Source organism: Oceanobacillus sp. M60, assembly GCF_053839645.1.
On sequence record NZ_JBSSNH010000003.1, the window covers coordinates 515,952 to 573,622 of the forward strand.

The 57,671-nt window shown below is 39.2% G+C and carries 52 protein-coding genes and 1 pseudogene (2 of these 53 cut by a window edge); 39 read left to right on the forward strand and 14 right to left on the reverse strand.

Annotation, left to right across the window (positions count from 1 at the left end; genetic code table 11):
- Positions 1-739, forward strand: partial view of a diacylglycerol/lipid kinase family protein gene (locus ACW0TQ_RS10405; RefSeq protein ID WP_289585441.1) — the 3' portion only. The gene continues 161 nt to the left of window position 1, outside the view; only the last 739 of its 900 coding nucleotides appear in the window; its start codon lies beyond the left edge, outside the window; it ends in the stop codon at positions 737-739.
- A gap of 78 nt (positions 740-817) precedes the next feature.
- On the opposite strand, the gene ACW0TQ_RS10410 is transcribed toward ACW0TQ_RS10405, so the two are convergent.
- Positions 818-1,063 carry a phage holin gene (locus ACW0TQ_RS10410; protein WP_042533332.1) on the reverse strand — a complete coding sequence of 82 codons (246 nt, stop codon included), beginning with the start codon at positions 1,061-1,063 and terminating at the stop codon, positions 818-820.
- A gap of 288 nt (positions 1,064-1,351) precedes the next feature.
- On the opposite strand from ACW0TQ_RS10410, the gene ACW0TQ_RS10415 reads away from it, so the two are divergent.
- From ACW0TQ_RS10415 to ACW0TQ_RS10450, 8 genes are all read left to right on the forward strand, one after another.
- Positions 1,352-2,137, forward strand: a complete 786-nt coding sequence (locus ACW0TQ_RS10415; RefSeq protein WP_042533334.1) for a lytic polysaccharide monooxygenase — start codon at positions 1,352-1,354, stop codon at positions 2,135-2,137.
- Positions 2,138-2,610: 473 nt separating this feature from the next.
- Positions 2,611-2,772, forward strand: a complete 162-nt coding sequence (locus ACW0TQ_RS10420; RefSeq protein WP_341172844.1) for a hypothetical protein — start codon at positions 2,611-2,613, stop codon at positions 2,770-2,772.
- Positions 2,762-4,690 (forward strand): threonine--tRNA ligase, encoded by a 1,929-nt coding sequence (gene thrS, locus ACW0TQ_RS10425; RefSeq protein WP_341172845.1) that lies wholly within the window; start codon positions 2,762-2,764, stop codon positions 4,688-4,690. The genes ACW0TQ_RS10420 and thrS overlap by 11 nt, the downstream gene beginning before the upstream one ends.
- Positions 4,691-4,795: 105 nt before the next feature.
- Entirely contained in the window at positions 4,796-5,251 is a 456-nt protein-coding gene (locus ACW0TQ_RS10430; protein ID WP_042533338.1) for a GNAT family N-acetyltransferase, read from the forward strand.
- Between the two features lie 180 nt (positions 5,252-5,431).
- Positions 5,432-5,974 carry a GNAT family N-acetyltransferase gene (locus ACW0TQ_RS10435; RefSeq protein WP_042533340.1) on the forward strand — a complete coding sequence of 181 codons (543 nt, stop codon included), beginning with the start codon at positions 5,432-5,434 and terminating at the stop codon, positions 5,972-5,974.
- Positions 5,975-6,301: 327 nt separating this feature from the next.
- Entirely contained in the window at positions 6,302-6,835 is a 534-nt protein-coding gene (locus tag ACW0TQ_RS10440) for an isochorismatase family protein (RefSeq protein WP_042533342.1), read from the forward strand.
- A gap of 105 nt (positions 6,836-6,940) precedes the next feature.
- A complete protein-coding gene (locus tag ACW0TQ_RS10445) occupies positions 6,941-7,126 on the forward strand; it encodes a hypothetical protein (protein WP_042533346.1) in 186 nt (61 codons plus the stop codon).
- A gap of 15 nt (positions 7,127-7,141) precedes the next feature.
- Entirely contained in the window at positions 7,142-7,396 is a 255-nt protein-coding gene (locus ACW0TQ_RS10450) for a spore coat protein (protein ID WP_042533348.1), read from the forward strand.
- 132 nt (positions 7,397-7,528) lie between these two features.
- Here ACW0TQ_RS10450 and ACW0TQ_RS10455 read toward each other — a convergent pair whose 3' ends face one another.
- Together ACW0TQ_RS10455 and ACW0TQ_RS10460 are read right to left on the reverse strand one after the other, a co-directional pair.
- Positions 7,529-8,146, reverse strand: a complete 618-nt coding sequence (locus ACW0TQ_RS10455; protein ID WP_256706301.1) for a response regulator transcription factor — start codon at positions 8,144-8,146, stop codon at positions 7,529-7,531.
- Between the two features lie 426 nt (positions 8,147-8,572).
- Entirely contained in the window at positions 8,573-8,980 is a 408-nt protein-coding gene (locus tag ACW0TQ_RS10460; protein ID WP_193065113.1) for an SLAP domain-containing protein, read from the reverse strand.
- Between the two features lie 156 nt (positions 8,981-9,136).
- Between ACW0TQ_RS10460 and ACW0TQ_RS10465 the strand changes: the two genes are divergently transcribed.
- The gene (locus tag ACW0TQ_RS10465) at positions 9,137-9,352 is read left to right on the forward strand and encodes a DUF2187 family protein (RefSeq protein WP_042533352.1); all 216 of its coding nucleotides are present in this window, start codon (positions 9,137-9,139) and stop codon (positions 9,350-9,352) included.
- Positions 9,353-9,474: 122 nt separating this feature from the next.
- Here ACW0TQ_RS10465 and ACW0TQ_RS10470 read toward each other — a convergent pair whose 3' ends face one another.
- The 4 genes and pseudogenes from ACW0TQ_RS10470 to ACW0TQ_RS10485 form a co-directional block, all read right to left on the reverse strand.
- Positions 9,475-11,358 carry a PTS fructose transporter subunit IIABC gene (locus ACW0TQ_RS10470; protein ID WP_455725653.1) on the reverse strand — a complete coding sequence of 628 codons (1,884 nt, stop codon included), beginning with the start codon at positions 11,356-11,358 and terminating at the stop codon, positions 9,475-9,477.
- 69 nt (positions 11,359-11,427) lie between these two features.
- Positions 11,428-11,868 (reverse strand): annotated as a pseudogene (locus tag ACW0TQ_RS10475) (PTS sugar transporter subunit IIA); the annotation flags it as partial.
- Between the two features lie 16 nt (positions 11,869-11,884).
- Positions 11,885-12,796 carry a 1-phosphofructokinase gene (gene pfkB, locus ACW0TQ_RS10480; protein ID WP_042533354.1) on the reverse strand — a complete coding sequence of 304 codons (912 nt, stop codon included), beginning with the start codon at positions 12,794-12,796 and terminating at the stop codon, positions 11,885-11,887.
- On the reverse strand, positions 12,797-13,543 hold the full coding sequence (locus tag ACW0TQ_RS10485) for a DeoR/GlpR family DNA-binding transcription regulator (protein ID WP_042533356.1): 747 nt from the start codon (positions 13,541-13,543) through the stop codon (positions 12,797-12,799).
- 217 nt (positions 13,544-13,760) lie between these two features.
- Between ACW0TQ_RS10485 and ACW0TQ_RS10490 the strand changes: the two genes are divergently transcribed.
- Positions 13,761-14,789, forward strand: a complete 1,029-nt coding sequence (locus tag ACW0TQ_RS10490; RefSeq protein ID WP_193065114.1) for a PTS sugar transporter subunit IIC — start codon at positions 13,761-13,763, stop codon at positions 14,787-14,789.
- A gap of 442 nt (positions 14,790-15,231) precedes the next feature.
- Here ACW0TQ_RS10490 and ACW0TQ_RS10495 read toward each other — a convergent pair whose 3' ends face one another.
- Together ACW0TQ_RS10495 and ACW0TQ_RS10500 are read right to left on the reverse strand one after the other, a co-directional pair.
- Positions 15,232-17,145, reverse strand: coding sequence for a vWA domain-containing protein (locus ACW0TQ_RS10495; protein ID WP_341172847.1), 1,914 nt, complete (start codon positions 17,143-17,145; stop codon positions 15,232-15,234).
- Positions 17,146-17,166: 21 nt separating this feature from the next.
- Positions 17,167-18,036 (reverse strand): ATP-binding protein, encoded by an 870-nt coding sequence (locus ACW0TQ_RS10500; RefSeq protein ID WP_175297044.1) that lies wholly within the window; start codon positions 18,034-18,036, stop codon positions 17,167-17,169.
- A gap of 215 nt (positions 18,037-18,251) precedes the next feature.
- Between ACW0TQ_RS10500 and ACW0TQ_RS10505 the strand changes: the two genes are divergently transcribed.
- Positions 18,252-19,205, forward strand: a complete 954-nt coding sequence (locus ACW0TQ_RS10505; RefSeq protein WP_455725634.1) for a D-2-hydroxyacid dehydrogenase — start codon at positions 18,252-18,254, stop codon at positions 19,203-19,205.
- Between the two features lie 47 nt (positions 19,206-19,252).
- Complete coding sequence (locus ACW0TQ_RS10510) at positions 19,253-19,783, forward strand: thermonuclease family protein (RefSeq protein ID WP_052485027.1); 531 nt, start codon at positions 19,253-19,255, stop codon at positions 19,781-19,783.
- A 56-nt stretch (positions 19,784-19,839) separates the two neighbouring features.
- Here the strand turns inward: ACW0TQ_RS10510 and ACW0TQ_RS10515 are convergent, their stop codons facing one another.
- Complete coding sequence (locus ACW0TQ_RS10515) at positions 19,840-20,712, reverse strand: GNAT family N-acetyltransferase (RefSeq protein ID WP_042533363.1); 873 nt, start codon at positions 20,710-20,712, stop codon at positions 19,840-19,842.
- Between the two features lie 170 nt (positions 20,713-20,882).
- On the opposite strand from ACW0TQ_RS10515, the gene ACW0TQ_RS10520 reads away from it, so the two are divergent.
- The 3 genes from ACW0TQ_RS10520 to ACW0TQ_RS10530 all read left to right on the forward strand — a co-directional run bounded on the left by ACW0TQ_RS10520 (position 20,883) and on the right by ACW0TQ_RS10530 (position 22,398).
- The gene (locus tag ACW0TQ_RS10520; RefSeq protein WP_042533365.1) at positions 20,883-21,170 is read left to right on the forward strand and encodes a GNAT family N-acetyltransferase; all 288 of its coding nucleotides are present in this window, start codon (positions 20,883-20,885) and stop codon (positions 21,168-21,170) included.
- Positions 21,171-21,401 (forward strand): excisionase family DNA-binding protein, encoded by a 231-nt coding sequence (locus tag ACW0TQ_RS10525; RefSeq protein WP_042533367.1) that lies wholly within the window; start codon positions 21,171-21,173, stop codon positions 21,399-21,401.
- A gap of 85 nt (positions 21,402-21,486) precedes the next feature.
- Positions 21,487-22,398 (forward strand): RluA family pseudouridine synthase, encoded by a 912-nt coding sequence (locus tag ACW0TQ_RS10530; protein ID WP_042533369.1) that lies wholly within the window; start codon positions 21,487-21,489, stop codon positions 22,396-22,398.
- 87 nt (positions 22,399-22,485) lie between these two features.
- Here the strand turns inward: ACW0TQ_RS10530 and ACW0TQ_RS10535 are convergent, their stop codons facing one another.
- Positions 22,486-23,472, reverse strand: a complete 987-nt coding sequence (locus tag ACW0TQ_RS10535) for a P1 family peptidase (protein ID WP_332094484.1) — start codon at positions 23,470-23,472, stop codon at positions 22,486-22,488.
- Positions 23,473-23,570: 98 nt separating this feature from the next.
- On the opposite strand from ACW0TQ_RS10535, the gene ACW0TQ_RS10540 reads away from it, so the two are divergent.
- The 4 genes from ACW0TQ_RS10540 to ACW0TQ_RS10555 all read left to right on the forward strand — a co-directional run bounded on the left by ACW0TQ_RS10540 (position 23,571) and on the right by ACW0TQ_RS10555 (position 27,489).
- Complete coding sequence (locus ACW0TQ_RS10540) at positions 23,571-24,089, forward strand: TlpA family protein disulfide reductase (protein WP_332094483.1); 519 nt, start codon at positions 23,571-23,573, stop codon at positions 24,087-24,089.
- A 317-nt stretch (positions 24,090-24,406) separates the two neighbouring features.
- Positions 24,407-24,592: a hypothetical protein gene (locus tag ACW0TQ_RS10545; protein WP_042533375.1), complete on the forward strand. Its 186-nt coding sequence runs from the start codon at positions 24,407-24,409 to the stop codon at positions 24,590-24,592.
- A 29-nt stretch (positions 24,593-24,621) separates the two neighbouring features.
- The gene (locus ACW0TQ_RS10550; RefSeq protein WP_455725635.1) at positions 24,622-26,508 is read left to right on the forward strand and encodes an ABC-F family ATP-binding cassette domain-containing protein; all 1,887 of its coding nucleotides are present in this window, start codon (positions 24,622-24,624) and stop codon (positions 26,506-26,508) included.
- Between the two features lie 312 nt (positions 26,509-26,820).
- A complete protein-coding gene (locus tag ACW0TQ_RS10555; RefSeq protein WP_042533379.1) occupies positions 26,821-27,489 on the forward strand; it encodes a hypothetical protein in 669 nt (222 codons plus the stop codon).
- Between the two features lie 35 nt (positions 27,490-27,524).
- Here ACW0TQ_RS10555 and ACW0TQ_RS10560 read toward each other — a convergent pair whose 3' ends face one another.
- Complete coding sequence (locus ACW0TQ_RS10560; protein ID WP_256706035.1) at positions 27,525-28,874, reverse strand: CoA-disulfide reductase; 1,350 nt, start codon at positions 28,872-28,874, stop codon at positions 27,525-27,527.
- 586 nt (positions 28,875-29,460) lie between these two features.
- The gene (locus ACW0TQ_RS10565; protein WP_042533383.1) at positions 29,461-30,816 is read right to left on the reverse strand and encodes a sodium-dependent transporter; all 1,356 of its coding nucleotides are present in this window, start codon (positions 30,814-30,816) and stop codon (positions 29,461-29,463) included.
- A gap of 438 nt (positions 30,817-31,254) precedes the next feature.
- On the opposite strand from ACW0TQ_RS10565, the gene ACW0TQ_RS10570 reads away from it, so the two are divergent.
- The 4 genes from ACW0TQ_RS10570 to ACW0TQ_RS10585 all read left to right on the forward strand — a co-directional run bounded on the left by ACW0TQ_RS10570 (position 31,255) and on the right by ACW0TQ_RS10585 (position 36,497).
- Positions 31,255-32,451: an MFS transporter gene (locus ACW0TQ_RS10570; protein ID WP_256706036.1), complete on the forward strand. Its 1,197-nt coding sequence runs from the start codon at positions 31,255-31,257 to the stop codon at positions 32,449-32,451.
- A 31-nt stretch (positions 32,452-32,482) separates the two neighbouring features.
- Positions 32,483-33,379: a quinate/shikimate dehydrogenase gene (locus ACW0TQ_RS10575; protein ID WP_455725636.1), complete on the forward strand. Its 897-nt coding sequence runs from the start codon at positions 32,483-32,485 to the stop codon at positions 33,377-33,379.
- A gap of 393 nt (positions 33,380-33,772) precedes the next feature.
- On the forward strand, positions 33,773-35,272 hold the full coding sequence (locus tag ACW0TQ_RS10580) for an aldehyde dehydrogenase family protein (protein ID WP_042533389.1): 1,500 nt from the start codon (positions 33,773-33,775) through the stop codon (positions 35,270-35,272).
- Positions 35,273-35,324: 52 nt separating this feature from the next.
- Entirely contained in the window at positions 35,325-36,497 is a 1,173-nt protein-coding gene (locus ACW0TQ_RS10585; RefSeq protein WP_042533391.1) for a saccharopine dehydrogenase family protein, read from the forward strand.
- A gap of 353 nt (positions 36,498-36,850) precedes the next feature.
- Here the strand turns inward: ACW0TQ_RS10585 and mreBH are convergent, their stop codons facing one another.
- Positions 36,851-37,858 (reverse strand): rod-share determining protein MreBH, encoded by a 1,008-nt coding sequence (mreBH, locus tag ACW0TQ_RS10590; RefSeq protein ID WP_042533393.1) that lies wholly within the window; start codon positions 37,856-37,858, stop codon positions 36,851-36,853.
- 816 nt (positions 37,859-38,674) lie between these two features.
- Between mreBH and ACW0TQ_RS10595 the strand changes: the two genes are divergently transcribed.
- From ACW0TQ_RS10595 to ACW0TQ_RS10665, 15 genes are all read left to right on the forward strand, one after another.
- Complete coding sequence (locus ACW0TQ_RS10595; RefSeq protein ID WP_455725637.1) at positions 38,675-39,379, forward strand: CAP domain-containing protein; 705 nt, start codon at positions 38,675-38,677, stop codon at positions 39,377-39,379.
- Positions 39,380-39,876: 497 nt separating this feature from the next.
- On the forward strand, positions 39,877-40,872 hold the full coding sequence (locus ACW0TQ_RS10600) for a glutaminase (RefSeq protein WP_042533397.1): 996 nt from the start codon (positions 39,877-39,879) through the stop codon (positions 40,870-40,872).
- Positions 40,873-41,063: 191 nt separating this feature from the next.
- Positions 41,064-41,531, forward strand: coding sequence for a low molecular weight protein-tyrosine-phosphatase (locus tag ACW0TQ_RS10605; RefSeq protein ID WP_306432744.1), 468 nt, complete (start codon positions 41,064-41,066; stop codon positions 41,529-41,531).
- Between the two features lie 13 nt (positions 41,532-41,544).
- Positions 41,545-41,841, forward strand: a complete 297-nt coding sequence (locus tag ACW0TQ_RS10610) for a hypothetical protein (protein ID WP_042533401.1) — start codon at positions 41,545-41,547, stop codon at positions 41,839-41,841.
- A 202-nt stretch (positions 41,842-42,043) separates the two neighbouring features.
- Positions 42,044-42,859 (forward strand): YihY/virulence factor BrkB family protein, encoded by an 816-nt coding sequence (locus tag ACW0TQ_RS10615; protein ID WP_042533403.1) that lies wholly within the window; start codon positions 42,044-42,046, stop codon positions 42,857-42,859.
- A 580-nt stretch (positions 42,860-43,439) separates the two neighbouring features.
- On the forward strand, positions 43,440-44,288 hold the full coding sequence (locus ACW0TQ_RS10620) for a transporter substrate-binding domain-containing protein (protein WP_042533405.1): 849 nt from the start codon (positions 43,440-43,442) through the stop codon (positions 44,286-44,288).
- Between the two features lie 9 nt (positions 44,289-44,297).
- Complete coding sequence (locus ACW0TQ_RS10625; protein ID WP_042533407.1) at positions 44,298-44,984, forward strand: amino acid ABC transporter permease; 687 nt, start codon at positions 44,298-44,300, stop codon at positions 44,982-44,984.
- Positions 44,985-45,155: 171 nt separating this feature from the next.
- On the forward strand, positions 45,156-45,950 hold the full coding sequence (locus ACW0TQ_RS10630) for a YfkD family protein (RefSeq protein WP_379542156.1): 795 nt from the start codon (positions 45,156-45,158) through the stop codon (positions 45,948-45,950).
- 128 nt (positions 45,951-46,078) lie between these two features.
- The gene (locus ACW0TQ_RS10635; protein ID WP_042536167.1) at positions 46,079-47,386 is read left to right on the forward strand and encodes a Na+/H+ antiporter family protein; all 1,308 of its coding nucleotides are present in this window, start codon (positions 46,079-46,081) and stop codon (positions 47,384-47,386) included.
- A 60-nt stretch (positions 47,387-47,446) separates the two neighbouring features.
- The gene (pdaA, locus tag ACW0TQ_RS10640; RefSeq protein WP_341172850.1) at positions 47,447-48,229 is read left to right on the forward strand and encodes a delta-lactam-biosynthetic de-N-acetylase; all 783 of its coding nucleotides are present in this window, start codon (positions 47,447-47,449) and stop codon (positions 48,227-48,229) included.
- A 399-nt stretch (positions 48,230-48,628) separates the two neighbouring features.
- Complete coding sequence (locus ACW0TQ_RS10645) at positions 48,629-50,773, forward strand: ATP-dependent Clp protease ATP-binding subunit (protein ID WP_455725638.1); 2,145 nt, start codon at positions 48,629-48,631, stop codon at positions 50,771-50,773.
- 1,101 nt (positions 50,774-51,874) lie between these two features.
- Complete coding sequence (locus ACW0TQ_RS10650; protein WP_455725639.1) at positions 51,875-52,894, forward strand: response regulator; 1,020 nt, start codon at positions 51,875-51,877, stop codon at positions 52,892-52,894.
- A gap of 33 nt (positions 52,895-52,927) precedes the next feature.
- A complete protein-coding gene (locus ACW0TQ_RS10655; RefSeq protein WP_455725640.1) occupies positions 52,928-55,957 on the forward strand; it encodes a hybrid sensor histidine kinase/response regulator in 3,030 nt (1,009 codons plus the stop codon).
- Positions 55,958-56,401: 444 nt separating this feature from the next.
- The gene (locus tag ACW0TQ_RS10660) at positions 56,402-57,400 is read left to right on the forward strand and encodes a response regulator (protein ID WP_052485029.1); all 999 of its coding nucleotides are present in this window, start codon (positions 56,402-56,404) and stop codon (positions 57,398-57,400) included.
- A 28-nt stretch (positions 57,401-57,428) separates the two neighbouring features.
- Positions 57,429-57,671 carry the 5' portion of a hybrid sensor histidine kinase/response regulator gene (locus ACW0TQ_RS10665; RefSeq protein WP_455725641.1) on the forward strand. Its footprint extends 2,802 nt past the window's final position, so 243 of the gene's 3,045 nt are visible here — the first part of the coding sequence; the start codon lies at positions 57,429-57,431; the stop codon falls past the right edge of the window.

The following is a 57,671-nucleotide window of genomic DNA, read 5'->3' on the forward strand; positions in this document are numbered from 1 at the left end:
TGCGGAAGAAGTTGATTTACTGATTGCGGGTGGGGGAGATGGAACTGTTTTTGAAATTATGAATGCCCTCGTTCCATTGAAAAACAGGCCGGTTTTTGCTATTTTGCCAGGCGGAACATGCAATGATTTTTCCCGGACGCTTGGCATCAGCCAAAAGCCAATAGAAGCGTTAGAGCAAATTATCATGCAGAAACGAATGCAGGTCGATGTGGGTAAATATGGGGAAAATTACTTTTTAAATTTCTGGGGCATCGGTATTATTTCCAAGGTTGCTGAAGAAATGGATGAAGCAAATAAGCAGGTTTTCGGAAGGGTTTCTTATTATCTGAATACATCCAGGCTTGCTTTTCAAAATGAAGCTTTTGCATTGAAATTGCATAGTGAGGAATTCGATTATGATGAGAAAGCAGAATTGCTGGTTGTTGGAAATGGTTCCTTTCTCGGCGGGATTCAATCCTTCTTTCCGAATGCAGATGTACAGGACGGAAAATTCGATGTCCTGATTGTCAAAGAAGCAAAACTGAAGTATTTAAAGAAATGGCTGGAAGCTAAGATACAGGATGATTATCCGGAAAATGAAAAAGATGATGATATTATTTATTTTCGGACAAACCGTTTAGAAGTATCTACTTCCCCGGAACAAAATATTGATTGTGATGGTGAATTTTTAAATAAAACACCAGCAACGATTGAAGTGCTCCCGAAACATTTGGACATGATTTATGGGGAGATGGAATAAAAAGCTAAAGCTGAGGGATAAGGGGATGCCTTCTCTAAATATAGAGGGGCAGGACCTTGTCCATCAGCTTTTTCTATCTTAACGTTTCAGCTTTTCCATCAGTTTATCCGCTTCTTTTGCGGAGGGGGTATAGCTGTTATTTTTCCAATGATTCCAGATTTCGGATATGAATAAAGCGATGAGAGATAGCACGGAAACAAGCTCTTCGTTCGATAAAGGGATGAGTTTGTAGCCTAACAGCATGGCAGCTGTATTGATGAATACAATGATTAAAACAGCCAGCCGAATCCATTTATTATTTATTTTTGCCAGATTTTCACTCAAGAAAGCAGCCTCCTTTTTATAAGATATGGGCAGGGTAAAAGAATTATAACGGAATTTTTTTATTGGAATGCTATGATTTTTTTGAATTATAAGAATGTATTGTTACATAAGTATCAAAAATGTTACAATTGTATTAAACATTATAATCTATGTTGACGCTTTCATTTTTAGTGATAATATAAATTTAAGACGGTTGTAAATTAAATGAAAATTAGCCAAAATATTATATCATTAAGAAAACATTGGATTTTAATCTATAACCGTCTAAACAAGTAAAGGAGGAGTTTTATGCAAAGGTTATTTCATGGTAAGTCACTGAAGTATCTCGGAACAACCGTTATTTCGCTCGTCTTTTTTATGTTTGTTGGGCTAGGAGCTGTTGCTGCACATGGGTATATTGAGCAGCCAAAATCAAGAGGGTTATTGTGTAATGAACAGGTGAATACAAATTGCGGCGGTGTTCAATGGGAGCCACAAAGCTTAGAAGCACCAAAAGGATTTCCGGGAGTAAGTATTTCAGATGGGGAAATTGCTTCGGCGGGGGGGGTTTTTCCTGAATTAGATGAGCAGACTTCAGATCGATGGGAAAAAGTTGATTTGAATTCAGGAGTTAATACATTTACTTGGCATTTAACAGCGATGCATGCAACAACGAAATGGCATTATTATATAACTAAACCCGATTGGAATCCGAATGAACCATTAACCAGAGACCAATTTGAACTTATTCCATTTTATGAAGTGTATGATGGAGGGGCGAGACCTGGGGAGAAAGTAACGCATCAAGTAACGATTCCTGAGAGGACTGGTTACCATGTTATTTTAGGTGTTTGGGATGTGGATGATACGGCGAATGCTTTCTATAATGTTATAGACGTTGACTTTGACGGAGATGGGACAGAACAAGACCCGGAAGAATCGGAACCAGAAGTCCCTAATTATCCGGTATGGGAAGCTAATGCTGTTTATCTTGGAGGAGACAAAGTTATCTATAACGGAAAAGTTTTCCAAGCAAAATGGTGGACAAGTGGAGAAACGCCCGGAATTTCTGGTGTCTGGGAGGTTATTGAATGAAAAAAACAGCATTCTTTAAACATCTAAATAGTCTAATCAGATAAGCTATTGAAATATAAGAGAATGTTCAAAAGTCCCACTAAAAATGACATAGCGAATTTTTGCGTTGACGAGCTATTTCCAATACTCTCAAGCATACGCTCTGTTTGGAGATAGCTCGTCATCTTTAATTTTCGACGCACAAACGTTTCCGGTAAGGAGAGTAATCGCAGTCCCAGGACGTTACAGCCTTAGCCGACTTGGTCTTATTTATCTGGCTTTTTGAACACACATTATAAGTGTAATTATCAAATAAAAAATTCCCCTTGCATAAATTAAAAAACTTTAGTATGATATTTTATAATTTATTCAAGAGAAGCGAAGAAGAGGACATGAATTACTTGGAAGGCTCAAAGAGAGGAGAGCAGAAGGTGAGAGCTCTCTAACCAAGAAGCGTAATTTACCACCTCCGAGCTGCGTCAGGGTGACAACTGATGCCGTCATATGCAACGTTACTGCAAAATGAAGCTGCCAATCACTTGGCGGGAATCTGGGTGGAACCGCGGAGAAGTATATTCGTCCCTTTGTATAGAGGGAAGTGTATGCTTTTTTATTTGCCTAAAATGAAGAAGGAGTATGAAGAAAATGAAAAATGAAGTGAAAATTAGATTTCCGGATGGAAGAGAAGATGATGTAGAAAAAGGAGTTTTCTTAAAAGAAATCGCTGAACAAATATCAAAAGGCTTAGCGAAGAAAGCTGTTGCTGGAAAAGTGAATGGGAAGCTGGTAGATGTAAGTTATCCTATTTCCGAAGAGAGTGCAATTGAATTGTTAACACTGGATTCAGACGAAGGTCTGGAGGTTATGCGGCATACTGCAGCACATATTTTAGCACAGGCTGTTGAGCGGCTTTACGGAAAAGGAAACGTTCAGTTTGGTATTGGGCCGGTGATTGAACATGGGTTCTATTATGATATGAAATGTCAGGAATCCATTACACAGGCAGATTTGATGAAAATCGAAAAAGAGATGCAAAAGATTATTCAGGAAAATCTTTCAATTCATTCGTATGAACTCTCCTTGGAAGAAGCAAAAGCTTATTTCAAAAAACACCATCAGCCTTATAAGGTAGAGTTGTTAGAAAGTATCCCGGCTGATGAAGCAATCACAATCTATGAACAAGGAGATTTCTCTGATTTGTGCAGAGGTCCACATTTACCATCTACTGGGTATGTTAAAGCATTTCATCTTATAAAGCTGGCAGGAGCATATTGGCGGGGCGACAGTAATAACGAAATGCTGCAGCGTATTTATGGCATTGCCTTTGCGAAGAAAAAAGATGTAGAAGCACATTTGCATTTTATAGAGGAAGCAGAAAAAAGAGATCACCGTAAATTAGGAAAGCAGCTGGATCTGTTTATGTTTTCTGAAGAAGCGCCTGGCATGCCGTTCTATTTGCCGAATGGTCAAATTATTCGCCAGGAGCTTGAACAATTTTCCAGAGAAGCACAATTAAAAGCAGGCTATCAGGAAGTGCGTACACCACTTCTGATGAACCAGCAGCTTTGGGAAGAGTCAGGCCATTGGGATCACTATCAGGAGAATATGTATTTTTCGGAAGTCGATCATACCAATTTCGCATTAAAGCCGATGAATTGCCCGGGGCATATGTTAATCTATAAGCAAAAGCTGCGTTCTTATCGTGATTTGCCAATCAGGCTGTCGGAATTCGGTCAAGTCCATCGTCATGAATACAGCGGCGCTTTAAATGGACTGCTCCGGGTCCGCACTTTCTGTCAGGATGATGCCCATATTTTTGCAAGGGAAGATCAGGTAGAGGCAGAAATGGAAAGAGCCATTCGTTTAATTGATGAAATATATGGGGTGTTTGGCTTCAGCTATGCGGTTGAATTATCTACACGTCCAGAGAAATCTATGGGAGAGGATGCTGCTTGGGAGGCTTCAGAACAGGCGTTAGAAAATGTGTTAGAGCGTATGGAGCTGCCTTACCAAGTAAATGAAGGTGATGGCGCATTTTATGGCCCAAAAATTGATTTTCATATCAAAGACGCCTTAGGACGCAGCCATCAATGTGCGACATTACAGCTTGATTTTCAAATGCCGGAAAAATTTGATTTAACTTATGTCAATGCAGAAAATGAAAAGCTGCGCCCTGTTGTTATCCACCGGGCAATTTATGGATCCATCGACCGCTTTTTTGGTATTCTGCTTGAACACTTTGCAGGCGCTTTTCCAGTTTGGCTGGCTCCTGTTCAAGCCATTATTTTACCAGTTTCCTCTGCACATCATTCCTATGCAAATCAATTAATGGATACTTTCAAAGAAACAGGTATCCGTATTGAAGCAGATTATCGGGAAGAAAAGCTGGGATTAAAATTAAGAGAGGCACAGATGAAAAAAATACCGTATATTTTTGTTGTCGGTGATGAGGAAGAAGAGAACGAGGCGATAAACGTCCGGAAATATGGCGAAAAGCAAAGCCAGAGCTCACCTGCGAGCGATGTACGGAAACGACTCGAAAAAGAAATTGCGGAAAAGCACGTATCATTTTGAAGCATCAGGAATTTTAAACCAGATATCTTTGAGTAATTACTGTCCATTCTTTTTCCTATCGTTTAAAATGAAAGTATCATCTATAACTAAGGGAGATGAGTGAGGATGACAATTACATTTAAGAAGGTTGACAGCTCGAACTATAAAAAATGCTCATTATTAAAGGTGAATGATAATCAAAAAGATTTTATAGCTCCTAATTGGTATTCTGTTTTGGAAGCAGTTTATGAAAAGGAAGAGAAACGTCCTTATGCGATTTATCATGAGGAGGAAATGGTCGGATTTCTCATGTTATGCTATTATCCGGCAAGTGATATTTATGATAAGGATTCATGGTGGATGGACCGGTTTATGATTGCGAAGGATTTTCAAGGCAAAGGATATGGAAAAGCTTCTTTAAAGAAATTTATGGAAGACTTCCAAAAGAATTATCCGAAAGAAGCGTTACGTACATCTACCGTGAAGGAAAATCATGTTGCCATCACATTATATGAACATAGCGGCTTTCAGCGGACAGGTGAATTTGTAGAAGAAGAAGCAGTGCTTTTGATGGAAGAGTAGAGGAATGCGAAGTATGATTTTAAGGCTGATGATTCTATGAAATCATCGGCCTTTTATCAAGGAAAGCGTTCATTGCCTTGACGCTGTATTCGTGTGTCTATCTCTCCTGTCAAATAGTCAGCTGTGACTGGAGACAGCAAATAAAAAAGGGAAGCAAAAAATTTTTCAGGAGGTTTTACAATGGATTGGTTTCAACGATTAAACGGATATTTTCCAGTGGAAGAAATGAAAGCAGAAGAGCAATTAAAAGCTTTACTGGTGGATAAGCCCAATCATTATCATAAGGATGAAAGTGATTTACATATTATGATGTATGCGGAGTATGCCGATTTTGTTTTTGTTGACTTTTTATGGGTTTCTGAAAGGGCTCGGGGAAAGGGAATAGGTAAAAAGTTGATTCAACAGCTAAAAAACAAACGGAAAACGATTATTTTGGAAGTAGAGCCAGTGGATGAAAGGGATGAAGATACAGAGAAACGCCTGCGTTTTTATTTCCGTGAAGGCTTTAAGGTATCAGAAAGGATTTCTTATCGATTCCAGGCATTAGTATCTCATACAGAAATAGAATTGGATATTATGTACTGGGATGAACAAGAGAAAACAAATGAGCAATTACTGGATTATATGATAACTATTTATGAGGAAATCCATTCATACAAGCAGAAAGAAATCTACGGGTTTGATCCGAAGCTGACAAGCGATGTTTTGAGATTAAAGGCTTAATAAAAGAAATTTCGACATAGAGGGATTTAAATGTATATTCAAGGAATAAACCATTCTTTATTTTACAAATTTTGATGAATATAAGTTTGAATTATATACTGGAACGCTTCAAGGTCAAATTAAGTATTATTAAAATGAAAAGAAGCAAATAACTTTTTATCCGGAAAAGATAAAAAGCACTAAAAAATAAGCTGATGAAAAGAGTTCTCCTATATAAGGAAACTCTTTTTTGGCAAAAAAGCAGGAATTTAAATTAGAGAGCTGATTCTAATGGTATATATTGATTCAATAAATTAAAAAATTTTAAATACAATTGGGGGAGCTACATTGAAGGCAGTATTAGCAATTGATATGCAGAAAGAGCTGATTAATGAACAATATAGTCTAGGGCAACGTGTAAAAAATATGGAGACGGTATTAAAGGATTTTTCAAATCAGAATTTTCCTGTTTTTTTTATTCAACATACTAGTGAAAATAGAGAAGATCCGTTCTATATTGAGGGAAAAGGTGCAGAGATTTATCCGTCTTTTAAAAAATATGCTACAGAAATAATTCAAAAAGAAACTCCCAGTGCTTTTTACCAAACAGATTTATTGGAAAAGTGTCAGAAATATAAAGTGGACGAGCTTGTCATTATTGGCCTTAACACAGAATTTTGTTGTTTATTTACAGCAATTGCTGCATATGATAGAGGTTTCAAAGTTGTATTTGTAGAGGATGCTACTGCTACCGTAAATAATGGAGAAGTATATGAGATGTCAGACTTAGATATTCCGGATTTTATTGGAACTGTTTTGCATTGGTCAGGATCGATAGAAGTACTTGATATGGAAGAATATAAATTTTGGATACAGACTTGATGCATTAAAACAGTAAAAATTTCTTTATCGCACCTATCCAAAGGCATATAAATGAGTTCACCGGGCATAATAACCTTGATAAATTTTTGGAAAGGGGTTTGTCTGATGAACCAATTAACGCAAACAGAACTGGAAACATTGCGTAAGGTTATTGGAGAGCACGGGATGATTGTGAATAAGCTGGAGGCATATGCTGAACAGGCACAAGATCCGGAGTTTAAATCAATCCTGCAATTTGATGCGCAGGATGCTCGTAATGCACAACAACAATTAATGTCATTTTTACAGTAGGAGGGTGATTTGAAAATGTTTCAGGATAAAGAGATGGTAAATGATTATTTAAACGGTCTTAATGCAAGTTTGAAAGGTTACGCCGGTTATATTTCTGAATCGAATAACCCTGCGTTGCGCCAAAAATTTGTAGAACTAAGAAATCGGGACGAAGCACGCCAATTGAAAGTATATCAATATGCATTGCAGCATGGTTATTATCAGCCTGGTCAAACAGCAACACCTCAAGAAGTACAACAAGTGCAAACAGAATTATCTCAGGGCAGCTAATAGCTGAAAAGAGAGTGTGTAAAGCATAAAGTGCAGTTTTAGAATGCCTGAGTGCTTTACAAACCATTCATTATAAAAACGAGAAGTCTATATATTTCATAGGCTTCTCGTTTTAGTTATACTTTTTATTTTTTAGATCCAGCCTTTCCGATACGCTAACAGCATCGCATTCGTCCGGTCATTAACATTTAACTTACGTAAAACGGTGGTTACATGGTTTTTCACTGTTTTATCAGAGATTTCTAAGTTATTGGCAATAATTTCATTGTTGTTTCCTCTGGATATTTCAAGTAAAACATCCCATTCCCGTTTGGTAAGAAGACCATCCGGACGGGATTGTAACGTAGAAGATAAAGTTAAAAATTCATCGTGTAATGCTTTAGCTAACTCGGGGTAAACATAAATGCATCCTTCATTGATAAAACGGATTCCTGATATGATTTCATTCAGGCTCATATTTTTAACAAAATATCCATCTATATCAAATTCATACAATCGGATAATATCCTTCATATGCAAATTAGGCAGGATGATTGCAATTTTAACATCCTTTAATTGTTCCTGTTCAAGAATGCGTGTAATATCGTTGTATTGATAAATTGGGATCATAATTAAATCCGGTATATTTGATGAATTAAGTTGAAAATCATCCAAATCTCTTAAAGATAGGATTGAAATATTTAAATTTGTTTTTTCAGATAACGTAAATGCGTCAATAAAATTCAAAGTTGAATTCGAAGTTGGTGTCATACTCAATATTATCCTCTCCTGTCATTTGAGCAAGTATTTTCGTGATGTCAATATAAAATGAATAATTATGCGATGTTGATTCTTGAAGCTGACTTACAGGTTTCGACTAATCTGTTCGAGCTTTTAATACTATAAGGGCAGGGATATGGATTTTCAACTTGTTCATGATGAAACCTATCTTCAAATATAGCATAGGATTGTATGAATTAAAATCTTGTAATAGTTTTTTAATAAAAAATGATAGTTAAATCCCGGTTTAAAAAAGAAAAAGTACCTACCTATGCATGAATATCCAAGTAATATACTAATTATAAAACGAAACTTAGTTCAAAGGGTACGTTTTTTAATCTATTTTCCGGTTCCAGATTTAACCAGTAAATATAATGACGGTTATTTTTCATCATAATTAGCCATTATCCGTCATAATCAATCAGGAGGATCAAGGTCGTTTAAGTTGTGACAAATTAAGCTGCCATGTAAGTTAATAGAGCTGTTTATAAAGCTGGATTCCGGAAAAATAAATGTCCAGGGCATGCTAGAGTCTGGAGGCACATAAACTCTTTCTAAAGTGAATGTCTTTTCGGCTTTTACTGCGTTGTCTTCTACGTATTTTAGTGTGGTGTCTCCAAAGGAATACGCTTGGCCGCTATAATTATTTATTAAAACAGTAACCAATAAATCAGACCGGTGATTTCTTGCTTGCCATAAAGGGGTAAATGTTATTTGTTTACCGGCAGTATTCGGCAATACGAATTTTTGAAACGTTTGTTCAATTTTAAGACGGTCTGTATCGGGAAGCGCTTTATCCCATTTAGGGTCAAAAACAAGGTTCATAACAAATCCTCCTTAAGATACCTTGATTATATAAGATTCGAGCGTAGAAATAAATTTTTAGCGTTTCTTTTGAAAAAAAATATAATTCCTTATACACTTGTGGTACGATGAATGAGGTAAATTACTAGTTCGCTATTGATACAGGGAGGTTATAACATGGAAGAAGAAAATTTAGAACAAGAACCGGTGAAGCAGGAGGATATTGCTGAGGTCGGTGAAACGATTAGTATTGTTCGCGGTGAATATAAAGGTAAGAAAGCAGAAGTGCTTATTATCCGCGAGAATTCAGTTATTGTCCGTATCGGAAATCACCCATCTACAGGGGAACCGATCAAAACCGTAGTTAACCATAAAAATTACAAGAGAAAATAGTTTCGATATAATAAAAAGCTCTGGCATCGCAATGATGCCAGAGCTTTTTTATATATTAGAAAAAGAGGCAAGTTCAACATTTGTCGAACTCGCCCCTTGAAAATCCAGGTATGGATTCTTTCTTATTTGGAAACTGGTTTTTTCCATATACCAAGTATTAACGCTGAGATAACTGTACCAATAAGTAATGATAGTAAGAAGAACCACCATGCATTACCTAAGAAAACAACGAAAATACCGCCATGTGGTGCTGGAATGGTACTATGGAAGAATTGAGTCAATCCTCCAGCGATTGCAGCACCGATAACAGATGAGGTAATCACGCGTAATGGATCAGCAGCTGCGAATGGAATAGCGCCTTCTGTAACAAAGGATAGCCCCATTATATAATTCGCTGTTCCAGATTTACGCTCATCTGGGGTGAATTTATTTTTAAAGAACGTTGTTGCCAGAGCGATTGCTAATGGAGGAACCATACCACCAATCATGGCAGCTGCCATAAATGCTCCATCTCCTGTATCATTAAAGATTCCGATAGAGAAAGTATAAGCAGCTTTATTAAATGGCCCACCCATATCGATAGCCATCATGCCGCCAAGAAGGATACCGAGTATAACAATATTTCCTGTTCCCATACCTTCAAGGAAACTAAGGATGAAACTATTTAGCTTAGAAAAAACTGGTCCAATTGCAAAGTACATTGCTGTTCCCGTGGCAAGTAACCCGAGCACAGGATATAATAAAATTGGTTTAAGACTTGCTAAAGACTGTGGCAGATCTTTTAATAAGTGTTTGATTAATACCACCAAGTAACCAGCTACAAAACCACCGATAAGACCGCCGATAAAACCGGCGTCACTCTGTACTGCCATCATACCAGCTACAATACCAGGCATTAAACCAGGTCTGTCGCCGATACTCATGGCGATATAACCAGCAAGAATTGGGATTAAGAAATTAAATGCTGTACCTCCTACGCTGTTAAAGAATAAGAAGAATTCTGATTCACTTCCTAAGAAACTTTCAAACAAGAAGGAAATAGCCATTAAAATCCCGCCACCAATAACAAATGGAAGCATATGGGAAATCCCGTTCATTAAATCCTTATAAATCTTACCCCAGGCGGATTGTTTTTCATATTCGCCGTCTTCTTCAGATTTTTCCCCGGAGTCACGATAAATGGGAGCATCTTGCGCCGATGCTTTGGTAATAAGTTCCTCTGCTTTTTTAATGCCGTCTACAACCGGTCGCTCAACAACGTGCTTGCCATCAAAGCGGGCCATTTCCACTTTTTTGCTGGCAGCAATGATAACGCCGGAAGCACGCTCAATGTCTTCGTTTGTTAAATGGTTTTTCGTACCGTCTGAACCATTTGTTTCTACTTTGATGTCTACATTCATTTCTTTTGCTTTTTTCTTGAGAGCATCCTCTGCCATATAGGTATGGGCAATACCAGTAGGACAAGCGGTTACTGCTACGACGAAAGGTTTTTCATCACTGCTGGCAGAACTGCCTGATTCGGGCGCCTCTGCTTTTTCCTCTGTTGTATCCTCTTGTGTTGCATCAAGGAACAGCTGCTGCACTTCATCCGGAGTAGATGCTTCTTTCAGTTTTGCTACAAAGACAGGTTCCATCAACAGTTTGGAAAGAGCAGCCAGTGTTTGTAAGTGCGTATCGTTTCCGCCTTCAGGGACAGCAATCATAAAGAAAAGGTGTGCAGGCTGTCCGTCTAAGGAATTATAATCTACTCCAATTTTACTTTTAGCAAATAGAACAGAAGGTTCGGTTACTGCTTTTGTCTTTGCATGCGGCATTGCAATACCGTCGCCTAACCCGGTAGAGGACTGTTCTTCACGAGCCAATATAGCTTCTTTAAAAGATGCCTGCTCTGTTAAAACATTATGCTTATAAAGGTTTGCAATCATTTCATCTATTGCTGCTTCTTTGGATGAAGCTTGAAGGTCTAAGAGCATGACGTCTTTTTTCAATAGGTCGGTGACATTCATCTCTTCGTTTTTATCTTCCGCTGCTTCATCTTCCGGAGCATCTTTTTCTTCGGTTGCTTCTGCAAAAAGCGCTTGTACTTCATCTGGAGTGCCTGCTTCTTTTAATTTACCTGTAAAATCCGGTTCCATTAAAAGACGGGATAGCGCTGCGATGGTTTGCAGATGCGTATCACTTCCATCATCAGGAACAGCAATCATAAAGAAGAGGTGGGCAGGCTGTCCATCTAAGGAATCATAATCGATTCCTGCTTCACTTTTAGCGAATAAGACAGTAGGTTCAGTTACAGCTGCTGTTTTCGCATGTGGCATGGCGATTCCGTCACCGAGGCCGGTGGAGGATTGGTCTTCGCGAGCCAGGATAGCTTCTTTAAATGATGCTTGTTCTGTTATAATGCCATTTTTATAAAGACTTGAAATCATTTCATCAATGACAGCTTCTTTCGATGTGCCTTGAAGGTTTAAAATCATAACATCTTTTTTTAATAAATCGGTTACCTGCATGTTTCTCATCCTTTCTATTTAAAAATTAAATGGTTTCTACTTGGATTTGGGAACGCAGCTTTTCAATGGCTTCTGCAGTAGCCAGGTCTTCTGAAAAAGCAGTAGCGCTGCCAGAAGCAACTGCTGTTTTAAATGATTCGGCCGGATCTCCCGATTTTAAGAAGGAGCTGATAAATCCTGCAACCATGGAGTCGCCGGCACCTACGGAGTTAATCAGCTTTCCTTTTGGTGCTTTTGCTTTATAGTTTCCCTGTTTCGTGATAAGTAATGCACCATCTCCACCCATGGAAATAATCACGTGTTTTGCCCCTCTTTCTAAGAGCTTTTTCCCGTAAGCGATGACTTCTTCATCTGTTTGCAGCTTCACATCAAATAATGCTTCCAGCTCATGAATATTCGGCTTCACTAATAACGGCTGGTAGCTCAAGGATGCTTCAAGGGCAGCACCTGTTGTATCAATCGCAAACGCAGCACCTTGATCGGTTGCTCTTTGGATTAATTGCTCATAGAAGTTGTCTGGAAGGGAGGGGGGCTTGCTTCCGGATAAAATTACCGTATCTCCATCCTTCACTTCTTCAAATTGCTTCAGGAACCTTGCCACTTCTTCATCCGATAAAGCAGGACCGCGTCCATTTATTTCGGTTTCCTGATCAGCTTTCAGCTTAATATTGATGCGGGTATCTTCCTGGATATTAACAAAGTTTGTCCGAACATCTAATTCATCTAAAGCATCTTCAATAAATTTTCCGGTAAAGCCTCCGACAAATCCAAGAGCAACAGCGTCTGCCCTGAGTGCCTTTAAAATTCGTGATACATTGATGCCTTTTCCGCCGGGGAGCTTATAATCATTATTCATATAACTCAGCCCGCCTAAATCCAATTTGTCGACCGGAACAATATAGTCAATCGATGGATTTAAAGTGATTGTATAGATCATCTAATCTACCTCCAAAATAGTTGTGTGATTTAAATAGGGTTGGTGAATCGTTGATATTTTATCCGTAATAAACGTTACATCCGAGAAATTACATATTTTTGCGAAACTGACTTTGTTCCATTTGCTGTCATCTGCAAGAAAATATGTGTCTGAAGCTCTTTCAATAGCAAGCTGTTTCATTGTTGCTTCCTCCGGATCCGGCGTGGTACAGCCATATGTCATATCAATGCTGTCTACGCCGAGAAAGGCTTTAGTGAATTGATAATTCATTAAAGAATGTTGACTTGGCGCGCCCACCATTGCTTTTGTGGAATGCTTTAATTTACCGCCTACGAGATAGGCTTCAATTTGTCTGTCTGCAAGCATCGAAGCATGGGCAATACCGTTTGTTACAACGGTAATCGACAAATTAGCAAGATGCGGTATCATCTCCAGTGTTGTCGTCCCTGCATCTAAATAAATCACATCATTCTCTTCTAAAAGGGAGGCAGCATGCCTTCCTATATTTTTCTTTTGTTGACTGTTTTTGACTGTTTTCTCCTGATAGGTCAATTCCGCTCCAAATGTAGCGTTCAATTTTGCTCCGCCGTGGATGCGGAGCAGGAGCCCTTTTTCTTCTAGATGAGCAAGATCCCTACGTATAGTGGACTCAGAGCAGTTAAGTCTCTCGATTAAATCTACAGACTTAACTACACCGCTTTCATTTAGACGATGTAAAATAAATTGATGGCGTTCATCTGTCAGCATTACTTTCACCTCTTAATGATAGAATATCATTAAATTCAGTCGGAAACAACCAAAAACGTTCATTTTCATCGAAAAGATAAACATTCAGAAAAAAATAATTATTGACGCAAAAAAGAAATGGGTTTATGATAAATAGCACTTTCTGTTTAGAATTAAATAACATTTCCCACTAATTTAAAGAAAAGGAATTTAAGTGAATTATTAGGAGGTACGAAAAGTGAAAGAGTCAACAAAGAAATACATAATTGATCGAATGTACAAAGCATCACAAGGATTGGCGAACGCCGTCTTAGTGACGCTTGGTATCGGATTGTTGATTGAAACAATCGGAACATTTACAGGGTGGGAAGGTTTTCTATTGATTGGTAATGCAGCTCAGCTGATGCTGGCGCCGGCGATTGGAGCTGGAATAGCCTATCAGCTTGGGGGAAATACATTAGTTATTTTTGGAGCGATGGCTTCCAGTACGGTTGGCGCGAATGCTTTATCTATGACGGCTGACGGAAGCTGGACGCTTATTACAGGACAGCCTATCAGCGCAGTACTGGCTGCTGTTATTGCTACCTGGGTCGGAAAGCGTGTAACAGGGAAAACATCGCTTGATATGATGGCAATTCCGTTTTGTTCTATTTTTGTAGGGGGAGTTGCAGGTGTTGGTTTAGCGGCCGTGACAACCCCATTACTTGAGAAAATCAGTGCAATCATCGCAAGCTCTACTACAGGGTCTCCGTTTATTTCAGCGATTGTTATTTCATTAATTTGGAGTATCTTTTTAATGTCGCCGGCATCTTCCGCGGCTATAGCCATTGCACTACAGCTTGATCCCGTATCAAGTGCTGCGGCATTGATTGGTTGCACAGCTCAATTTGTAGGGTTCACTGCCATGTCGGTCAAACAAAACAATTTAGGTGCAAATATTGCACAATTCTTCTTAACGCCGAAAGTGCAGGTCCCAAATATTGTGAAGAATCCGCGCTTAGTTATCGGACCGTTTGCATCATCGATTATCTGTGCACCCATTGCTATTTTAATATTTGATTTTGAAGTACCCTATGAGCTAGCCGGTTTAGGATTAAACTCGTTTATTGCGCCATTAAATATTTTAGCCAACCAAGGTGCGGGCGTTTTAGTCATGTATATTGTAGTTGGTGTGATTACGCCGGCAATTATTTCTGTAATGACTTACAAGGCACTGCAGATGAAAGGCTGGGCAAAAACAGGCGATCTGCACATGGAAGTTCAATAAAGCTATCCAGGTTATATTGGTTTGGAAATAAAATTCAGAAAAATAGTATATATTTGCATTTAATCATAAAAGGCGAGCATTTCCGAAAAATGCTCGCCTTTTGTATGGGGAAAAAACACTTTATCACGGAGAACCGTCCGTAAAACTCCCGCCTCAAAATAAAGCGTAAAAATAAATTTATTTAGGCGGGAGATAACGGACGCTAACTCCCTGAATCACTCAGCTAACACTCAGTGGGAGAATTAAGGAAGCAGACTAAGTTCGCGACGTCCTGGGGTTGCGATTACTCACCCCACCGAAAACATTTGTCGCAACATCTGCACTAGCACATCCTGGGACTGGGACTGCGATTACTCGTCCCATCGAAGTGCTTTTGCGATTACTCGCCCCATCGGAAACATTTGTGCGTCGAAAGACTCCCACTGAGTGAAGTTTCGTTTTATCAAATTGCTTTCAGTAATAAACGCTTGAGCAGCGGAGTGAAATGCTCTGGCAGGGCGCTCACATCTGGAACCATGATGCGTTCTTTCCCGTAAATATTTTGCATCATTGTATCATCGTTTTCTTCAATCTGACCGTTTGCGAGAAACATTCCAACTACATCAATCTGATGCTTGCGGGCATCGGCTACAGCCTGATACGTATCCACAATGCCATTCTGGTCATAGCCGGAAGCTGCCGGCTGTCCGTCGGAAAAAATCAGCAGAAATTTATTTTTCTCGCTGCGGGGAATTAATTTTTTAGTGACATGACGAATACTGAAGCCATCTCGATTGTCTTCTTGTGCTTCCAGCTGCATAATTTTAGCTCCTTGCTCTTTATACAAAGAATCCTCCACAGTCTGGATATATTGCAGATAATTCGGCTGGTAGCTGTCACTCGCTTTATTGGCATCCTCCCAGAAACCGATGATTTCATGCGGAATGCGCAGCTCTTTTAACACTTCATGAAACAGGGTCACACCGCGTTTTGTTTCTTCCATCTTGTTCTCCATCGAGGCAGAGCAATCAATCAATAGGGTGAAGACCGCATCGAATTCTTTTGATTCCTGTTCCTTTTTATAAAATACACGTGGAGAATCCTCTAAAAAGATAGGAAGCAGTTTTTTAGAGAGCCTGCCAAATAATAAATCTGTTCTCGGTGTATCCTGTTTATGCTCTAACGTTAATTGAATGGTTTTGGCAAGTTTTCTTTTAAAGGGATCAATTTCCTCTACAAACTGCCGGTATTGTAATTGTTCATCCTCTGTAGGAGTCTCTGCATACTCTGTAAACATCTGTGCATGTTCATTTTCTTTCCCAAAGCTTGATTCACTACTGTTTTCAGAAGTGTTTTCTTCTTTGGTCAGCGTTTCCTTATCGGAATAGTCATTTTGTTTACTCTGACCGGAAGTTCCTTGAATCGCAGCCATTGCTTGATCGCCGTCTTCTGTTTCCCGGGCACCGCCGCCAAGCATCGAGGTTTTTGTGCCTTGCTCCAACTCAAATTGCAGAAAGTTTTGCTTGCGGTCATCATTTTTATTTTCACGATGCCAGGTAGAGAAGGTTTCATCGAAGTATTCATTTTCTTCATTTGTTTCTTCCTGCTGGTCGTCATTCACTAACGGATCGGTACGTGTTAATTCATCAAACAGCGTATTTTTTTCATACGATTCGACATGCCCGATTGGCAGGATGAAGTATTCGTGAATTGAATCTGTATAGCCTGCTTGCTGCATTTTTCGCATGATTTGTTCGGTCAACGCCACATTATCACGTGTATGCTTTGTCTCAAAGACGCTGTACAGATGCCCTTTTATACTGTCGAGCATCTCCAGCTGTGCTTTCTCCACACGAGGAAACCCCGGGTCTGGCTGATTGGCAAAAAGCAATAAATAAATCATACAAAATATTTCATCGGTTGCATAGCTGCGTGTGACATTGGACTGCAGCTGGGTCGTGAAATAGTGATGGAAATACGCTCGCCTGTAAGAAAAGTTTCGCTTCGTGCCCGGACGTTCTTTCCGGATTGCGTCCTCTAAACGAATGTCTTCTAATAATGTCATCAGCTGAATTGCGAATTTGGGAAGAAGGGAATCTTCCCAATCCTTTTTGAATTGCTGCAGGATTTTTACATCGGTCTGATGCAGGGTGCCTAATGTGCGCAGGATGACATCTGATTTCGCGCCCGCTTCCTGCATTTCAGCCGGGAGACGGTCCCAAAAACGGCCAGCGGTTACTTTGTTTTCTGTTATATCAATAAAGGAACCAAAGCTGGACTCGAATTGCAATTGTTCATTCTTCGCCAAAACAGTCGTTAAATCCTGCAATTGCATAAATAAATGGGTGTCAACCTTTGTTTGGTGAAATCGGTACATATCAAAGTTACTCCTCTTTAATTAAAATAACGTGTCTGCCAAATTCCCCACAAACGCTTTCTCACGATCTTCTTCGAGCTTATCCACAATACTGCGTAAAATAGCGCGTTTAGGCGGAAGATAGGTTGAGAGGTCGCAAGCATCCAGCAGGGCGCGGATAGAAGCAGCATCCTCTGACAATTTTCCTTGACTTACCGCTGTGATCAAATCATTGGATAGTGTCACAAAACGCCCAATCAGCTGTTTGTCTGTCAGTTTGGTCGATTCAGTAATTAATTGTTCCAGCTGTTCTCCTTGAATATAAGGTACGTCAATGACAATGAAACGGTTTTTTAATGCTTCGTTTAAAGGAACTGTTCCAATATAGCCTTCGTTGATCGCCGCGATAACGCCAAACCCGTCTGCAGCAGTCACAATCTCGTTGGTGAAAGGGTTCGTAATCGTTCGGCGATAATCTAAAACACCATTAATCAACGGCAAGGTTTCCGGCTTAGCCATATTAATTTCATCAATATAAAGAAATGTTCCCTGCTTCATTGCATTGGTAACTGGCCCCGGAACAAATTCAATTGTCTGTTTTTCTTCTTCATAAGCAAGCGTTTTGAACCCCATCAAGCTTTCTGCATCTAAGTCAACGGAACAGTTTACACTGTACATCGGCCGCTGAAAAAGAGAGGAGAGGGTTTCCGCAAATTTTGTTTTCCCAGCGCCGGTCGGTCCTTTTAATAATATATTTTTACCCATACTTAATGCGACAATGGCATCAATCAATAAATCATCGCTTGGCGGGAGGTATCCGCCGGAACGAATCAATTCCTCGCGATCCGTTACTTCTTTTTTATTATTTTCAAGCAGCTCTTGGACTGCCTCAGGTAATTGAATAGCATTCATTATTGTTTCTCCTTTCGAAATCCATTGCTGTGATTCCGTTTTATCAATGTCTTTAAATAGATATAGGCTCCGTTCACAATTGTATTACTTGTTCTCGAAAAATACAAAGAATGCGCAGTCGTTGCGATATGGCTGAGCAATTGCTAAGATAATGACAAGAATATAGAGACAGGTACCATCGATGTTTATGAGAATGGTGTCGGATAGGAGGATATATGGCAAAAAGGACGATGGCAATTCATTTAAATCTGGAGGATACGTATGTAGAAGAAATAAAAAAGGCTGCTCCAGACTGGGAAATCCATACAGGCAAAGAACTTTCTGATGATATTCTGAAGCAAGCAGAAATCCTTGTTAATTGGCGCAAGGATAAAGAAAGTACCTATCTGGAAAGCAATCAGCTGAAATGGGTACAATCCTGGAGTGCAGGGGTCGATTCGTTAAACTTAGATAAAATTGTGGAAAAGAACATTCAATTAACAAGCGCAAACGGGGTGCACAGCTATCCGATTTCCGAAACAATTTTTGCGTATATTCTAGGATTTACACGGTTAATTCATACTTATGTCAGACAGCAGCAGGAAAAAGTATGGCACCACGCAAAACTTCGCGGGGAAATCCATAACAAGACAATGGCAGTGCTTGGCACAGGGAAAATAGGACAGGAAACAGCTAAAATAGCAAAAGCCTTTGGGATGAAGGTGCTTGGAGTCCGTCATTCAGGGAAAGCTGCAGAAAATGTGGATGAAATGTATCAGCCGCATCAATTAGATAAAGTACTTCCGCAAAGTGATTATGTAGTTGTTACTTTGCCATTAACAGAGGATACCCATCGTCTGATTGGCGCAGAGCAATTTAAACAGATGAAAAACGATGCTTTCTTTGTCAATATCGGACGAGGGTCAATTGTTGATGAGAAAGCGCTGATTGAGGCGTTAGAGAATAATGAAATTGCCGGTGCCGGGCTGGATGTATTTGAAAAGGAACCGTTAGAAGCATCTAATCCGCTTTGGGAGATGGAAAATGTTATTTTGACACCGCATACCGCAGGAGCAACGGAGTTTTATAATCAGCGTGTGATTGAAGATATTTTTATTCCGAATTTAAAGAACTATTTAGATGGGAAAGGGCCGTCGATTAATCTATACCAGCATGAACGTGGTTATTAATAAATAATTCAAAAAAAAGAATATGGATAATGGTAAGGATGTAAGAAATGAAAAAGCTGTTTATTCTGTTCGCGTCGCTGTTTGTTTTAACAGGATGCGAGCTGCTGGATTTTTTAGAAGACAATGAACCGGCAGAAGGAAGAGAATTAGTCACTGTGGAACGGGTCGTTGATGGTGATACTGTGATTGTTCATCTGGAAGATGGAACAAGAGAGCGGGTCCGCTTACTCTTGATTGATACCCCAGAAAGTGTGAAGCCTGATACGGAAGTACAGCCATTTGGCGAGGAAGCAAGTGATTTTGCCAAAGAACTGATGCCGGAAGGGGAAACGGTCGAGTTAGAAAGAGGAAATCCTGAAAGAGACGATTACGACCGGATGCTTGCCTATATCTGGGCAGATGGTGATAATGTTAACCAGTTATTAGTCGAAGAAGGGTATGCAAGGGTCGGCTTTGTGTATGAGCCGAATACAAAGTACTTAGAAGAGCTGGAGCAAGCGCAGGAAGAGGCAAAAGAACATGGAGAAAATATCTGGTCAATTCCCGGCTATGCAGAAAGCAGGTTTCACGAATATTAAAAAGCATGAAGGCTAAAAGCAGGCGATGTATCTTTTAAATGCATCGCCTGCTTTTTTTAGAGGTTTGCCCACGCTTCTCTGTCTATTCCATAGAGCAGCCATGGAGAATCTAATTCAAATGGATGAGCATTAGGCAGCTGGTCGATAATGGCTGCGGGAATATCAATCCATACATGGACTTTCTTATCTGGATGCTGTATTTGTAACGCATGCTGCGCTTTCGCAATAGTATTCCATAACCCTCTGCGCTGAAATAAATCTTTATATGGGTAAATAGCGTGAAGATACACCTCTTTTTTTATATTTTTCTTTGTAATTAATGGAGGATGGCCATTCTCTTGAAAGAATCGCCAGCTCTTTATTTGATCTTCTTGAAAAAGCTTAGGCGAGCTTGGAAAAGGATAATAGCATTCAAGCGGAAAAAACGTATTTTCATGAACATGGTATGTATTTAATAATTTCAGTTTTTCATCTGTCTGCGTTATTTCCCGCCAAGTTTCCTCTGCACCTGATATGCCATCCAATGTTTTTGCTGTACATCCATAAAATTCGGTCTGCTTTTCCAAATCGATACGGTTCAATACCTTTTGTGCCGGAGCGTTATGAGCTTGTGTGTTTGCACCTGCCCATTCCACGTCTTTGTTTTGGAATGCCTGATCCAGCACGTATTTAGTTATCCGATTGGAATACCCATTTCCTTGATAACGAATATCGCTTCTTAATCTGCCTAGCATGGCATAGGCGGATGCGAAAACAGAATAGCCGGCTGTGCTGACTAATTGATTATTATAAAAAAGTCCAAAAAGTACGTGGTTTCCAGTACATAAAATCTCAAAAATGCGTATAATATAATCATCTTCTATTTCTGTCTGCATATTTTCCATTAATATTTTATCGGATGGTAATAATTGTCGGATATAAGTATTCAAAAAATCACCTCATGTTCATTGTAGAAAGAAGTATCTGGTTTCGTCCAGCAATCTATTTTAAAAAAAGAGTTTAATTTCTTAATATTTAAAACGCTTACAAAAATAATGTCTTGAGACCAGAAACTTGAAAGAGTATAATGAAAGAAATGTAGATATTTAGGAGGGCTAACATGGCTACCATTCATAAAGGAGAAACAAAATTTTACGTTGGGGAGGATATCAAGGATCCGGAAGCAGAAATTACTTTTGTACAATCAGGATCGAACCGTTTAGTTATTGATCATACGTATGTGGCAAAAGAACTCCGAAGCCAGGGGATTGCTCAACAGCTGCTGGAGCAAGTTGTTCTATATGCACGAGAAAACGACAAATATATTATCCCTTTATGCCCGTTTGCAAAAAAACAAATGCAGAAAAATGAAGCGTATCATGACGTCCTTCAAAAGCAATTTATTTAAATGTATCTAACAATCAAAGAAACAGCAGCGTATTTATCAATAGATGAATCCATTGTGCGTACTTATGTTTTACAAGGGAAGATACGTGCGATTTATGATGGGGAAAACTATTTAATCAATAAAGAACAATTTACAACATATTTCGAACAGGTCGAGAAGTATAGGAAGGTCATTCAAGCATACTTAGATGAACCAATCCCAGAGGATATTGATGTGAAGGACGAGGATTAGCTTCTATTTCCAAGGGTGTATATAATGAAAAAGGTTTGTAAAAAATGAAATTCTATACGGTGTGTAAGAACAAAGGAGATTTAAGATGAAAAACAAAAAACGTCCCCGATCGAAAAAAGCTGCCCCTTTTTTGACTTACGAAGTGACGGAGCCGGGAGAACTATTTTCTTTTCTGAGAGGGGTTTTAGCGAACCGCAGCCGTAATTCCGTAAAGTCTATTTTAACCAGAGGACAGGTTTCTGTGAATGATCGCATTCAAACGCAGCATAATTACATGCTGGAAAAGGGACAGGTTGTTAAAATATTAAAGAATAAAGAAGCGGTGAAGCAGGAAGTCTTTATTGGCATGTCAATCGTTTATGAGGATGAAGATATTATTGTCATCGATAAAGAAGCAGGATTGCTTTCAATTGCGACGAAGGAAGAGAGAAGACAAACTGCTTTTCATCAGCTGATGGATTATGTAAAACAGGAGGATCCTGCCAACCGTATCTTTGTCGTCCATCGACTGGACAAGGAAACGTCTGGAGTAATGGTTTTTGCAAAAAGTGAAAAAGTGAAACGGAAACTCCAGGATAATTGGAAGGATATCGTGAAAGAAAGAACCTATGTTGTTTTAGTGGAAGGAAAGGTCGCCAAAGAAAAAGGGTATATCGTTTCCTGGTTAAAAGAAAGCCCGACACATAAAATGTATTCCAGCCGAGTTAAAAATGATGGGCAGCGGGCCGCGACGCGTTATCGGGTTATTCAATCCAATCAACAATTTTCATTGCTGGAGGTAGAGCTGGAAACGGGCAGAAAGAATCAAATCCGGGTCCATATGCAGGAGCTCGGCCATCCGGTAGTAGGCGATAAGAAATATGGCGGTGGAAATCGCCGTATACTTGGCCGGCTGGGTCTGCACGCAAAAGCGCTGGCACTTTACCATCCGAAAACAAATACACTGATGTTTTTCCGTTCAGATGTTCCTAAATCTTTCTATCATAAATCGAAATAGTAATCATAAAAGCCATTATCCAATTGTGCATGGATAATGGCTTTTTTTCATATAGGAAGAAGAAATACAGCCCAATAAAAAGAATTCTTAAATCGGTGCCCTTTCCAATGTTCTCCCTCCGCGTCCCACAGTTGTTTCTGCCTGCTGTAAGGAACGGTAAATGGCTTCTTCAATCACTTCTGCAACACCCTGGAAAAATTGGTTCATGATTGGATGATCGTCTCGAATCATTGTCATAGGCTCAATTATCTGATTGGCATGATGCTCAATTTTTGCGGCTGTGGAAAAGGCGATAGCGATATCTCCGCTTCCATTATCTATCGTGCTCCCTGTTCTCCCCAGCCCAACTGCACAACGCTTGGCAAGCCGTTTAAGCTGGCGGTCGGAAAATGGAGCGTCTGTAGCAAGAATCATCATAATCGATCCGTCAGGTGTATCCGGATTTTCTGTAGAATTCACAGGAAATAAAGCCTGTTCACGTCTGCCAAAATTACTTACAACTAGTGTGCCAAGCGTATATTTTTTGTTTTCAGCAGAGATGATTCTGGAAGAAGTGCCAATGCCTCCTTTATATCCTAAACACTGCATGCCGGTTCCGGCACCCACTGCTCCTTCCAGACTGCTTTCGGATGTTGCGTTTTGAATAGCATTTCCAGCATGCTCCGGTTTGACAGCTTGTAAGCGGATGCTGTTCAAGTACCCGTCATTGCATTCCCCCACAACTAAATTGATTGTGCCTGCTGTATCACCGATTTCTTCTGTCTCCTCCAGCATATAAGCTAAGGTTCCCTGCATCACTGCTCCGACACTTAGGGTATTTGTCAGCATAATAGGGGCTTCTAAAACACCAAGCTCGTCTATCTGCATTAACCCTGTTGTTTTCCCAAATCCATTAATAACAGCATTTCCAGCGATAACTTTTTTTCTGAATATATTTCCGGTATGAGGCAATATAGCTGTAACTCCCGTGCAAATCGTATCTGTTTCATTCAGGTGCTCATACAGCGTCACGTGACCTACTTGCACGTCGGGGACATCTGTAATACAGTTTTTTGTTCCTTTTGGTAATGTCATACACTTCAAAACCTTTCATTTTTAAGTAAATTATAACAAACGGGATAACGTTTGTATGGCATAGACGGTATCGGAGAAATTAAGACAGAGGTGATTAAATGAGGAGAAATAAAAAAATTAACATGTTAATGATTAGTTTGCTTCTTTTTTTACTAACAATACACCCTGCATATGCAGAGGGAGTGCAGGAGGGAACAGAGATTGGGGATAAAGCGCCGGATTTCACGCTGGAAACACTAGACGGGGAAACCCTGCAATTGTCTGACTTTCAAGGCGAGCGGGTCATGATTAATTTCTGGGCAACCTGGTGTCCGCCTTGCAAGCAGGAAATGCCGGATATGGAGCGGTTTTATCAGGGGCATGATCCAATCATTCTTTCCGTAAACTTAACGGATGAAGAAATGAGTACGGAGAAAGTGGGGCAATTTATCCAAGAACTTGAACTGACCTTTCCTGTTTTATTAGATAAAGAAGGTGAAGTCAGTAATTTGTATCGAATTCAGCCGATTCCCGTGACGTATATGGTTGATGCAGAAGGAATCATTCAATTTAAATCGATTGGCGCTTTAAGTTATGAGCAGATGATGAAGCAGTTTGAGCAGATGAAGAAAGAATAATTCGTAAAGATTTAAAAACAAGCATGAAATCTTTATCTATAAGCGGAAATACTTGTTTTATCACGGAGGACTGTCCGTAAAACTCCCACGGAGTGAAGTTTCGTTTTATGGCATTATAATAGAGGCTGCGTTTGAACATCGATAAGGAACAGGATTTTTAATTAAACATGAATAAATGAACGTCTCCTTTACGAAAAGATAATGAATATAGATAGAAAAATGCCTGCGTATGCGATAAAATATACGTTAGGCGTTTTTTTTATAGATAGTAAAATCAAGAATACATAGATAACCTAAACTTTAAGGAGGCGTTAGAAATGAAATTACTGCTTGGACAATTTGTGATTATTCTCATTGTGTGGGTTGGCCTGCTTACATTTTTTCAAGAGATGAGTCAAGCCAGTCAGCTTATTTTCTACTTGGTTACTTCATGGTTATTATTACTTATCGTTCTAATGATTAAGACGTGGATTAAGGAAAAGAAAGAGTCTGATAAATCATAATCATATTTTTATGAAGGAAGTGATGCGTGATGTTACGTATTGAAAATATCAGCAAGTCTTATGGAGATAAAAATCTGTTTACAAATATCCATGCGGCCATCGGTGAATTGGAGCGAATCGGTTTGATTGGCGTGAATGGAACAGGGAAGTCAAGCTTTTTAAAAGTCATTGCAGGAATAGATGATCCGGATCAAGGTGAAATAAAACACGCAAAGGATTATCAGATTGAATATATTGCACAGGAAATGGATCTTTATGAGGAATTAACGGTGATTGAGCAGATTTACTATGGAGAATCAGAGCAAATGAGACTGATGCGTGCTTATGAACAAGCCCTGTTAAATTTGGAGAAGGAACCGGAGAACGAGTCGTTTCAGGGGAAGCTGTTACAGCTGCAGCAAAAAATGGATCAGGCAGAGGCATGGGAGGCTAATGCTAATGCAAAAACAATTTTAACGAAGCTTGGGATTACAGCTTTTGACAAGAAGGTTCATGAGTTATCTGGCGGACAACGGAAAAGGGTTGCTATTGCTAAAGCGCTGATTCAGCCTGCTGATCTGCTTATTTTAGATGAGCCTACCAACCATCTTGATCACGAAACGGTCGAATGGCTGGAGAAATATTTACAGAGCTATCGCGGCTCGATTTTATTAGTGACGCATGACCGTTACTTTCTGAACCGGGTAACTAATCGTATTTTTGAACTGGATAAAGGAAATCTCTATGTTTATGAAGGGAATTATGAACTGTTTTTAGAGAAAAAAGCAGAACGAGAAGCGCAGGAAATAAGTGATGAGCAAAAGCATCGCAATACATTAAAGCGAGAACTTGCCTGGCTGAAACGAGGGGCTAAGGCGAGGTCGACGAAGCAGCGTGCCCGGGTCGAACGGGCAGAGGAAATGAAGGAAAAGAAATTTGATACGAAAAAAGAAAATCTTGCTATTCAAGCGGGCTCGAAGCGGCTTGGAAATGACGTTATTGACCTGACGGAAATCTCAAAGGATTTTGGCCGGCAGACACTGATTCATGATTTCTCCTATCAGATTATTCCTGGGGACAGAATTGGTATTATAGGTCCTAATGGTACAGGTAAAACAACCTTGCTCAATATGATGGCAGAGCGTATTTCGCCTGATAAGGGAGAGGTAAAGATCGGCGAGACAGTGCGAATCGGTTATTATACCCAGGATGACGAAGATTTGGATGGAGATTTGCGTATTATCGAGTATATTAAAGAAGTAGCCGAAGTCATGCATACTGCAGATGGTCAGGTAATTACCGCAGAGCAGCTGCTGGAGCAATTTCTATTTCCAAGAGCACAGCAATGGTCTTATATACGCACGTTATCAGGCGGTGAGAAACGGCGCCTTTATTTACTCAAAGTATTGATGCATGAACCAAATGTTTTGTTTTTAGATGAACCGACAAATGATCTAGATACGCAAACGCTGGCTGTTTTAGAAGAATATCTGGAGTCGTTTCCAGGAGTCGTAGTTACCGTTTCGCATGATCGTTATTTCCTGGACCGTATTGTAGACAAGCTTTTTGTATTCAAAGGGGAAGGGGAGGTTTCTGTTTATTATGGAAACTACAGCGAATTCCTGGAAACCAACGCGATTCAAAAGCAGACAAAGGCTTCAGTTCCGAAAGAATCAAAAGCGGCTGTATCTGTAAAAACGAAAAAGAAATTATCTTACATGGAACAGCGTGAGTGGGAAACAATAGAGGATGAAATTACTCAGCTCGAATCACGATTGACCGAAATTGAACAGGAAATTGCGGAAGCTGGAAGTGATATTGGCAAGGTACAGCCTTTATTTACAGAACAGCAAGAGGTAGAAGATAAATTAGAAGAAAAGATGCAACGCTGGGAAGAATTATCATTATTGAAAGAAAGCTTTGAATCAGGAAAATGATTTGGTGAAATTAATTTTGAAGTTATACAAAAACTGGGTAGCATTCGGTTGTTTCGCGTGTTATACTTACGTTGGAAAATCACCAGATAGGTTAAAAAAGTCTAGTGTGAAGGCGCTGAACGCACCTGTAACTAGCTAAAGCTTCTTTTATTGCGCATAGCAATATTAGTCCCTGATCCTCAATTAAAACAATCTATCACTTCTCAAATTGAAAAGAAAAGTTTTTACATGTTTCATTTTTACGAGTATAAGGGAATATAGAGAAGAAGAGCGTACCTTATTTTGGAATTGATTAATCAAGGAGGTCATTAAATGAAGCTTTTTCAAGTAAGAAAAGGTCAGTTTGTATTTTATGAAAATGAATTGCATAAGGTATATTCTGTCAAACCAATGTTCAAAAAATCTGTTCACATGTATCGGTTAAAGGATATGAAACAAGTATTAACAACCGCAAAAGATATTAATTTTTACCGTCCTAAACATAATGATACATTTATTTTTTATGGTAAAAGATATACGATTGATCAATATGCAAAACCAAAAGCTGGTGATTATATTTTGATTGTGAAGCCTACTCCGGACTTTTTAGATCATTATTCATTAAATGAAATCGAGAAGGTAGAGCGGGTAGAAGACGGAAATGTAATTACAACACGCGATAATGGTGTTAAACATAGTGAATATGTTGTGATGGTTCCAGGGAAAGCCGAGGCAAGCCAAGAAATTGCTTATTTCGATAAATCCCTTGTTCCGGAAGAAAAACAGCTGCAGGATGAATCGATTTCTTATTTAGCAGAGAATGATGATGCATTACAGCCTGCTGTCGGGGATATTTATTTGGATATCCATAATAATACCCGGGCGATGATTGTAGCGATGACGGATGATGAGATTGTATTTGGTCACGGCGTCCGTGTGCATGTTGCAGAATTATTAGATGAAACAAGATATGAATTAGTTTATCAATTTGAAGATCATTAAAAACAAGCCGGCTGGATGTTATCAGCCGGCTTGTGTCATTTATTTGCTTTTTTCCATTGTTCCCTTGCTTTATATCCTAAAATATTAATAGCATCCTTAGAGCCTGAATAAATCGGGTTGTAGCCAAGCTCCAGGTCGGTTAAATCATCTACAGTGAGTTTTCCTTTAATTGCTGTGGCTAATACGGCCATGCGCTTATCCGCTCCCTTTGGCCCGATAACACTGCCTCCTAATAATTGTCCGGATTTCGGGTCAAATACAATCTTCATCCAGAGCTTTTCCGAACCGGGATAGTAGCCGGCATGAGAATAACCTTTGGACAGAACTGCTTCAAAAGGGATATCTAATTTATCCAACGCATCTTCATTTTGCCCGGTGATAGCAACCGTTAAATCAAAAACACGGAAAATAGATGAACCTAAAATCCCGTCACGCTGAATCTTTTCGCCGTTTAAATGGGATGCAATAACAAAAGCCTGACGATGCGCCGGCCATGCCAATGCTACATGTGCTGGCTTTTTTGTAATAAAATCAACTTCCTCGACAGCATCTCCCAGCGCATAAATAGCAGGGTCGCTGGTCTGCATGACATCATTCACTTTAATTGCCCCGGTTTCTCCTAATTCCAAGCCAGCATCTTTTGCCAGCTCAATATTTGGTGTAATACCGACAGCCATTAATGTCATATCTGCCTGAAGGCTTTTTCCGCTTTGAAGATGCAGGGTAGTGCCGTGATTGGAGTAACTTTCCAATTTATCATTCAGATAAAGATCTACCCCGTTCTCTGTTATATGTTCATCGACATGGCTTGCCATATCAGCATCTAACCTTGACATGACATGCTCGGAATGGTCGACAAGCGAGCATTGGAGTCCTCTTCTATGCAGATTCTCAAGCATTTCCAAGCCGACAAATCCGCCGCCGATAATGGCTGCTGTTTTTGGTTTTTTATCTGAAATAAATGCTTCTATCCGGTCCATATCCTCGATGATCCGCAATGTGAACGTATTGGATTCCATACCATCTAAATCCGGCATAACAGCCCGTGCTCCGGGAGAAAGAATCAATGTATCATAGTCCATCTCATAGGGTTTATTATTTTTTTCAAAGAAAATGGTTTTCTTTTCTCTTTCAATATGTGTAACCTCTGCATAGGTTTCAATAGAAAGCTGATATTTCTCTGCAAAATCATTTTCAGAATAAATCACCCGATCCCGGTCCGTAATTTCTCCTCCAATAAAATAGGGCATTCCGCAGTTAGCAAAGGATACATAACCAGATCGTTCAAGAATATGAATTTCAGAATTGGGGTCGTTTCTCCGTATTTGTGCTGCGACCGTAGCACCGCCGCCGACACCGCCGACAATAACAATTTTATTTACCATACTCAAATGGCTCCTTTCCAAATGGCTTCTTAAAATAGCATAGTATTAGTTCATTACTATATAGTTCCCGTTATTGTCCGATTTAAAAAGTGTTTATGCAATAAAAAAACAAGAACACCACTTAAAACATCGGTGTTCTTGCCAAGGAGATGTCCGCTCCGACAGTTTTCGATGGGGCGAGTAATCTTCAATGTTGTCAGGTTAATGCGACCGCTGCGACGGGTTATGGTGGGGTGAGTAATCGCAACCCCAGAAAGACACTACGCATTCCATGGGCCCCGAGCTCATCTCCTTTACAGAAGACTTGCTGATTGGCAAGCCGACAGGCGCAGACAGAAGCAAAGTCGCACTTATGCCCCGCGGGTAGAAAAAAAGAAGTTCACTTTTTTTTGCGGGGTCTTCACCTGTTGCTTTTCCCGCAGGAGTCGACAACATCCGCTCTCATCTAAGAATAACTATGTTTTATTTACTTTTTTATAAAGAAATAACACAAATTCTGGAGCGGCTGTATTCAGCATTTTTTTATATGCTTTCTTATTCTTTAAAAAAATCTCCCTGCAAAAGCAGAGAAATTTTATTCGCTTTATTAAAACAGCTCGAATATTCCAAGTGAATAAAGGAAAACAATCACGATTGTAATTGGGGCAACCCAACGTAATATCTGGTACCATACTTGGAACATTCCGTTGCCAAAAGGATTTCCTGCATGAAATTCTTGCTCGACTAATGCACGATTCATTTTAAATCCTACAAATAAGGCGATAAATAAACAGCCGACAGGAAGCATAATGTTGCTGACTAAGAAATCACTTGCGTCGAATGCTGTTTTTCCGAAAATGTGAAAATCAGCAAGGGCATTGGATGATAAAGCGGCTGGTATCCCAAAGATAAATACGGCCACTCCGGCAACCCAGGCAATTTGTTTCCGGGAAGCTTTTACTCTTTCATTCACTGAAGAGGTAATAATCTCCAGCATACTAAACGAAGAAGTTAAAATCGCAAATAAGAATAAGAACAAGAACAAGCTCAAGAATAATTCACCAAAAGGCATTTGCGAGAATGCTTCCGGAAGAACGATAAATAATAATCCAGGTCCTTCCGTCGGTTCAAGACCAAATGAGAATACAATTGGAAAGATCGCTAATCCGGCAAGTAAGGATACCAGAATGTTCATAACAGAAACAGAAGCTGCTGATTTTGTTAAGCTGACATTTTTAGCCAGATACGAGCTGTAGGTTACCATTACAGAGATTCCGATTGCCAGTGAAAAGAAGGCCTGTCCCAATGCATATAAAATATTTTCACCATTTAACTGGGAAAAATCAGGCTGCAGGAAGAAACGTACGCCTTCCATGGCACCTTCAAAGGTTAATGCACGAATCACGATAATAATGAAAAAAAGAAATAATAAAGGCATCAGTATTTTACTATATTTTTCAATACCATTCTGAATCCCATTAGAGATAACAAAGGAATTTAAAAATACGAAGAATGCGAGTCCTGCAATCGTAAGCAGCGGGTTTCCGGTAATGGTATCAAATAAAGCAGCATAATCACCGTTATCTGAGATAACCATACCTGGGATAGACATCAGACTGTAAATCAGTACCCAGCCCCCGACAACACTGTAAAAGGACATTAAAATAAAAGCCCCGGCAACGCCCCAATGCCCAATAAATGAAAAGATACTCCGTTTGAGGGTTAGTTTTTGATAAGCGCTGACAGCTTCCTTCTGGGCGCCGCGGCCAATAACAAATTCGGCAATAAGCAGCGGAAGGCCAATCAGAACAGTAAATAATATAAATATAAAGAAAAATGCTCCCCCGCCGTTCATCCCGGTCATGTAAGGGAATTTCCAGATAGCACCCAAACCGACTGCGGCACCGGCAGAGGATAAAATAAATCCAAGTCTTGTTGACCATTGTTCTGTCTGTTTTTCCATATTCGTAAAATCCTTCCTCTATAAAATCAATGTCCAGTATATCATAAAACGGAGCTTCCTTCAGCGGGGAGTTTTATTCTGGCATAAACATAACTTTATCGATTCCTTTGAGTACTGGGATATCCTTTAGAGCCTTTTAATAAAGGACAACCTTTCCTAAAGAATAAGAATGGTTATAGAAATAGCTGGATATAACCGCTCCAACAGGTTTTTTGGAGTGAGTAATCTTAGGCCGCGGAAATACACTTCGCTTCCCGCAGTGGACATCTTCTTAGCAAGAATACGGATGTTTAAAAAACTAAGTGATATTTTTGGTTTTCTTAGTCTTTCCAATATAAAGCAAGAAAAGCCCATTAATGAAGGAGAATAGATTTTTCTAAGCCGCTCATACTAATTCTAAGTATATCAATTAGTAACAACAAAAGGAGAGGACAGAAGTTGAACAATCCTTATATAAAGACCTCAATTGGCCTCTATTTAAACTTTTTCATGCTCGGCATGATCAATATTATTATTGCTTCTAATATGGGTAATTTATCTCGACTGTATGATGTGACTCCCTCTCAGGTCAGTTTTCTCGTTTCAGCTATCGGTATTGGGAAATTAGCGGCTTTATTTTTTGTGGGCAGGCTTTCTGACAAAATCGGCCGTAAGCCAATTATTATTGCGGCGAGTTTTTTGTATTTACTGTTTTTGCTCGGTATGCCGCTGACATCAAGCTATTATTTAGCATTTGCATTCGCGATTACTGCTGGGATTGCTAACTCGTTATTGGATTCAGGGACATACCCGGCGCTGATTGAATCATTTCCGAAAAAATCGAGCACAGCAACTGTTTTAGTTAAAGCTTTTGTCTCTATTGGAGCAACCGTTTTACCATTCTTGATTTCCTTTTTAGCAGCAAATGGCATATTTTGGGGATGGTCATTCTTTATCCTCGGTATTCTTTATGTCATTAGCGGCGTTTACTTGTTCTTTATGCCTTTCCCAGACGTAGAAAATGGCGATGCTTCAGAAGATGAGGAATCAGATAAAGAACAGGATAAGAAAGCATTAAAAGCCAAGCCATCCATGATGCGAGAAGGCCTTGCTATTATCTTAATTGGTTTTACTTCAACGGCATTATTTGTTGTTTGGCAAACATGGTTACCTGAACTTGGCGAACAGTTTATCGGCTTAAGTGAACATGATTCTGTTCAGCTGCTCAGCTATTTCAGCGTTGGTGCTCTGGTTTCAGTAATATTGCTTGCTGTAGTTCTGGATCGATTTATTAAGCCGATTACTGTTTTAATCGTTTATCCAATTATAGCTTTTATTGCAATGCTTTTACTGTTCTTTGTTGAGTCCTACCCGGTTGTTCTGGTCAGCACCTTCTTATTAGGATTATTTACCTCAGGACTTTTCCAGCTGGCGTTAAGTATCATGACTGATTTTTTCCGGAAAAACAAAGGAACAACAACAGCTTATGTAAATATTGCATCAAGTGCCGCTTTTATTTTGGTTCCAATCATTACCGGGTCACTTGTTGGTTATATTGGAATCAGCATGACCCTTGTGTTTGATATGGTGATTGCAGTACTGGGTATTCTGTTAGCACTTTATATCGCTTCCCGAAGAAAAAAGATTTTTTCTTAAGGGTAAGAATAAAATAGAGGAGATGGATAGGATGGCAGCAGATTTTGAAAAAAACTTAGAAAAAATAGATGGTTACACGAAATTGGTTGGGCTTCTCGCTACACCGATTGGGCACAGCTTATCTCCGCGTATGCACAACTTAGGCTATACGCTGAAAGATTTAAATTATGCATACCTTGCATTTGAAGTAGGCAACGATGAATTAGAGAAGGCTGTAGAAGGTATGAAAGGTATAGGAGCTATTGGGTTTAACATATCGATGCCAAACAAAATGGAAGTGATTCAATACTTGGACGAGCTTGATGAAGGTGCGAAGCATGCTGGTGCTGTCAATACTGTTGTGAACGAAAACGGCAAGCTAAAAGGATATAACACAGACGGGCTTGGTTATGTGTCTAATTTGCTTGAACACGGCGTCGAACTTAAAGGACAAAAAGTCACATTAGTTGGTTCTGGCGGGGTTGCTACACCAATTGCCACGCAGCTTGTTCAATCAGGTATCCGGGAAATTAGTGTTTTCGCCCGTGATGATAAATTTTTCAGCAATGCAGAAAAAAACGTGAAATACATCAATGAAGAAATGCAAGAATACCAAGTAAAAGCAAATATTTTACCGCTTGAGGATAAAGAAGCATTTCGCCGCGAAGTTGCTGAAAGCCTCGTTCTTGCTAATGCTACAAGCCTTGGTATGAAGCCGCTTGATGATCTGAGCATTATCGACGATACGTTAGACGTGCTTCGTGATGATCTTGTTGTTACCGATGTAGTGTACAACCCGCAGCGCTCAAAGCTGCTCCAGCAAGCAGCAGAAGGTGGCAGTACAGCGATTAATGGCCTTGGCATGATGCTTTGGCAGGGGGCGCTTGCATTCGAAAAATTCACTGGTGAGGAAATGCCTCGTGAAAAAATAAAAAAAATCATGTTTTAATTGAAGCAACCTAAAAAAGCGTTTGATTGGCTGGATGCAGTTTGGTTTTAACCGGACTTTATCCAGCTAATTTTTTTAACGATGAAGATGAAGACTGTCTATTATCCGTCAAACATAAGTCAATGTAAGTATATATGTCAATTTCTGAAAATTATTTGAAATTAGTTGTAAACATATTGGCAGTTCCATTATACTAAAATTAGAAAGAGTAAATTATTTTGTGAGAAAGAAGAACGCAAGACCAAATTAATCTTTTTGAATCTTTCAAAGAGTCCGGGAAACGGTCAGCGTATTTCAAGCTATATGAATTTTATAATCATCTCAAATCAATTTGATGAATGAACTTACCTGAGAAATGTGATTGAATCATTTTTTAAAAGGGAGGAAATCAAAATGATAACGCTTACAAAAGAAGAGAGAAATTTAAAAAACTTTATTAACGGTGAATGGACAGAGGTAACAAATAAGGAAAAGGTCTATAATCCGGCAAATGGAGAAGTAATTGCAGAAGTTCCTAATTCCGGTGCAGAAGCAATTACACAGGCAGCAGAATCAGCACGTATTGCACAAAGGGAGTGGGCACTGGTACCTGCGCCGCAGCGTGCAGAACTATTGTATAAAGCAGGAACAATGATGAAGGAACGGAAGGAAAGGTTATCTCAGCTATTAACATTGGAAAACGGGAAAGTCATTGAAGAAGCACGGGGAGAGGTTCAAGAAGGAATCGATATGGCTTTTTATATGGCAGGAGAGGGAAGGCGTTTATTTGGGCAGACTACCCCTTCTGAATTAAAGGATAAATTTGCGATGAGCGAGAGATGCCCAGTCGGGGTGGTCGGGATTATCACGCCATGGAATTTCCCGATTGCAATTGCGACATGGAAATCGTTTCCAGCAATTGTTTCCGGGAATGCAGTTATCTGGAAGCCTTCCTCGGAAACCCCGCTTATGGCAAATGAATTAGCAAGGATTTTTGAGGAAGCAGGACTGCCAAAAGGAATTCTTCAAGTTGTCTATGGTTCTGGTGCTATCGTCGGGCAGGCAATGATTGAGCATGATGCAATCCGTGTTATTTCATTCACCGGCTCCAATGAAACAGGCAGAAAGGTAGCAACGGAATGCGGGAAACAATTGAAAAAGGTTTCCCTTGAAATGGGCGGGAAGAATGCTGTGATTGTAATGGAAGATGCAGATATTGATTTAGCCGTAGAAGGGATTCTCTGGAGCGCCTTTGGAACAAGCGGCCAGCGCTGTACCGCCTGCAGCCGCGTTATTGTCCATAAGGCTGTTCGAAAAACACTGGAAGAACGTTTATTAAAAGCGATGAAAAACCTGACGATAGGAGATGGACTTGATTCCAATAATAAGATTGGTCCAATCATTAATCAGACCGGCTTAGATAAAATCTTAAAATATATAGAAATTGGGAAAGAAGAAGGAGCAAAATTAGCTGCTGGCGGCAAACAGCTTACTGTAGAAAATTATGAGAAAGGCTTTTACTTTGAACCGACGCTATTTACTGACGTTTCGATAGATATGCGAATTGCACAGGAAGAAATTTTTGGGCCGGTTGTTTCACTCATTGAAGTAAATAATTTTGAAGAAGCCATTGCTGCAAATAATAAGGTGAAGTATGGCTTATCCAGTTCTATATTCACAAAGGATGTCAATCGAGTTTTTCAAGCGCAGCGTGATTTAGATACGGGGATTGTTTACGTCAATGCCGGAACAACAGGAGCGGAAATCCATTTACCTTTTGGAGGAACAAAGGGCACGGGGAATGGCCATCGTGATTCCGGTGTGCAGGCGCTTGATGTTTTTACAGAATGGAAGGCAGTCTATGTCGATTATAGCGGGAAGCTGCAGCGTGCCCAAATTGATACAGATGCATAGACTATCATGATAGGTTGCCTTGAAAAGCAGGAAGCGAAAAGGAGGAATTAGCATGAAAATAGGAGTGTTAGGAACCGGCCTCATGGGAAAAGAGGTTGCAAGAGATTTGGCAAATAGTGAGGGCATCAAAGAAATTGGTCTTGCAGATATCGATTTAGGGCGGGCTCAGGATATTTGTTATCAGCTTCAATCGCCTCTGATGACGGCCTATCAGGTAAATGCAAAAAATGAAGCGGAGCTCGCTGATTTTATGAGCCGTTTTGATGTAGTAGTGAATGCTTTATTTTATACCTTTAATGAGACGGTTGCGAAAACAGGCATCAAAGTGGGCACCTCGGTCGTAGATCTGGGAGGTCATATTGACCATATTACGGATAAAGTGCTGGAGCTGGAAGGAGAGGCGAGGGCTGCCGGTGTAACGATTATCCCTGATTTAGGTGTAGCCCCCGGTATGATCAATATATTATCCGGTTATGGTGCCAGCAAATTAGAAAAAGCAGCTTCCATTCAATTATTTGTAGGCGGGATTCCTGTCCAGCCGGAAGCTCCTTTAAAATATAATCATGTATTTTCTATGGAAGGTGTATTAGATCATTATACCGATCCATCAGAGATTATCCGGAATCATAAATTAATCACCGTGCCATCCTTATCTGAAATAGAGCCGATAGAATTTGCTGATTTTGGAGAGTTGGAGGCATTTCACACCTCAGGCGGAACGTCAACACTGACAAAGTCTTTTCCTTATTTAGAGACATTAGAATATAAAACAATACGTTATCCCGGGCATGCAGAAAAATTCAAGCTACTGGTCGATTTGAATTTAACCAGAAACAATTATGAGGTGGTTATCGATGGCGTAAAAGTCAGCCCCCGCAAGGTTTTGCTGAAGGTGCTTGACCCCATTGTTGATTTAAAGGATAAAGAGGATGCTGTTTTATTACGTGCTGTGATTACAGGCTATAATAAGCGTGTAGAAACAATATTCACCTATGAAATGGTAACGTATAAAGATCAGGAGACAGGCGTGACGGCGATGGCACGGGCGACAGCAAACACCATATCTATTGCTGCACAGATGATTGCAGGAGGGGTTGTCACCAAAAAAGGAGTGTATCCGCCTGAAAAAATCATCCCGGGAAAAGCTTATATTAACGAAATGGCGAAAAGGGGAGTAATAATAAAAGAAAAAATATCGATGGAAACACACTCCACAGTTTCTTGACAAAGATAAACTAATACAGAAAACGATTTCATTAAAGAGCACGAGAAAAAGAACTCCCCTATTGGTATTTTAAAAAAAGGAAGAACCTTTGGTTGATTTTACTCAAAAGAGACGATTGTACTTTAAATATAAAAGATGGAGAGAGAAACTAAGTGAGCTCGTTGCTTCGTTTCTTTCTAACATTCTTTTAGACAGCTTTAAAAAGCCCTTTAAAACTCTAATTTTTAAAAGGAAAAGCTATTTTAATCATATACAGGGGTTATAAGTCCCCGTATATGATTATGATAGAGCAAAAATGAATTAAATATCGCAATTTATTCTATTTCTGGGTGCACCTCAGAGAAAAATAAATTCTATTTTGCTGCTTTTTGTAATTTGTGAATCATTTTCAACGCCCGTCCAGTTCCAATAGCAACAGATTCTAACGGATTTGGAGCAATATGAACAGGAACGCTAAGCTCTTCTGCAAGCCACTCCTGCATTCCATTTAGTTGAGAACCGCCGCCTGTAAGAACAATCCCGTTATCAACGATGTCACCACTCAATTCTGGCGGGCATTCTTCTAATGTTGAACGAATCGTTTCTAAAATTTGTTCTAAAGATTCTTTTAAGGACGCATAAATTTCGGTAGAAGTAACTTCGATTGTTTTTGGAAGTCCAGTAACCATATCACGGCCGCGGATTTCCATTGTTTCTTCTTTATGATTTGGATGTGCATACCCAATTTCCATTTTGATATTTTCGGCAGTGCGCTCTCCGATTAAAATATTATATTGCTTCCGGATATGCTGAATAATTTCTTCATCCATTTTATCTCCTGCAGTACGTACAGAGTTACAGGATACAATACCTCCAAAGGAAATAATACCAACCTCTGAAGTACCGCCTCCGATATCCACGATCACATTTGCATAAGGCTCATCCACCGGTAAATCCGCACCGATTGCTGCAGCAACAGGCTCTTCAATTAAATGAACTTGTTTTGCGCCATAGCTTGATACCGCATTATGAATCGCTCTTCTTTCTACGCTTGTGCTGCCTGATGGGGTACATACAATGACATTCGGTTTACGCATAGACATCCCTAATGTTTTGCTTACCTTTTTAAGTAATTCCTTCAGTAATTGAGCAGTAACGTCATAATCTGCAATTACCCCATCCTTTAAAGGGCGGATCGGGATGATATTCTTCGGCGTCTTACCGACCATTTCCTTTGCTTCTGTTCCGACAGCCATTACTTGCTTTGTATTCACGTCAATTGCTACTACACAAGGTTCGTTTAAAACAACTCCCTTTGATTTTGAATACACCAGAATATTTGCAGTTCCTAAATCAATACCAATTTCAGCACTTGAAAACATATATAAAATCCTCCATTATAATTCCATTTTTATTTTTGATTCTAGACAGAAAAGATAAGCTACGGCACTTTTCCATATAAGTACGTGTTCAAAAAGACCAGTAAATAAGACCAAGAAGTTCCTTTTCCAACGCCTTATTTTTATTGGATTTCTAAATTTCCTCTGTAAGTGAATATTCAATAAACCTCAAAAAGAATGAAAAAACATTTCTTTATAAAGTCTGTTTCATATCCGTTTTTATACATTTCATACATATACATATCTAAATTTAAATGATTACATTTTTTGATTCTTTATAGTAATAATGTACAAATCACGACAAAATATCGTAACCAGCGCAGCGTGTATTTTAAATCGGCTGCTGCTATAGGTCTGCTGGTTATCGATAAATAATAACAAAATTATTTCATTTTCTTAAAATACTATTCTATCAAATGATTGCTTTTTTGGGGGTATTGAACTCCCTTTATTATATAGAAAGAACTAGTTTTTAAAATAAAACATAAGCAAAATGAAATCAAGTAACATTTCTGTTACAAATGTGCTTATGATGTAACATTAGACCTGCTGTAGAAACTTGTCAATATTCATTTTATAGAAATGATTTCCTGTCAATTGAGTAATTTCCAAAGCAGGAGAATTATACTTCATTTAGAATAGTAGATTTGATAAGGTTTTACAAGTTTAGAAGCAAAAAAATAGAGTGGGAAAAAGAGCTCTGGTAAACCTTGCCTTGATTATTTCAAATATTACAGAAAACCCTGTGTTATGATGATTTCGCACAAAACAAAACAACAAAAAAAGGAGTGTATGTGCATGTTTAAGAAAGTAGGCATTGCTACTGCATTGTCAGCAACCGTATTATTTGGAGGAGCGTTCGTTTCAGATGTAGAAGCATCTGCAAATTCAGGGGCCCTTCCTCAAAATTCCGCACAGAACGATTATACTGTGAACGGGCAAGGTTGGGACACATTAAATACGAGCAATTTCGATTGCTTTAATACGATAAACGGAGAAGCAGCTCCAAATACAGAAGCTGAGGCGCCAGCTGAAAATCAGTCATCTGAAGAAGCAAATCAGGAAGAGGCTGGAAATCAGGAAGCAGCTCAGCAAAATCAAGAAAATAATCAAGCGGATGGAGAGGTAAGTCAATTTGAGCAAGAAGTAGTTGACTTAACTAACCAAGAAAGAGAAAAAGAAGGTCTTGCACCGCTTGAAATAGACACTGAGTTAAGTGAAGTCGCTCGCGCGAAATCACAAGATATGCAAGAAAATAACTACTTCGATCATAATAGCCCGAACTATGGTTCTCCATTTGATATGATGCAAAGCTTCGGTATTGATTACAATACTGCGGGTGAAAATATTGCTCAAGGACAGCAATCTCCAGAAGAAGTTGTAGATGCATGGATGAACAGCCAAGGACACCGTGAAAACATCATGAATGGTGATTTCACTCACATTGGAATTGGTCATGTAGAAGATGGCAACTATTGGACTCAAATGTTTATTGGAAAATAAACAGATTCTTTTAATAGAATAAGATAAATGAAAAACCTTCCGCGTGAATGACAATGCTTTTTATTGAAGAGCCATTCATACGGGAGGTTTTTTACATAAGATGCTGAATATATCCGCTCCAACGGGTTTCATGGGGTGAGTAATCGCAACCCCAGAAATACACTTCGCTTCCCGTAGCGGATATCTCTTCGGCAAGAACACCGATGTTTTAAAGACCAAGCGGTATTCTTGGTTTTTCTTACATAAGATGCTTCATGCTACAATAGTGAAAACCACAAAAATGCTGTAATGACAGAAGTTTTTGTGGTTTTTAGCTGCCGAAAAAAGGAGTGCTTTTTTATCATTTGGTTGATTGTTCCGGCCAAACTCTCTGTCAGGTAAGAAAATAAATGCATCATGGAAAAGATTGACGGCTAAAATGATGATTTACGGGGTATAGTTTTTATAAGAAGTTTTAGAATGAAGATAGTTTCAATTTATAGTAAAGGGGTGTCAAAATGGTACAAGGACATGTGAATTTAAATACAGAAAAAACGGAGCAATGGATTCAAGAATATGTAGATGGCTGGGTAGAGTTTTTTAAAAAACAGACAGACACTGGAAAAGTTGCTGATTATATACCAAAATTAGAAGAAGCAGATCCCAATTCTTTAGGCATTACGATTATTGGTAAGAAAGGAACAGAAATCCGCTCTGGTGATGTGGAGCATGAGTTTTCTATTCAAAGTATTTCTAAAGTTCTTAGCTTTATTACGGCATGTATGGACAGAGGAATAGCTTATGTCCTGCAAAGAGTGGATGTGGAACCGACAGGGGAAGCGTTTAACTCTATTATGCACTTAGAAGTTAAGGGACACCAGAGGCCATTTAATCCTCTGGTCAATTCAGGAGCAATTACTACCTCATCATTATTAAGCGGGAACACATCAGATGAAAAGCTGGAGCCATTATTTCAATTAATGGAAAAAATAATCGGCCGCCGTCCGGAAATTGATATTGATGTATATGTATCGGAACGTGATACTTCCATGCGAAATCGAGCCATTGGTTATTACTTATTAGAAGAAGGGTATTTAGAATCGGATTTAGGAGTAACCTTAGAAACATATTTTAAGCAATGCTCGATTAATGTTACGACAGATGATTTAGCCCGTATAGGCCTGGTTCTTTCGAATGATGGCATTCACCCTGAAACAGAAGAAATAATTATTCCCAGGAATATCGTACGTATTGCCAAATCTTTAATGTTGACATGCGGGATGTATGATGCTTCAGGGAAATTTGCTTCTTATGTCGGTATTCCTGCAAAGAGTGGTGTTTCAGGCGGGATTCTGGCAGTTGTCCCTCCAAGAGTGCGTGAAAATGAGTTGCCATTTTTAAGCGGCTGTGGTATTGGTGTATTTGGACCAGCTTTGGACAAGCAGGGAAATAGTGTTGCAGGAATTAAATTACTCCGTCATATTGCGAACAGCTGGGATTTGAGTTTGTTTTAACTAAATATTTTTCGACAAAAATGGAAACAGAATAACAACTTTCTGCAATTTAGTCTTTGCTTATCAGACTAAGTTGCTTATAATGGAGTTAATGTAGAATATCCCAGCCTTTTTTTAATATTTGGGGTATAGAATGGGAAGAGCTTTTTTAAAAGCAGTAGAGAAATAAGTAATGAGGTGTGTAGGTATTGGTGCGTGTATTATTTGTATGTTTAGGGAATATCTGCCGTTCCCCGATGGCGGAAGCGATATTTCGAGATTTTGTGGAGAGAGAGCAGCTGGAAAAGAAGATTCAGGTTGATTCTTGCGGAACCGGCGACTGGCACCTTGGGGAATCACCGCATTCCGGGACAAGGGAGATACTTGAGCAGCAGGGGATTTCCTGTGATGGAATGGAATCAAGATTGCTGACAGCAGATGATTATGAGCGATTTGATTATATGGTTGCGATGGATCAGAATAATTATAATTCACTTACAGAATCCAACAATCAGGAAAAGGCAGCTATCGTGAAATTAATGGAATTTGTGGAAGACATAGAAGAAGAGGATATCCCTGATCCATATTATACCGGGGATTTCGATCAGACATATCGATTAGTTTCAGAGGGCTGCCATGGGCTGCTTCAATTTTTAAAAGAAAAGCATCATTTAGATTAAAGGAGAGATACTAATGGGAAAACGTAAAATTATTTTAGGTGTTGTAGCAGGAGCGGTAGCAGGAGGTGCAGTAGCGTTATTGGATAAAGAAGCACGCAGTTATGCCTGCGGAAAAGTAAAAGAGGTAAAATCTGCTTCATCTTATTATATCAGCAATCCTTCTGAAGCAATTCAAGGTCTGCAAAGTACAGTGGACAAGGTGAACGAAGCTTTTGAAAGCGGGTCAGCCAATGCAATGAATGCTTTAGAGCAAGTAGAACAAACATTAGATAAAGTAACGAATAAATTTTCAAATAAAGAAATAGAATAGTATAGGATGTTCAAATTTGAAGGATTAAAGTGCGTGTTCAAAAATTCCAGCAACGCAGAAATTTGCCGTGGCATTTGTATTGGGATTTTTGGACATCCCCTTAAAGTGAAAGTTAAAAAAAGGAATGTTTATCTTTGGTAGCATCGGCCTTCTCCTTTTTTGAACAAGCCGTCTTCAAAGTGGGAAGGGGAGGTAGAAAAATATTCGAAATCTGCAGAGTGTGGGTAAATATTTTTGGAGGCATTATGGGGAAGTGGATGTGTTTGGACTAGCAGCTCAGCTTGCTTACTTCTTTATTTTGTCTTTATTCCCTTTTTTAATCTTCTTACTTAATTTGATTCCGTATTTGCCAATTGATATGGATTTAATTTTAGAAACAATTGGTGATTTTGCACCGGAACAGGTGATGGGGCTGATTACAACAAATCTGCAATCATTAACTGTTCAAAACAGCGGACTGCTTTCCATCAGTATTATTGGAACATTATGGGCAGCATCCAACGGGGTCAATGCAATTACAAGAGCATTTAATTACGCTTACGGGATAAAAACAGACCGGTCATTTATCGTTTCACGGCTTGTGGCGATGGTACTTACTATAGGGATGGTTTTAATTATTATTTTAGCCTTACTGCTTCCGGTTTTCGGAAAAATGATTGGCACGTATCTCTTTTCATGGATTGGTTTTACAGAATCTTTTTTAGCAGCATGGGGAACCTTGCGCTGGGTTGTGTCTTCTTTTATCTTCTTTATTGTACTGCTCTTTTTGTATAAGCTGGCACCTAACCGGAGTCTCAAATTTTCACAGGTTGTCTGGGGCACTGCATTTGCAACGCTTGCGTGGCAGCTGGTTTCCTGGGGATTTTCCTTTTATGTACATAACCTGGGGAATTTTTCTGCTACCTATGGCAGCTTAGGTACTATCATTATTTTATTGATTTGGTTTTATTTATTTGGAATCATTATTATTATTGGCGGTATTTTTAATGCAGCCCTTCTAAATTGGAAAAGAGATTAATAAAGAAACGGTGAGTCAGCTTGCCGTTTCTTTTTTTAGGATAGGAAAGCATAAAAATGCTGAATATAGGGCTCTAACGGGTTTCATGGGGTGAGTAATCTTCAATGTTGTCAGGTTAATGCGACCGCTGCGACGGGTTATGGTTGGGTGAGTAATCGCAACCCCAGAAAAACACTACGCATTCCATGGGCCCCGAGCTCATCTCCTTTAAAGAAGACTTGCTGATTGGCAAGCCGACAGGCGCAGACAGAAGCAAAGTCGCACTTATGCCCTGCGGGTGAAAAGAAGACTTGCTGATTGGCAAGCCGACAGGCGCAGACAGAAGCAAAGTCGCACTTATGCCCCGCGGAAAGCGACTTCCCGCAGCGGACATCTCCCTGGCAAGAACACCGATGTTTTAAAGACCAAGCGGTATTCTTGGTTTTTAAAAGAATGAAATTAAAAAGCATGTGCCTTCGATTTATTTCTGTACTAATATAATAAATTGAAAAGCCTAAACAGGATACTAAAGTGTTTTCATACAAATCTTTCTTTGTTATACTTATTTTATGCAAAAAGTATAATACAGGGAGGGTTTCGAATGAGAAAGAACATATTTGTTTTTAGCTTTATTTTTCTAGCGACATTGTTGCTGGCTGCTTGCGGGTCTGCAGACCAGGAAGAGGGAACAGATGAACATTGGGAGAGCATACAGGAAAAAGGGGAAATTGTAGCAGGGACTTCTGGAACATTGATTGGTGCATCCTACTACGATGAAAATGATGAGTTGACAGGCTATACCGTAGAGATTATGAGAGAAATTGGGGAGCGCTTAGATTTAGAGGTATCATTTGAAATCATGGGAGCGGATGATTTAGCAACCGCAATCAATAGCGGCAGAATTGATGTAGGAGCAAATGATGCTACGATCACAGAAACCAATCAAGAAAAATTTGGATTTACGGATCCATATAAATATTCGTACATTGTCGCAGCAGTCAGAGAATCGGATAATTCAGGAATAGAAACATTGGAAGACTTAGAGGGTAAAAAAGCCGGCGGGGCAGCCTCGACTATCTACAGCCAAATTGCAGAACATTATGGAGCAGAAGTGGTAACCTATGGCAATGCTCCGAATGAAGCTTATCTAAGTGATATCAGTACAGCCAGAACGGATTTAGTATTAAACGATTATTATTTAACTAAATTTGGGGTAGCAGCATTTCCTGATTTTGATTTGCACTTGCACCCAACCTTAAAATTTAATCCGACGGAGCAGGCTCTTATGATGCCAAAAGAATCTACAACGCTTCAGGAGGAAATGAATGGTGCTTTAAATGATATGCGTGAAGACGGAACATTAAGTGAACTGGCCAAAGAATTTTACGAAGAAGATGCTTCACAAGAACCGGATGTAGAAGTCGAAATTGTAGAAGGTCTGGATTTTTAGAGGTTTAAAATGAATATAACCAATATTGATTTTGGCGGTTTTTTTGATGTTCAATTAGCTTGGGAGAGCCTGCCATTTGTTCTTGGCGGGCTGCCGATAACATTACTGATTTCCATCGGCAGTATGCTGATTGGACTTGTTTTGGGGCTGTTGTTAGCTTTGGCAAGAGGCTCTAAAAATATTTTCCTGAGATGGCCGGCCAGACTATATATATCCTTTATGCGGGGAACACCAATTATTGTTTTTTTATATATCCTCTATCTGGGTTTACCCTCTGCTGGAATTCAGCTTGTCGCTGTCCATGCGGCAATTATTGGATTAGGTCTGAATAGTGCCGCATATATTGCAGAAATCGACAGATCGGCATTAAATAGTGTGGAAAAAGGACAATGGGAGTCTTCACGGGCGTTGAATATGTCTTATTGGCTGACACTGCGTAAGATTATACTGCCCCAGGCTACACGAATTGCCATTCCGCCTTTAACAAACGTTTTTATGGATATTGTGAAGGCGACGTCTTTGACAGCAGTGATTACAGTGCCTGAGTTATTTCAAAAAGCGCAAATTGTCGCTGGAAGAGAATTTGATGCAATGACCATGTACGTGCTGGTGGCGCTTATTTATTGGCCGGTATGTATTTTAATCGGCATGCTGCAGGATCGTTTAGAGAAAAAATATAGTGTATTTGTAAAATAAGTGTATTGCATGAAATAACAGAATCTAACAAAAGGTAAAAAAGAGCATTCCGGTGTCTCTTTTTTTACATTGCTCCGCTTGCTTTATAATTTCCAAAAAGTCTCAAGGCTTCTCGTGTATAGTTTCCCTCCTTTCAGAAAAAATAAAACAAAAAGAAAGGAAGGTACGGGAATGAAAAAATGCAATCGTGCTTATTTTTTTACACTTCTTTTATGTTTAACCTGGCTTTTGATGCCGATCAGCAGCTTTGCTGAAGAAATAAAAGAAGGATTGAATATACCCAGCCATGTATTGGATATCTCAAAAGAAAACACATTTCCGAATTCAACAGAAGACCAGGAGATTATTGAACCAAGCAAGTTAACGAAAGAGTTGATCGAAGACGTCGGCATTCCAATCGAAAATCCGGAGCTGATTAAGATTTTGAATGAAAGCAGTATCAAACCATCTCCTATAGCAATTGGATATCGCGGTATGGTTTATCTGGGAAGGTGGCCAATCAATTATCAATCTGCGGAATCAAATATTAATTGGGAATACCAGCATATCAATAAAAATGAAATGAATAATGTCGGCGGTGAGAAAGCCCAGGAGATGAGCTATTATCAGCAGGAAGAAAAAGAAATAAATGGCGCCCTGACCAGTAAAATAAGTAATCCGGAACAAATAAAAACGATGATGCTGTTAAAAGCCAGCGAAAATACAAAGCTTCCTCTTTCGTATCAGGCCGTTATCGGTCATAATACAAAATTAACTAATTCGTATAATATCCCAATGGAAAAGCATGGAATACTGGATGCTTATGCGCCGGCCGTTAATGAGAAAGGGCAGGTGACATTCGGGGAAGTATATATTGAATTAAAAGGATCCAATAAAACCATTCAAATTAAGAATGTAACTAAGCAAGGAATAGGAGCTTGGATCCCTGTACAGGATTATTTATCTTTCTCCTTTAAAGTGAAATAAACGTCAAGGGATTGTCGAAAAGACAGTCCTTTTTACATACTCAGCAAAAATATATTGCAATTTAATCTTTATTGCTTTATTATGGTAAAGTATTAAAGAGAAATGTGATGATTATTGGGGGAAGAAAAATGGAATGGGTTGTTCTTTCAGCAGTCCTATTAATGACTGTTTTATGTTTATTAAAGGTTAATGTTATTTTATCTATTTTAATTTCAACAATTGCTGCCGGGTTAATGTCCGGGTTAGGATTTGCAGATTCTGTTGAATTGCTGGTAGCTGGTATGGGGAACTCTGCAAATACAGCATTAAGCTATATATTGTTAGGAGCTTTTGCAGTGGCTATCAGTTATACAGGGATTACAAAAATTTTAGTGAATTTTATTATTCGTGTATTAACAGGGAAGAAAACAATGATGCTCTTTGCATTAGCTGGTGTTGCGTGTTTATCACAAAATGCGGTGCCGGTTCATATCGCTTTTATTCCTATATTGATTCCTCCCCTGTTAAAAGTATTTGATCAAATGCGGATGGATCGCCGGGCTGTAGCATTGGCTCTGACATTTGGTTTGAAAGCACCTTATGTGATGATTCCGGCCGGTTTTGGTTTACTTTTCCAAAGATTGATTTTGGATGGCCTAAACTCCAATGGGGGAGAAATTACTTTATATGAAGTAACCTTATCTATGCTTATTCCCGGTTCTGGAATGATTGTTGGACTTTTAATCGGTATTCTATTTACTTATAGAAAAGATAAAGCATCTAAAGATTCAATGAAGGAAGAAAAAATAAAAACAGAAGATCTGGTCGAAGAAATCACTTTCGGCAAACAGCATGTAATGACGATTATTGCTATTATATCGGCACTTATCGTTCAAATTATAACGCAAGATTTGATTCTGGGAGCATTGACTGGGATTATTGCTATGTTCGTTCTGGTAGCATTGCCATTTAAAAAACTGGATTCTGTGATGGCAGGAGGAATCTCCATGATGGGGATGATTTCTTTTATCATTTTTGCAGCTGCCGGTTTTGCAAATGTTTTACAGGAAACAGGAGCTGTATCGGAATTAGTGGAGGTATCTGTTTCTGCATTAGGAAATAATAAGCCGTTAATTGCATTTGTTCTGTTACTGCTGGGTCTGGTTATTACGATTGGTATCGGGACATCATTCGGAACAATCCCGATTGTTGCTGCTCTATTTGTTCCTATCTGTTTGGCAACTGGCTTTTCGCCTTTAGCAACAGCAGCTTTAGTCGGTACAGCCGGAGCATTGGGAGATGCCGGTTCGCCAGCTTCAGACAGTACGCTTGGACCAACTTCCGGACTCAATGCGGACGGAAAACATGACCATATTTGGGATACATGCGTGCCAACCTTCATCCATTATAATATTCCCTTATTTATTTTCGGATGGATTGCTGCAATGGTTCTTTAAAAAGTGAATAAAATGAAGTTATAAAGGAAAAGGTAAGAGAAAAAAGTAGGTGAACTTGAAATGAAAAGAACAATCACTTTGCTGCTTTCACTTGCCTTTTTCTTATGCGTATTTCCAATGAATACCGGCTGCGCATACGGATGGGGATATCAAAAGAACTCCAATCATACACCGCCTCAAATTGGCTCTTATCAGGAGGTATTGGATAAATACAATGCTTTTTATGTGGACGATTCCGGTGATAAAAACCTTTATCTGACATTTGATAATGGCTATGAGCAAGGGTTTACGCCGGAAATATTAGATGTATTAAAGCAGGAAGAGGTTCCTGCCGCTTTTTTTGTGACAGGGCATTATGTAGAGAGTGAGCCTGAACTGGTCAAAAGGATGGTCGATGAAGGACATATTATTGGCAACCATTCCTATCACCATCCGGACTTTACCGTGATGGATAAGGAAGCCATTAACAAAGAACTGCAGGATTTAGAGCAGGCCGTTGCAGAGGTCAGTGATCAGGATGAATTAATTTATGTCAGGCCGCCCCGGGGAACCTTTAGTACAGATACATTAAAATGGTCAACAGAGCTAGGGCTTGTCCATGTATTTTGGTCATTAGCCTTTAAAGATTGGGAAACCAACTCACAAAAAGGTGCAGATTATGCTTACGATGAAATTATGAAGCAGATACATCCAGGAGCCATTATCTTACTTCACGCAGTTTCCAGTGATAATGCAACCGCTTTGGAAAAAGTCATTCAGGATTTAAAGAAAGAAGGGTACCAATTTAAAAGTTTAGACGATTTATGGCTAAGCAAGCAATTGCCAAAACAGTTTCCTTATTAAGTTGAACTGTCCTTATATAGAAGAAACGGATGAAAGTCAGAAGAAACAATTCTGATAAACCGTTACGCTTCTAAAAGGACAGTTTTTTTGATATACTTCAAAAACAAATCATCCTTATGGAAAAGAAAAAGTCTTCTTTTTATAAGAAATTTGTGTGTGTTGACCTCTTTGGCCAAAAATCAGACGAATATATAAGCTGTTAAATCTCTTGCGGGCTAAGGGGTTAGCCTATATGTAAACTAGCATAAAAGATAAAGGTCAAAAAAAAGTAAAAAAATTTGACTAAAACACTTGAAAGTCAAAGAAGGTCAGAGTATAATGTAAATATAGTCAAAGATAGTCAAAGTCAAAACAACGAATAAATAGGCTATCTGACTAAGTTATAAGGAGGAATGAGAAATGAAATGTCAAAACTGTGGACAAAATGAGGCAACGATTAATGCACAAATGCAAATGAATGGACAGCGTATGGAAGTGCATCTTTGCCATGAATGTTTACAAGAAATACAAGGAAATATGATGAACAGCGACTTTTTCTCTAATTCTCCATTTGGCAATATGGATCAATCATTTGCCAACAACTTTTTCCAAGGAAATCAGCAAAGTGGTGCAAACGCACGCACGAGAACACAACAAAAATCAAACAATGGAAATGGCTTGATTGATCAGTTAGCAAAAAATATTACTGATCAAGCACGAGCAGGAAAGATTGATCCTGTCATTGGCAGAGATAAAGAAATTAAACGAGTTATCGAAACATTAAATAGAAGAAATAAAAACAATCCGGTATTAATCGGTGAACCAGGTGTTGGTAAAACAGCGATAGCAGAGGGACTGGCTGTAAATATTGTAGAAGGAAATGTTCCTGCTAAATTAATGAACAAGGAAATCTACTTGCTGGATGTCGCTTCTTTAGTCGCAAACACTGGTATCCGCGGTCAATTTGAAGAGCGGATGAATAAATTGATTGCTGAGCTGCAAGAGCGTAACGACGTGATTGTATTTATCGATGAAATCCATTTGCTTGTTGGAGCAGGTACTGCAGAAAGCTCACAAATGGATGCAGGCAATATCTTGAAGCCAGCTCTTGCACGCGGTGACCTGCAAGTAATTGGCGCAACAACATTGAAAGAATATCGCCAGATTGAAAAGGATGCGGCGCTGGAAAGACGTCTGCAGCCGATTATCGTAAAAGAACCATCCTTAGAGGATGCAGTGAAAATATTAAAAGGTATCAAGGACCGTTATGAAAAATTCCATGAAGTCCGCTATTCTGATGAAGTCGTTGAAGCATTTGTCGGTTTATCCAACCGGTATATCCAAGACCGCTTCCTGCCGGATAAAGCAATTGACTTAATGGATGAGGTCGGTTCCAGATTAAATCTTGCTAACGCTCAGAAAGATTCTGATTCCTTGCAAGAGCGCTTAGATGAAGTAGTGAAACAAAAACAGGAAGCAGCCGAAAAAGAAGAATATGAGCGTGCTGCAAATCTCCGTTATCAAGAAATCCAATTACAAAAACAATTGGAAAAAGTTGAAGACGGCGAGAAAACACTGGATGTAGACGTTTCTGATATTCAATTAATTGTAGAAGAAAAAACAGGTATACCTGTAACGAAAATGCAAAAAGATGAAAAAGAAAAAATGAAAAACTTAGCTGACGATCTTCGTTCCAAAGTTATCGGACAGGAAGAAGCAGTAGAGAAAGTTGCGAAATCCATCCGCCGCAGCCGTGCCGGATTAAAAGCAAAAGAGCGTCCAATCGGTTCCTTCCTATTTGTCGGTCCTACCGGTGTTGGTAAGACAGAGTTGACGAAGGTACTGGCTGAGCAAATGTTTGGTACGAGAGATGCGCTGGTTCGTCTGGATATGAGTGAGTATATGGAAAAACACGCGGTGTCTAAAATTATCGGTTCACCGCCAGGATATGTCGGTCATGAAGAAGCTGGACAGCTGACCGAACGCATCCGCAGAAACCCATATTCTATTCTGTTGCTGGACGAAATTGAAAAAGCACATCCAGATGTGCAAAATACGTTCCTGCAAATCATGGAGGACGGTCATTTAACCGATTCTCACGGCAGAAGAGTAAGCTTTAAGGATACGGTTATCATTATGACAAGTAATGCTGGAACTGGTGAGAAAAAAGTAAGTGTCGGGTTTAATGCGAAAACACATGAATCTGTTGCGACAATGGAAAACTTAAGCACCTATTTCAAACCTGAATTCTTGAACCGTTTCGATGCGATTGTAAACTTCAATGAATTAAAAGAAAAAGATTTACTGCAAATTGTAGACCTTATGCTGCATGATTTAGAAGCAACCATGAAGGAAAATAAAATTACCATCACTATCTCTGATGCAGCAAAAGAACGTCTTGTTCAATTAGGATATGATGCACGCTTTGGCGCACGTCCATTACGTCGTGTTATCCAGGATAAAGTAGAGGATCAATTAACAGATTTGATTCTTGAAGGAGAAGATATAACAGACATTCATGTGGATGTTGAAGACGAAGAAATTGTTGTTTCCAATGCATCTTAATATAAGGTGAAATGGTATTAGGCATATCAAATAAAATAAAGCATAAAATAGATCAGCTGACTCATTGATTGCGTTAGCTGGTCTTTTTTTATGTATAACTCACTTTCCCACCTAAGAATACATATATATCTTGCTATTTCAGGGTGAACATGTTCTCCAGTAGCATGCTTGCTTTTGGCTACATATCCGGCCATTTTGGAATTGTTGATTGTGCATAGCTCCGCTCCGACCAACCACTCCGCTTTCCATAGGCACGGCTTCAGCTAACTTGAAAAGAAGACCGCTTTTCAAGTGAATCTTCAGCTCGCCCTGTTCCCATAGGAGTCTCCGTGGTTGGCCTCCGCTTAGTTAGGATTCTACAGCGAATATAAGAAATAACATCCTGTTGATTTGGATGAAATAGTATCTCTATCACTTGATGACACGATCATTACGTTATTTCAAATGGTTGGTTTAGCAGTTCGAATGATGACAGCATGAATAATTAACATCAAGAATAGCTTTCATGCACAAAAAGTAATCATTGCTGAACATTTTACCATGCACCATAAAAAATCTCTTCCATCTGAACTGTCTGAACAATCTTTTGTTTGTTCAGCTATTTCACGTATAGAACACCTTACTGGCGGAGGCGGACCGTTTTGACTCCTGAGGGATCAGCACCATCTGAAGATCCACTTTTGCCAAGCGATCTTCTTGGCAAAAGTTAGCTGAAGAGCGTGCCCCTAGGAAAGCAAAACGGTCCGCCGCAGCGGTATTTTACACTACACCTCTTATTACTTTATTAAGGGAGTTGCCAAAGAAAAAATCAACTCCTATTTCTACGGAAAGGAAGTTAACTTTTTAAGATGCGAAAGTTGAGTGTATAATATTTCGAGAAAAATTAACCTCCTGCTTTAAAGCTGACGATCCCGCTGTATAAAAGAATTAAAATGTGTAAGAAAGTAAGGTTTTTTTGTGCAATATATGGTATAAAAAGAATAAGGACCAGTTTTTGAAAATCAAAGCAATAGAATCGTTTATCACCAGATAGCATCTGTATAAAAAGCAAAAAGATGTTTTCAAACTCGCTTTAACCGCAATGGAAGTTTTTCTAATATTATGTATACGATAAAAACGGATGGAGATGAAAGCGTGAAGATTTGTATCATTGATGATGAACCATTGGCGTTGCAGTATTTGGATTTTCTCTTAAATAAAATAGCAGGAGTACAGGTTACCGGTAAATTTAACAATGCGACAGAGTTAATAAATCATGTTCAAACGGAGGATGTAGATGCCGTATTGATGGATATTCATATGCCTGATATACAAGGAATCGATTTAGCTGAACAGCTGTTAAATATCAAGCCCGTTCTAAATATTGCTTTTGTCACAGCCTATAATGAGTATGCAGTCAGAGCATTTGAACTGAATGCGTTAGATTATATTTTGAAGCCGGTACAGTTAGAAAGGCTGCAATTGACCATTGAACGCATCAAAGAGAAGGATGAAATATTACATAAAACCCCGCTAAAGGCAGCGTATCATATCAAAAACCTGGGTGCAGTTCGATTTTATAAGGAAGAGAGCCCGATAGAAGTAAAGTGGAGAACGTCGAAAGCAAAGGAGCTATTTTTTTATTTTCTTCAAAACCATAGAAATACCATTCGAAAGGAAGAATTGATAGATTTCATGTGGGCGCACCTCTCCTGGGAAAAGGCCAATTCACAATTGTATTCCACCGTGTATCAAATAAGAAAGGTAATTCAGCAAATGGGATTCCCGATTAAGATAGTCAGTCAGGAGGAATCTTATGAAATAACTTTAGGAGAAGAAGTGGATATTCAATCTATTGGCTGGAAACAAGCAGCATGGAGAGCCTTGCAGGAGAATGATATATCAGTTAAAGCACATATGAAATTATTAGAAACATATCAAGGGGATTATCTGCAAGGGATAGAATCGGATTGGATTTTGGAAGAAAGAAAGGAGATAAGGAACATTTGGCTGCAGATCGTAGATAATCTGATAAAGGATACTCTTCAAAATAAGTCTCCTTCATCTCGTAAGATTTCTCAAATAAGTGCACTGGTAAGCTTTGACGAAGAAGCTCGAATATTAGTAAATGAAAAACTATAGCATTAGAAAATGGAACTGGAAGAGTGGAGAAGAATGAAAAAAAATGCGATTCAGCTGACAGTTATTTTGCTTGTTTTTATGCTTTGTTTATCTGCTTTCCGTTTGATTTGGACGGGGCTTTTTCAAGAGGAGGTACAGCCCGATATTCAAAATGGGATGCTTGATATCCAAACTTGGGATCCGGGAGAGGAAGAAACACTGGTTTTAGATGGAGAGTGGGAGTTTTACCCTTCCCGCTTTATTATGGAGGAGAGCTCGGTGCAGGGGGAATCAGATATTATAGAAGTCCCCAGAGGATGGAATGATATACTAGGTTCTTCCTATGGATATGGCAGCTACCGACTGCAAATAAAAGTGAATCGTGATGCAGAACAAAATTATGGATTATACATACCAAGTATTCGCAGTTCATCGGAGATCTATGTTAACGGAAGGAAACTGGCATCATCGGGGGAGATAGCTGCAGAAGAAGAACAATATACTGCAAAAAATTTACCGCAGAGAGTCGTTTTTACAGCAGATGAAGAAGGTATTATCGATATCGTTATTCAAGCAGCCAACTATAAAGATATCAGAAGCAGCGGTATTATTCGTTCTGTGAGATTTGGGACAGAGCAGGCTATCTCAAGCGGAACGCAGCTGTCCAGTTATTTTCAAATCAGCATCATTGTTATCTTTTTAATTCATGCAGTATATACCTTCATTTTATATCTGATAGGAAATCGGGATAAGTATCTATTGTATTTTTCTATGTTGATGTTCTGCATGATTATGACATCTCTTTTAAGTAATGGAGATAAACTGATTCACCAGTTTTTCAATATACCTTATGATTTCGATTTTCGCATAGCGAATACCTTGCTTCTGCTGGGGTGTTATGCTTTGCTGCAATGTACCAATCATCTGGAGCTGCCATATTGGAAAAGGATATTTCCTTTTTATAAATGGAGTATATTTACCATGATGGGAATAACCTTATTTTTATCCATACCGCAGATTCTATTTTTATTTCCTGTTTATTATCTATTTGCTTTTATAGTTATTATCGTTACATTTTGCTCTATAGTCCGGCTGTATAGACAGAATCCTGCAACGAATATGTTCCTTGTACTTAGTTTTTTTGCTGTCGTTCATCATTATATATGGGATTTAACATGGAGGGAACAAAGTGTTTATTTAACGTTTTATCCATTTGATCTGATTGTTGCGGTCGTATGCTATATCATTGTCTGGTTTAAAGGGTATTTTCAAATGCATGAAGAAACAAAAGAATTGGCGTCCAGCTTACAGCGGATGAATCAAGAAAAAGATCAATTTCTGGCGAATACTTCTCATGAGTTCCGCAATCCTTTAAATAGTATCATGCTGCTTTCTAAGGCTGTCATGGATAGGGAAGAAGCAGTATTGTCAACGCGGAGTGTAAGTGAACTTCATACGGTATTGAACGTCGGAAAGCGAATGAACCTTTTATTAACAGATTTGCTGGAAGCGAGGAATTTAAATCGTACGAAACCGCGGTTGAACAAGCAGGCAGTTGCCCTGGAGCCTATTGCAACCGGCGTCCTGGACTTATTACAGCTTTCATCAGATATGAAGCAGCTGCAAATGGTCAATAAGATACCTAAGGAATTTCCAGCAGTTTATGCGGACGAAAATCGCGTAACGCAGATTTTATTTAATTTAGCAGGAAACGCTGTTAAATATACGAGTCAGGGAGAAGTCATTATATCCGCAGCAAAAAAAGAAAAGTATGCGGAAATCCATGTGATGGATACAGGTATTGGAATCAATGAAGAAATGCGAAAACGGTTGTTTCTTCCTTATGAACAGGATAATGCAACAAGTGGAATGCAGGAGGGCGGATTCGGGCTGGGATTAAGTATTACGAAACAGCTGGTTGAGCTTCATGGAGGAAGTATTTGGGTCTCCTCGAAAGAAGGGGAGGGAACAACTTTTACGTTTACTTTAGAATTAGCCTCTCCGCAATCAGCTGTACAGCTATCTAATCAGACGAAACAAACGGATGTCAAGTATCCGGAAAAGGCAGATGCTGAATTAACACGATTACATGACGGCCAGACTCCGGCAGTTTTACTGGTTGATGATAACCCGGCGAGTTTATTAGCATTAAACTCCATTTTATCAGAAGATGCATACGATACGATGACGGTGACCAGTGCGAAGCAAGCGCTCGAAGAACTGAAGAAGCGGGACTGGGACTTAGTCATTTCCGATATTATGATGCCGGAAATATCAGGCTATAAATTTACCGGCATGATTAGAGAACGTTATACCCTGACAGAACTCCCTGTCCTGCTGCTGACCGGAGGAAATGCTGATATTCAGGCGGCCTTCTTGGCCGGAGCAAATGATTATATTACCAAACCTGTGGAGCCAGTCGAGCTGAAAGCCCGGATGGACTCTTTAATCACAATGAAGCGTGTTGCTGAGCAGCAATTACAATTAGAAACCGCATGGCTGCAGGCTCAGATACAGCCGCATTTCTTGTTTAATACACTGAATTCGATTATGGCCTTGAGTGAGTGGGATGTAGAGGCAATGCGCAAGCTTCTCGATGAACTCAGCAATTTCTTGAGAAGTAAATTTCGGTTTCAGCAAATGAAGGATCTGATACCTTTAGAAGAAGAATTAAACATTGTTCGTTCTTATCTATTTATTGAGCAAGTCCGTTTTGGAGAAGCTTTGCAGGTAAAATGGAAGCTGGATGAACAGGAGGGAGTCAATGTACCTTTTCTATCCATCCAGCCATTAGTGGAGAATGCGGTTCAGCACGGAATTAGAAACAGACAGGGAAAAGGAACGGTGACCATAAGCTTTCAAAAAGATCCTGCTTGCTCCAAAGCAGTGATTACCGTAACAGATGACGGGGCAGGAATAGATGAAGCAGACATTCCTAACATTTTAAAAGGAGAATCGGATAGCGAATCAGGAGTAGGTGTATTAAACGTAGAAAAAAGATTGCATCAGCATTACGGGAAAGGATTAACCATTATCAGTTCTTTGAATAAGGGAACGAGCGTATCCTTTGAAATAGATATATAATATATTCAGTGTGGGGTATTCTGCCGCCTTCATTGAAATAGAAGTACCTGATAAGTAAGGTAATAGTAAAAAAGAGCTTCATTCGTCCGGAAAGAAAAGTATTCCTGTCGGATGAAGCTTTATTTACTCATCCTATCGTATGTTCGGATTTTGAAAAGTGGAAACAGCAATAAATAATTATTTATTCCATTTAATACCGATATAAAACTTCTATAAAAAGCAAGTTTATATCGCGTAATAGGATATTATTGAAATAACAGAAAATTTCATAATCATATTTTGAAAGCTGAAGCAGGGGAAAGACAACTGGAAGTATGGATGATAACGCAGGCGTTTGTATAGAATTTGTATAGAAAAAATCAGATAGCTACTATTTATCATCATGTATCCTTGAATATATATATCCTAGAAATACTAAAAGATAAATAATCAGGGGGAGATTCTATGCTTCAAATTGCTATTATTGATGACGAACCTTTGGCATTACAATATTTGGATTTACTGTTGCGTAAAATAGAAGGAGTGCATGTTTCAGGGAAATATATGAATCCAGAAGACTTGATTCAACATATTCAGACTGAACAAATAGACGCTGTATTTATAGATATACATATGCCTGCTATGAAAGGCACAGACTTAGCGGAACAGCTATTAAACATCAATCCTTCCTTACATATTGGTTTTGTTACGGCATATGATAATTATGCGATTAAAGCTTTTGAACTAAATGCAGTAGACTACATATTAAAGCCTGTAAAACAGGAACGTTTAGCTATAACTGTACAGCGGATAATTGAAAGAAAGATGACAGATCAGGATAAAGCAGTTGAAAACCGGACGACCGTCCTTAGGGATTTAGGAGCTTTGCAAATATACCAAGGGAATAAGCGGATTGATATAAAATGGAGAACGTCCAAAGCAAAAGAATTATTTGCTTATTTTATTCATCATCATGAAGATACTATCCGGAAAAGTGAATTGATTGATTTGCTGTGGAGTAACCTTCCCTGGGAGAAAGCGAATGCTCAGTTGTATACAACGGTATATCAGATTAGAAAGGTCATGCAGCAAATAGACGCACCTATTAAAATTATCAGTCAAAAAGAATTTTATCAAATTGATATCGATTATGATGTACAGATTCAGTCGCGAGAATTTAAGCTTGCAGCGTATGATTTATTAAAAAAAGAGAACATAAATACCGAGCAGTACTTCAAAGTACTGGACGCGTATCAAGACGAGTATTTAGCCGGCCTTGATTACCTTTGGGCTGTTAGCGAGAGAAAAATACTGAGAGATTTATGGCTGGAGCTTATCATTCGATTGTCAGCATATCTGCATCGTTATGAGAAATCGTCCTCCTACAATATTTCAAAATTAAAAGGTTTAACCGATTTTGATGCGGAAGCGGCAGAGATTGTAAAAGAAAAATCATGGATTTAGAGATATCCATGAAAAAGAGTTGATATAAATGAAGCGGGATACTATCCGATCGGGAATTTTTGTGATTCTCTGTATAATCAGTTTGTCAGTTTTGCGTCTAATTTGGGCAGGGTTATTTCAAGAAAATATAACTCCCGATATTCAAGAAGGAAAGCTTGATTTAAGCTCATGGGAAGTAGAAGAAGGGCAATCGATGCTGTTGGACGGGGAGTGGGAGTTTTATCCCTCGCATTTTTTGATGCAGGATGATGTCTTCTCTGCTGAAGTGCCG

Coding starts and splice junctions, on each gene's coding strand:
- ACW0TQ_RS10415 (WP_042533334.1), top strand. CDS start 1,352: ATGCAAAGGTTATTTCATGGTAAGTCACTGAAGTATCTCGGAACAACC.
- ACW0TQ_RS10420 (WP_341172844.1), top strand. CDS start 2,611: ATGCCGTCATATGCAACGTTACTGCAAAATGAAGCTGCCAATCACTTG.
- thrS (WP_341172845.1), top strand. CDS start 2,762: ATGAAAAATGAAGTGAAAATTAGATTTCCGGATGGAAGAGAAGATGAT.
- ACW0TQ_RS10430 (WP_042533338.1), top strand. CDS start 4,796: ATGACAATTACATTTAAGAAGGTTGACAGCTCGAACTATAAAAAATGC.
- ACW0TQ_RS10435 (WP_042533340.1), top strand. CDS start 5,432: ATGGATTGGTTTCAACGATTAAACGGATATTTTCCAGTGGAAGAAATG.
- ACW0TQ_RS10445 (WP_042533346.1), top strand. CDS start 6,941: ATGAACCAATTAACGCAAACAGAACTGGAAACATTGCGTAAGGTTATT.
- ACW0TQ_RS10450 (WP_042533348.1), top strand. CDS start 7,142: ATGTTTCAGGATAAAGAGATGGTAAATGATTATTTAAACGGTCTTAAT.
- ACW0TQ_RS10455 (WP_256706301.1), bottom strand. CDS start 8,146: ATGACACCAACTTCGAATTCAACTTTGAATTTTATTGACGCATTTACG.
- ACW0TQ_RS10460 (WP_193065113.1), bottom strand. CDS start 8,980: ATGAACCTTGTTTTTGACCCTAAATGGGATAAAGCGCTTCCCGATACA.
- ACW0TQ_RS10465 (WP_042533352.1), top strand. CDS start 9,137: ATGGAAGAAGAAAATTTAGAACAAGAACCGGTGAAGCAGGAGGATATT.
- ACW0TQ_RS10470 (WP_455725653.1), bottom strand. CDS start 11,358: ATGAATGTCACCGACCTATTGAAAAAAGACGTCATGCTCTTAGACCTT.
- pfkB (WP_042533354.1), bottom strand. CDS start 12,796: ATGATCTATACAATCACTTTAAATCCATCGATTGACTATATTGTTCCG.
- ACW0TQ_RS10485 (WP_042533356.1), bottom strand. CDS start 13,543: ATGCTGACAGATGAACGCCATCAATTTATTTTACATCGTCTAAATGAA.
- ACW0TQ_RS10495 (WP_341172847.1), bottom strand. CDS start 17,145: ATGTACCGATTTCACCAAACAAAGGTTGACACCCATTTATTTATGCAA.
- ACW0TQ_RS10500 (WP_175297044.1), bottom strand. CDS start 18,036: ATGAATGCTATTCAATTACCTGAGGCAGTCCAAGAGCTGCTTGAAAAT.
- ACW0TQ_RS10505 (WP_455725634.1), top strand. CDS start 18,252: ATGGCAAAAAGGACGATGGCAATTCATTTAAATCTGGAGGATACGTAT.
- ACW0TQ_RS10510 (WP_052485027.1), top strand. CDS start 19,253: ATGAAAAAGCTGTTTATTCTGTTCGCGTCGCTGTTTGTTTTAACAGGA.
- ACW0TQ_RS10520 (WP_042533365.1), top strand. CDS start 20,883: ATGGCTACCATTCATAAAGGAGAAACAAAATTTTACGTTGGGGAGGAT.
- ACW0TQ_RS10525 (WP_042533367.1), top strand. CDS start 21,171: ATGTATCTAACAATCAAAGAAACAGCAGCGTATTTATCAATAGATGAA.
- ACW0TQ_RS10530 (WP_042533369.1), top strand. CDS start 21,487: ATGAAAAACAAAAAACGTCCCCGATCGAAAAAAGCTGCCCCTTTTTTG.
- ACW0TQ_RS10535 (WP_332094484.1), bottom strand. CDS start 23,472: ATGACATTACCAAAAGGAACAAAAAACTGTATTACAGATGTCCCCGAC.
- ACW0TQ_RS10540 (WP_332094483.1), top strand. CDS start 23,571: ATGAGGAGAAATAAAAAAATTAACATGTTAATGATTAGTTTGCTTCTT.
- ACW0TQ_RS10545 (WP_042533375.1), top strand. CDS start 24,407: ATGAAATTACTGCTTGGACAATTTGTGATTATTCTCATTGTGTGGGTT.
- ACW0TQ_RS10550 (WP_455725635.1), top strand. CDS start 24,622: ATGTTACGTATTGAAAATATCAGCAAGTCTTATGGAGATAAAAATCTG.
- ACW0TQ_RS10555 (WP_042533379.1), top strand. CDS start 26,821: ATGAAGCTTTTTCAAGTAAGAAAAGGTCAGTTTGTATTTTATGAAAAT.
- ACW0TQ_RS10560 (WP_256706035.1), bottom strand. CDS start 28,874: ATGGTAAATAAAATTGTTATTGTCGGCGGTGTCGGCGGCGGTGCTACG.
- ACW0TQ_RS10565 (WP_042533383.1), bottom strand. CDS start 30,816: ATGGAAAAACAGACAGAACAATGGTCAACAAGACTTGGATTTATTTTA.
- ACW0TQ_RS10575 (WP_455725636.1), top strand. CDS start 32,483: ATGGCAGCAGATTTTGAAAAAAACTTAGAAAAAATAGATGGTTACACG.
- ACW0TQ_RS10580 (WP_042533389.1), top strand. CDS start 33,773: ATGATAACGCTTACAAAAGAAGAGAGAAATTTAAAAAACTTTATTAAC.
- ACW0TQ_RS10585 (WP_042533391.1), top strand. CDS start 35,325: ATGAAAATAGGAGTGTTAGGAACCGGCCTCATGGGAAAAGAGGTTGCA.
- mreBH (WP_042533393.1), bottom strand. CDS start 37,858: ATGTTTTCAAGTGCTGAAATTGGTATTGATTTAGGAACTGCAAATATT.
- ACW0TQ_RS10595 (WP_455725637.1), top strand. CDS start 38,675: ATGTTTAAGAAAGTAGGCATTGCTACTGCATTGTCAGCAACCGTATTA.
- ACW0TQ_RS10600 (WP_042533397.1), top strand. CDS start 39,877: ATGGTACAAGGACATGTGAATTTAAATACAGAAAAAACGGAGCAATGG.
- ACW0TQ_RS10610 (WP_042533401.1), top strand. CDS start 41,545: ATGGGAAAACGTAAAATTATTTTAGGTGTTGTAGCAGGAGCGGTAGCA.
- ACW0TQ_RS10620 (WP_042533405.1), top strand. CDS start 43,440: ATGAGAAAGAACATATTTGTTTTTAGCTTTATTTTTCTAGCGACATTG.
- ACW0TQ_RS10625 (WP_042533407.1), top strand. CDS start 44,298: ATGAATATAACCAATATTGATTTTGGCGGTTTTTTTGATGTTCAATTA.
- ACW0TQ_RS10630 (WP_379542156.1), top strand. CDS start 45,156: ATGAAAAAATGCAATCGTGCTTATTTTTTTACACTTCTTTTATGTTTA.
- ACW0TQ_RS10635 (WP_042536167.1), top strand. CDS start 46,079: ATGGAATGGGTTGTTCTTTCAGCAGTCCTATTAATGACTGTTTTATGT.
- pdaA (WP_341172850.1), top strand. CDS start 47,447: ATGAAAAGAACAATCACTTTGCTGCTTTCACTTGCCTTTTTCTTATGC.
- ACW0TQ_RS10645 (WP_455725638.1), top strand. CDS start 48,629: ATGAAATGTCAAAACTGTGGACAAAATGAGGCAACGATTAATGCACAA.
- ACW0TQ_RS10650 (WP_455725639.1), top strand. CDS start 51,875: ATGTATACGATAAAAACGGATGGAGATGAAAGCGTGAAGATTTGTATC.
- ACW0TQ_RS10655 (WP_455725640.1), top strand. CDS start 52,928: ATGAAAAAAAATGCGATTCAGCTGACAGTTATTTTGCTTGTTTTTATG.
- ACW0TQ_RS10660 (WP_052485029.1), top strand. CDS start 56,402: ATGCTTCAAATTGCTATTATTGATGACGAACCTTTGGCATTACAATAT.